We start from the raw sequence: 57,671 nt of genomic DNA on the forward strand, positions 1-57,671 counted from the left end.
GTAGACGTACGTCACCGTCTCCACCTCGCCGGGCGGGATCCCATGCTTTCCCCCGCCGGTCACATACTGCGGAAGCGAGGCTGCGTCAAGGGGGGCGGCATTACGCAGTGTGACCGTGAGGGCCGCCTCGTCGGAGGCGCACCAGGCCGCGTCCGCGGCGAGCTCCATGTAGTAGTCCATCTTCGAACTCGTGCCGTCGTTCACGAAGACGCCGAAGTCGGTGACCGAGGGGTCGGCGGAGCCGAGGACGCCCTGCAGCGTCGTGCCGTCGAGGATCGCCTGCTCCTCGGGCACGGCGTTCCACAGCAGGAGGCGGTTCTCCGTGCCGGCACGGCTCAGTGCCTCGACGAGGGCGGCCGGGTCGGCGTCGCCGGACGACAGCGCGGTGAAGACCGTCGCGGCCGCGGCCGCGAAGAACGCATCCTGGTCCGCCGGCCTCTCATAGCGCAGATACACCTCGTTGAGCAGCAGCGGCACCGCGTTCTCGGCGGTCAGCTCATCTCCGGTGGGGAGAGTCAGCGGCCCTGTCGTCTCGAGCAGATATGAGAGCGCGACGGGGTCGAGGGCGATGACGCCGTCGATGACGGTGCCCGTCTCGCGCTCCCACATCTGCTGGATGATCGGCGCGTCGCGGGTGAAGTCGGGGATCTGCGTCACGTTCTGCACGAAGGTCGCCGGCTGCGTGCCGAAGAGTCGGATCTCGTCGTCTGTGAGCGGGACAACCGGCGCGTCGTAGTGCGGGAAATCGGAGGAGGAGGCCTGGGTCGACAGGGTGATCCGCCCGCCATCGGTGTGCAGCAGCACCATGGCGCCGACGATGCCGCCCAGCGAACGCCACTCGGCGTTGTTCTGGAAGACGATGAGATAGTCGCGGGGACCGTCCGAGCCGAGCATGGCGGGCAGGAGAGCAGTCGTGCGGCGGAGGGCATCGGCGGCTGCGAAGGTCTCGTCGAGGAGTGCGGCGACCTCGTCGACGGCATCCCGCACCGGTCCGAGAAGCGGGGCGGTGTCGATGCGCGAGATGGCCGCGTCGACGGCGCCGAGTCCGGCGGCTCCCGCGTCGGCGGCCTCGCGCAGGCCGGCGAACGGGGCCAGGTCGATAGTGCCGTCCTGGGGGCGGATGCTGTCGATCGAGAAGGACGCGGCGACGGACGCCAGAGGGGTGAGCGCCGTCGACGCGACGTCGTCGAGCGATGCCGCGACGGTCGACACGGCGGAGAGCTGCGGCCCGATCCACGGCAGGCCCTCTGCGAGCTTCCACACGACATCGCTGGTGAGGTCGTGCGCCGCGGAGGTGTCGGCGGCGATGTCGTCGATGAGCGACGCGGCGGATGCCGGATCGGAGAGGGTCTCGGCGGCGTTCGCGGCACTCGCTCTGGCGCTGTCGAGGTGCTGGTAGGCGAGGAATCCGCGGACGCCGATCCACACCGCACCCAGCACGGCGAGCAGAAGGATCCCGCCCAGGATCCATGCGGCCACTTTTCCTGAGCGGCGTCGTCGGGCGCTGGAGGTCACGGTGGTCACCCTGCAACGATAGCCGGGGTCGCGGACGCGTCCGTTTCGAAGAAGGACCTTCGCGATCCGAGGATCAGGGACGGCCCATGCCGAAGTAGGTCCAGCCGGCTGCACGCCAGGCGGCGGCGTCCAGGCAGTTGCGGCCGTCGACGACGATCCGGCCCGCGACGAGCTCGCCCGCGTGCTCAGGGGTGAGGTTGCGGCGGTATTCGTCCCATTCGGTGACGACGACGACGGCATCGGCTCCGTGAAGGGCCTCATCGCGGTCTTCGACGTAGGTCAGCTGAGGATGCTGCCGGCGGGCGTTCTCGATCGCCTCGGGGTCGGTGACGACGACCTCCGCGCCCAGCCCGCGAAGATGAACGGCGACGTCGAGCGCCGGAGAGTCCCGGATGTCGTCGCTGTGAGGCTTGAAGGCGGCGCCCAGCACGGTGACGTGCTTGCCGACGACGGAGCCTCCGAGGGCGTCGGCGACGAGGGCGACGGCTCGTTCGCGACGCCGCAGATTGATGGCGTCGACCTCGCGGAGGAAGCCGACCGACTCGCCGCGTCCGAGCTCTTCGGCGCGGGCGGCGAAGGCCCGGATGTCCTTGGGCAGGCATCCTCCGCCGAAGCCGATGCCGGCGCCGAGGAACTTCCTCCCGATGCGGGCGTCGTGACCGATGGCGTCGGCGAGCTGGGTGACGTCGGCGCCGGTGACCTCGGCGATCTCGGCCATCGCGTTGATGAAGGAGATCTTGGTCGCGAGGAACGCGTTGGCCGCCACTTTGACGAGCTCGGCGGTCGCGAGGTCGGTGACGATGAACGGCGTCCCCTTCGCGATGGCGGGGTGGTACACCTCGCGCAGAACCTCGACGGCGTGCTCGTCCGCCGAGAGGCCGGCGTCCCCTCCGTTCGTTGCGCGAGCGGAGTCCCCCTCGTTCGTTGAGAGACCGGCACCCCCCTCGTTCGTTGAGCGAGCGGAGCGAGTCGAAACGCCCCCACCAGGCACACCGACGACCAACCGATCGGGATCGATGGTGTCCTGCACCGCCCATCCCTCACGCAAGAACTCCGGGTTCCACACGAGGGTGGCGCCGGTGGGTGCGATGCGCTCAGCCAGCGCGGCGGCCGTGCCGACCGGCACCGTCGACTTGCCGGCGACGATGTCGCCAGGGCTCAGGTGGGGGAGCAGTGCATCGATCGCTGCGTTCACATAGGTCAGATCAGCCGCGTAGCCGTCCTTCTGCTGCGGTGTTCCCACCCCGATGAAGTGAACCTTCGCTCCCTTCGCCTCGGACACGTCGGTGGTGAAGCGCAGGTTGCCCGCTTCGACGCCCTGGGTCAGGATCTCCGGCAGTCCGGGTTCGAAGAACGGCGCCTGCCCGGTGGAGAGGGAGGCGATCTTGCGCTCGTCGACATCGATGCCGACGACCTCGTGGCCGATGGAGGCCATAGCTGCTGCGTGGACGGCACCGAGGTATCCGCAACCGATGACGGAGAGTTTCATGGGGCTCCTTCTGGGGATGCTTCATGCATAGCAGAAGCCGATGAATGGCATCTCTCGCGGTGCTTCGGTCGCTTCGGTCGCAGAGCTGTTCTCGGAGACTGTCGGACGCCCGCTATCGGATAGATGCGCTCGTCGCGTCGATGCATGCCGCCTCGAACACCGGCGTGACAGCCTCGACGGAGAAGTGACCCAGCGCTCGTGTTCGAGCCGCGGCCCCCTTCGGCGCGCGTGCTTGAGGAGCCGCCAGCGCCCGGATCGCGGAGGCGAACGCCGAGGGGGTGTACTCATCTGCGACGATTCCGGTACCGTCGAGTGCCCATACGAGGGGAGCCAGGTCCGACACCACGACCGCTCGACCAGCGAGCATCGCGTCAATGATCTTGGCAGGAAGTTGAGCATCCGCGAATGCGCGGCCCGGAATGCTCGGCAACGCGACGATGTCCCCGTTACGCACCAGCTCGAAGCCTGCCTCGAGGGACGTTCTGCCGACCCAGCGTTCCCAAGGACGAGCATCGGCGGGAGGAGTGTCGGTGACAATCAAGCGGACGCCAAGGTCCTGGCACATCGAAACGGCTTCCCGCAGCGTCGATATGCCCTTGTGCACGTGATTGGTTCCTACGAAGACCACTTCCGGGTTGCTCCGGGCATGCGCGACTCCTGCGCCGCTGTCCTCGCGTGCATGCGGAACGATGTCCCCGCCCCATCGCTGTTGAAGTACCGGGTTGCTGACGATCTTGTGTTGTTCATGCTTCGCAGCTCTGTACAGACGGGCAACCGGCCAGAAACTCTTGGGGCGTAGGATCGCCAGTCCGAGGAGCCGGAGTGGATCGCGCAATGGAACGCGGGCTTCGATCGATGGATCATCGATGTCGAGGAGCAGCGGGGTGCCGGTCGCTCTCTGCAACCGCAGAGCCCGATCGTATGCACCGGGCAATGGCTTCACAGCGACGATCAGATCCGCGCCGCCAGCCAGTGAAAGCAGTTCCCCAGCGTCATTCTCCGAGTCCGTCAGAACCCTGCACACGCTCGCGAACTCCGAGTCGGCAACCGGACCCCAGACAGTTTCGCCGCTGGGTGCGACGACATCGGTCGTCCACCCGAGCTTCCTGGCCAGCAGCCATAAAACGTACGTCCTCCCGGTCGCGTTACTCGCCAGGTCAATAGTGAGGAAGAGAATGCGCACGCTGTCCTATCGACCGGAATCGTTGGGGTGGCTTGTGATTCACAGTGTCACACGCGCTGGCCGCCCTGGACAAGTCGACGCCGGTCTTCTGCGTTGGCAGCATCTGCCGCAACGTCTGAGACGATTGTCGAGTGACCTCTTCAGAACCGACCGGCGCGCCGTCCCTGCGGATTCGTGCGGCGCGTGGAGGAGCCGTCACTCTGGTGGCGCAGATCGCCCGCACCGCGATCCTGCTTCTCTCCACTTTTCTCCTGGCACGGTTGATCTCGCCGACGGACTTCGGTCTGTTCGCGATGGTGGTGGCTCTCACGGGTATCGCTGAGATCTTTCGAGATTTCGGACTCTCGATGGCCGCGTTGCAGGCGCGCACGCTCTCGCAGGGGCAGAAGAGCAACCTCTTCTGGATAAACGGCTCCGTGGGTTTCGTGCTGGCCGCGGTCGTGTTCGGGTGTTCATGGTGGATAGCAGGGTTCTACGGCCGTCCGGAGCTCGTTCCCGTGGTCCAGGCGATAGCGCCCGTCTACGTACTGAACGGACTGTCCACACAGTTCCGTGTTGCCATCAACAGAGCGATGCGATTCACCGCGCTCGCTCTGTGCGATGTGGTGCCCGTTTTCATGGGTTTCCTGCTTGCCACGGTATTGGCGTTTCTCGGCGGGGGTGTCGGCGCGCTTGTTGCGCAGCAGGTGCTCACCGCACTCCTAACGCTGCTGATGAGCGTCATGCTCGCTCGTTGGTGGCCGAGCCTGCCCAAGCAGCGAACAGGGATGCGACCGCTATTGTCGTTCGGATTCAGCTTCTTCGTGACCCAGCTTCTCACTTACGCGACTCGAAACGTCGATTCCGTCGCCATCGGCCGGGTGTGGGGTGCTGCGCCACTGGGGCTTTATGATCGCGCCTTCCAGCTTGCGGTGGCGCCTCTCAACCAGATCAATGCGCCGATGTCGAAGGTCGCTCTTCCGGCGCTCGTCAAGGTCGTCGATGATCGTAAGAGGTTCGCAACGGCAATCCGCGAAGCTCAACTCGTCGCGTGTTACGTCACGGCGAGCGCGTTACTCTTGATCGCAGGTGCGAGTGTGCCTCTCGTCGACCTGCTGCTGGGTCATCAGTGGGTCGCGGCCGGACCGATACTCGCGTTCCTCGCCATCGGCAGCATCTTCCGCGCGGCCCAGCAGGTCTCCTACTGGATGTTTATCTCGCATGGCATGGCAGGCTCCCATCTGCGGATGCACCTTGTCGCACAGCCGACGATTATCGCCTGTACGCTCGGCGGACTCCCCTGGGGGGCGGTGGGCGTCGCTATCGGGAACGCTGTGGGATGCGTGCTCTTCTGGATGCTCTCACTCCTTTGGGCGGGGCGGGTAACGAAGAACGATGTCCGTGTCCTGATTGTCGACGCGGCCCGTGCGATCGGCTTGTTCGGAGCACCGGCCGGTGTCATCGCTCTTGCCTGCTCGCTTTTCCTGTCTCTGGACTCGGGTTGGAAGCTACTCATCGCAGTCGGGCTTGCGCTGGGATGGTATTTCTTGGCGATCGTCATGTTTCGGACTGTGCGAAACGACATGCGATCACTGCTTAGATTTGGCAAGCTGGCGTTCGCCCGGTAGGCGAGAGCGCGTCGTTTCGATGTCCCGACTCCGAGGCTTGAGTCGCTTCGGATCGGCAGGGAGGACGGGTCATCGTGCAGAATCGGATAAGAGAAGGGGACAGAGTCCTGCTACTCTCAAAACGCGAACGAGCCGGCCTAGTCTTTCGACACAAAGCGTGAGCAGAGAACTGATGAGATCGGTGCTACCTCTAGTGGATCTGACCGGAGCCCTTCATGACGGATGAAGCCGCTGTATCGCCTCGACCGCGGTGGTCGCTCATCACCGTTGCGTATAACAGTGCTCGGATTCTCGCGAAACACTGGACCACGGATCTTCCCGAGTATGTCGAATGGATCGTCGTTGACAACGCTTCGACGGACGGCTCGTCTGACACGGCCTCAGATCTGGGAGCCACTCAAGTGATCTCGTTGACTCAGAATCTCGGGTTCGGTGCGGCAAACAATATCGGATTCGCGTCCGCGAGGGGGGAATTCGTCGCTTTCGTAAATCCCGATGTGGTCGTCGACTTTGAATCGTTGAGCGCGATCGAGGCTGCCCTTCTCCGAGAGGATGGAATCGTTGCTCCTCAGCTCGTCTATCCGACGGGCGAACATCAACCATCGGGGCGAGGGATGCCGAGCCTGAGCAATAAGATCCTGGCTCGACTAGGGGTTAGGCGAGTTCGGGATCAGTACTACATTTTCGTCGAGCCGGGTCGGGAGACGCTCGTTCCGTGGGTCATCGGCGCAGCGGTTGCGGCTCGACGTGAAATCTTCGCACGGATTAGGTCGGAGGGGCCTTGGGATCCCGCGTTCTTCGTGTACTACGAAGATTCGGATCTGGGGCTTCGCGCATGGCTCAATGGCTATACGACCCGTGTGCTGGGTGATGTCCGTTGGGTTCACAGTTGGGCTCGGGATACAGCACGTTTCCGACTCAAGCCGTGGATACTCGAGATCCGGTCCGCACGGACCTTCTACTTACGGTACCCTCAGTTGATTTTCACGTCGAGCGGCGGTGCGCGATTCAAGGGCATCCGAGAGCAGTTTGGTTGGGACGGAGCTGGAGCGGCATCGGGGGAGATTCTCTTCGTTAAAGAGGGTGAAAAGGGGGAGGAGCGACGATGAAGGCGCTCACATTCCCCGCGCCGACGAGCCGCGTTCGTCGGGCGCGCCCGGTAATTAGGAAAAACCCATTTCCGAGCGTGCTTTTCATTCTGATGCTGGTTTCGATAACCAGCAGGGGTCTGTATCAGTTATTCGTCGGGAAGACGGTGGCGTACGGTATACAGGTAGCAGCGGTAGGTATTTTCGTTATCGTATTAACGATTCGCAACTTTCCGAAGCCAGGAAGGCATCTCGGGGTGCTACTCGCTCTCGGTTGGTTGTTGTTCGTTGTCGCGTTGATTTCTCTTTTTCTGTCGAGCGAGATCTCCGGAGTGGATTACGCTCTCAGCTATGCGGCGGTCATGCTTTTCTTTGCTGGCTTGCTTGTCTTCTTCGCCGGTTATGATTTCAGTTTTTCACGGTCCGGGGCGATCGGGCCTAGTTTTGTCGCGATCGCGTTTGTGATGATGGCTGTTGCTCTCCTTCAACAGTTCGTGGGACTTTCGGTGTTTTCTGGAACGGATCTGGGTACATTCCGAACCGAAGTCCGTCCATCAGCGATGACTGGAAGCTTCCTGCATTATCCAATCGCATTGGCGATCGTCTCTTTTGTTGTCCTCGGCATCTATGAAGCAAAGCGGCACTGGATCTATCTGACCACGGGAATCGCGGGTATGGCTTGTGTAGTGGTGAGCTATTCGCGATCGGGAATGGTTATAGTCATTGCCGGGCTGGCATTCGCTCTCGTTCTGTCTAGAAATCTGCGTTTCTGGGTTAGAGCGATTGTGCTGCTGCCGATCTTAGGCGTCATCCTGCTCCTTATCTTCCCCCTCGGCTCTTACATTGAACGGTTCTTTACCATCTTCCGAGCTGATGGAGCAGGAAACGCTGGTCGGCTTGAAGCGTGGGGGACGATATTGCGGATTTGGGCGGAGTCGCCATTGTGGGTGGGCAGTCATGCCGGTCAGTTCACTAATATTACGTCTAATTTGAGTGAAACTGCAGCGATAGCTTCCCCCGAATCGGGAATACTTCAATTGCTCGTGAGCTTCGGAGTCCTTGGTGTCATTTCGTACTACGGGATAATGCTGACCACCGTGCTGGCAACCCCGAAGACCTCTCCCTGGTTTCGAGCTGGACTTCTCGCGTGCATCGTTCAGAGCTTCGTCTATCAGTCAGTGGAGGTTCTTCCATTTATGGTCCTTTTTGCACTCGTGCCGTTAGTAGCCAAAGCGGTTCCCGTACCGGTCGGCCAACATAAAGATGGTCCGAAGAGGAGGGGGCGTCAGCTAGTGAGGCATCAAATATGACGCGGCCTAGGGGCAGCAGTTCACCGGAAGGCTCGCGGCTCATCTATTCCTACTTGACGGGGCAGTACGACAACCTTGGTGACGCTCTTCTCCGTCGAGCGATGTTTTCCGCTGTGGGCAGACTCGGAATGTGGCATATTTACATTGGTAAGGCACCGCGTGACTATGTCGATATGCTCGAGCTTCCTGAAGATGTGGTTCTTTATCGCTCTCCTTCTAGATGGTTCTTCCGAGCGTTTTCTGGTCTATCTCGCAATGACGGCGGTGCCTTCGTCTCGAACCCTGGCGAGATCTCTTCGACGAGAACCGAATTTATTCTGGGTGCGATGAGCGCAGTGCTCTTGGGAGTCGGGAGGCTCTTCGGCAATCCAGGTTTTCGAGTCGGCATAGGTGCGCGGGATCGTAAGCGTCCGTGGAGCCTTGGTCACGAGATCGCAACGAGACTCGCGGCGCTGAATGTGTGGCGTGATGCTGCCTCTCAAAGAGCCTATGGTCGGGGCGCTTTAGCACCTGATTGGGCCTTCTTTTTGGATCAGTTCACCAACCGAGAGAACCGGGATGCGGTCGCTCTTAGTTATCGCAGCGATAAGGCATTGCCGACTGATAATGACTTGAATATCTTGGTCGAATGGTGCAATGCGCGTGAGCTTGAGCTGATCGTCGTTACACAGGTCTCACGCGATTTTTCTTCTAACGCGAAAATGGCGCGCCGCCTCGGTGTGAGACACATTGCCGTGCCAGACGGATCTTTGGCGGAGGTCGAGGCGTCGGTTCGCGCCGTCTATGCCCGTTCGGTGTTAGTTCTTAGCAATCGGATACATGTGCTGATAATTGCAGCGATCGATGGCGCGTGTCCTGGTGCGATATTGGGCCACGATGATGTCAAGATCGAGAGAACGTTGGCAGCAGGTCACCTTTCGGAACGTGTGCTCGGCCCAGGGAGTACGCCGCTGCAGATGCGGAGATTTCTGGATCGTCTTGCTGGTTCGGCGCAGGAGGTCGCCTTTGCTGTTGAGCAAGCGAGGGCCGACTTGAGAGAAGTCGCTCAGGACGTTCTCGGACGAGCACAGAGGAGACGTGGATAGTGACAGAAATGCCCGTGCCGACGATCTCGATAGTTGTCCCGGTCTTCAACGCTCGGGACTACGTGGAGTTCGCACTGCGGCGGTTGCTTTCACAGGGCGCTGCCCCTTTGGAGGTAATCGTTGTTGATGACTGTTCATCGGACGGTACTGCCGAGAGCGTGCGGAGGGTGGCTGCGTCGGACAATCGTGTCAGGGTGATCGAACTAGCCGAGAACGGCGGAGTTGCTCACGCTCGAAACACTGCTCTTTCCTTTGCCCGCGGAAAATTCGTCTGGTTCGTCGACATTGACGATGAGTGGTCAGATCTCTTCTTGACTGTGATGCTGGAAGCGATCCTCGTTGCTGATGCAGATCTTGCCGTCTGCAGCGCTGTGCATCGATATGGACCCCTGCTCAAAGAAGAGGAATTTGTGATCCGATACAGGCGCAACGAGACGCTTGTGGGAAATGACGCCTTGAAGTGCATACTGTTGGGAACAGGCGCACTCTGGAATAAACTGTTTCGTCGTGAGTGCCTAGGAGAAAGTCCATTTCCCACTCTCCGTTCGAAATCTGACCACGGCGGACTGTTGAGGATCATGCTGTCGCTGAAGCGAGTCGCAACGGTGCCGGACTCGCTTTACACTTATGTACAGCGCGACGGTTCGATAAGCAACGGAGGCGTCCCGCAGCCGCAGAACTTCCTCGCGCTCCTGAGCATCGCGGACGAGAGTCTGTCAGGTAGGGACGGTATTGCTTCGCTTGTTTCGCGATTCCGCTGCATGATAGTCGCTCGGGCTCTGCGAGAGTGCTGGCGGTTCGCGGGGGAGGCGAATGAGCTCATCCTCAAGTTGCGTGGAATGGTCGGTTGGCGCGACATTATCCATGCGGCGGCTGACGGAAGAAGCTTCATTACTTGCGCTGCTGCGAAGATCTCCCCCACGCTCGCGCGCACAGCCTTTCGTCGGTTGGGGCGCGGCCGATGGACTGCTCACGGCGGTGCGCAGATGAGCAGGTTGTAGCTTGATATGCGATCATCTGCGGACCAGCAGGCTGAGTGTTCACTTGGGCGCGCCGATGAAGCGAACTCTCCGTCACCCTACCCGTCTTAAGGACTTTGGATCACGCTCTCAATACGCACTGCTGCCCGGAGCGATGACCGCTTTGAAAGTCTTGAACAGGATCGCTAGATCACCGAGAAGGGACCAGTTCTCGACATAGTAGAGATCCAAGCGAACAGCCTGCTCCCAGTCGATCTCGCTCCGGCCGCTTACTTGCCAGAGCCCCGTGATTCCCGGTCGGGCAAGCAGTCTCCGTCGCGCGACGTCTGAATACAACGCTACTTCCGCCGCTATCTGCGGCCTTGGGCCGACCAGGCTCATCGAGCCACCAAGCACGTTGAAGAACTGCGGCAGCTCGTCGAGCGAATACTTCCGGATGAATCTGCCGACGGGCGTGATCCTCGGGTCATCTTTCACCTTGAACAGCGGTTTCTCACTCGTTCCCTGAGCCTGAAGAAGTGCCTGAAGCTCCTTGTCCGCACCGACGCGCATCGAACGGAACTTGAGCATATGGAACGGCTGTCCGTTCAGCCCGATTCGTTCTTGCCGGTAGAGGAGCGGACCAGAGCTTGTAGCCTTCACAGCGGTCGCCACGATTGCAAGGACGGGGGACGACAGGATGATCAACACGAAGGAGCCGATGATGTCCGTCAGTCGCTTCGTGAAGCGCTGACCCGAGCTGAACCGCGGCGTCTCGACGTGAATAAGGGGAAGACCGGAGACGGGACGCGTGTGGATCCGAGGCCCTGCGATGTCCGTGATGTTCGGCGCGAGCACGAGATGCTGCCGACCGGCTTCCAGCGACCAGGAGAGCTCCTTGACCCCGCCGGGCGGCAGATCGCCGCTGCTCGTGACGACAACGGTGTCCGCGCCGGTAGCGTCGAGGGCATCGTGGATTGCCCTCACGGAGCCTACGACCGGAATGTCTGTCCCAGGGATCGTGCCAGTGCTCGGTCCTGTGGCGGTGCACGCCCCGACGACTCTGTAACCGGCATCCGTGGAGCGCCGGAGTTCGCCGGCGATGTTGGCGATCGACTTCTCGGAGCCGATCAGGAGCACGCGCGCCGAATAGGCGCCCGTTCGACGGTTCGACACCAACCACTGGCGCCACAGCCACCGAACGAAGACCAGCATGACCACTCCGACGGGAAGGCTGATCAGCAGGTAGCCGCGTGCCACTTCGACCTTCGTCAGGAAGGCGACGATCGCGATGGCTCCGAACACGGAGAAGCTGGCCCGGGTCACGCGGACGTACTCGGATGTCCCGGTTCCGATCACGCGATGGCTTCGTGAATCGACGAGCCCCAGAGCCCACATCCACACGAGGATGAGCACTGTGGAGAATGTCCAGTAGGAGACGGCAGGCAGACCCTCGATCGAACCTGTGGCCAGGCGGATCCCGCGAAAGCCGAGCCAGGCGATCTGCGTGCCGTAGACGACCCAGATGAGCACGAGCAGATCGGTCAGCAGGAGGTTGCGCGCATAGCGCCGACGCCAGTCGAACGTCGGCGCGCCGGATGGATTGCTCGATGCATGCCGCGGTTCGGGCACGCCGACCGTCTCCCGTCCTTCTCGCGTCTCCGTCGTCGCGTCGATATGAGTGCTCGACGTCACGTGTTCATCCTTCAAAGATCTGACGATCTCCCCTTGCGCGTACGCTATCAGAATCGGGGGTCACCGATATTCCGGTTGACGCTCTGTGACCGCTGGGGTAAGGGCCGTCGCTGTCAGCCATCGATGCGCGTCCAGCTCTCGTCCGACCACACCAGTACGTCCTCGCCCTCGGCGGCGATCGCGGTCGGGGCGGAGACATCCGCCTCGGCGACGCATCCGGCGTCCTGCGCCGTCGAGGCATCCGCGCCGATGTAACGCGTCAGCGCGATCCCGGCGCACGCCTCGTCGACATGCGCTGCGATTACATCGACGTCATCCACGGCGAGAGCCACGACTCCCGATGCGGGAAGAGCCTGCCAGGAGGCATCCGCGTCGAGCAGGTACGCCGTCCCATCGCAGACGACGGTCACCAGATCTCCTGAGGAACGCAGGTTCCTGGCCTCGGCGCAGGGCGCCGCGATCTCGCCGACGGCGAGCACCACTCTCCCGGCATTCGTCGGATCGAGGTATTCCGAGCTCGTCAGCACCTCGGGATAAGACTCCCAGAACTGCCCCTGCGTGAACGTCCGCAGCGACTGCACCTCGCAGCCGTCGCCCATCGACGCCACGATCTGCGCCTGGTCGCCCGCGAACGCATCCACACGCGAGAGCTGGCCGATCTCGAGATAGTCAGGGGTGACGTCGTCCCACGTCTCGCCGCCGTCGGTCGAACGCTCCAGCAGAGGCGCGACGGTGCCGCAGGCTCCCGCCGTGCCCCGCCAGAGCGCTCCCGAGCCCACAGCGATGAAGCGCTCCTGCGGGCGCTCGATGGGAGCGACGGATACCGCGGTCTCGGATGGCGCTGGCGAGGGGCTCTGCGGCGTGGATTGCGCGAACGTGGGCACCGGGGCGACGTCGCCATCCTCCGGCGGAGTGTTCACGCGATCCAGGGCGAGCAGCGCCAGCACTATGGCGACGATCGCGAGGACGACGACAGCGCCGCCGAGAAGCCATTTCCCGGCAGCGGGACCGACCGAGGTTCTGCGCGCCACGGCTCAGCGGGGCTTGAGCAGATCGTCGAAGGTGGCGTCGCCCTGATTCTTCGTGCGACGGAGCCCGGCCTCAGGGCCGTCGCCCGCTTCGTCCGACCCGCGCCGGGAGGACTTCGGGGGCTTCGCGGCCTTTGTCACCTGATATGCGCCATAGCCGCCGTAGCCATACCCATAGCCGTAGGCATATGCGTCCGCGCCCTTGGTCGGCACCATCGTGAGCACGACGCCGGCGACCTTCGCCCCGACGGTCTCCAGCGCCTCCAGCGCCCCGTCCAGCTGATGCGTGGTGGTGCGGCCGACGGCGACGACCATGATCGCCCCCGATGTCGCGCGGGAGAGGATCGCGGCATCCGTGACGGGCAGCAGCGGAGGTGCGTCGCACAGGACGACATCGAACTCCTTGGCCAGCGCGTCCAGGAGCTTCTGCATCCGCTCCGATCCCAGGAGCTCGCTCGGGTTCGGCGGGATCTTCCCGGCCGGCAGCACGAACAGCGAGCGGCCTCCCCAGGGCAGCAGGACATCGGCGACGCGTGCACGGCCGATCAGGACGTCCGTAAGGCCCGCGCCGCCCTCGACGCCGAGGTACTCGGCGACCTTGGGCTTGCGCAGATCGGCATCGAGCAGGGCGACGCGCTTGCCGCTGTCGGCGAGGGCGATGGCGAGGTTGATCGTCGTCGTCGACTTGCCCTCGGTCGGGATGCTGGAGGTGATGACGAACGTGTGCCCGCCGTCCATCTCGAGGAACTGCAGGTTGGTGCGCAGCGCCCGGAACGCCTCGGAACGCGGGTTCAGCGGGTCTTCCTGCAGGATGAGAGGCCGTTCCTTCGCCTTCGGGTCGTGCGGGATCGCCCCGATCAGCGGACGGTCCGTGAGCGCATCGACATCGCGCGGCGATCGGACCTTGTTGTCGAGCACGGCACGGAGCACCGCGATGCCGATGCCGAGAGCGAGACCGACGAGCACGCCCAGAGCGAGGTTCAGCGGCACATTCGGGCTCACCGGCGAGTAGCTCGCCAGGGCGTCGCGCACCCTGGTCAGCTTGATCGGGCTGGCATCCTGTCCCTCCGGTGTGTCGATGCGCTCGACGGCGGCGGCGAGGCTCGCTCCCAGCGCGTTCGCGATATCGGCTGCCGCGACCGGATCCGCGTCCTGCACCGTGATCTGGATGAGGGTGCTGTTGAGCGGGCTCGACGACGTCACCTTCGCGGCCAGTTCATCTGCGGACAGATCGAGGCCGAGCTCGGTGATGACCGGGTTCATCACGACGGGCTCGCGGACGAGACTGACGTACGTGGTGATCCGCGACTGCGCGAAGGTGGATCCCTGCTGGAGCTCCGCGACCGTGCCCCCTGCCTGCGACTGCACGAACACGACGGCCTGGGCCTCGTACATCGGCGTGCGCGTCAGCGAGTATCCCGCTGCGACGGCGAGACCGATCAGCGTCGTCGCAACGATCACCAGCCAGTTCTTGCGAAGGATGCGGATGTAGTCGCTGAGCTCCATGGCGCCTCTCGTCGGTTCGCGGTACGCGGGTTCATTGTCGCACAGCCGTAGGCTCGGGCCCGGCCGGCCGGTAGCCTTGTCGACGATGCCTGCCGACACCCGAACCCGCGAGCGCTCCCGTTCACGGTCGCACCGACGCCGTCCCTGGTGGCGCGGCGGCTCCTCCGTGCGCCGGTGGAACAGCGAGGTGCTCGGCTGGGCGGCGCTCGGCCTCGGCGCGGGGGTGCTGCTCGGCGCCTGGCTGGGCGGACTCCCGGGCACTGCGCTCCTCTGGGCGGGGATGCTGGTCCCTGTGATCCTCGCCTTCCGCCGAGGCATCCCCCGGGGACTGCTGCATTTCCGCGGTGTCGACCTCCTCTACGCGATCGTGCTCGGCGGCATCCTGCGCCTTGCCCAGGGATGGCTGGAGCTCGCCTTCGGGGGATCAGGGGCGCTGCCGTCGTATGCGACGCTCGGCGGCGCGCTGCCTTCGCTGTGGTGGGCGGAGGATCTGCTCGGAGGAGTGTTCGTCGCACCGGTGGTGGAGGAGCTCTTCTTCCGCGGACTGCTGCTCGTCGGGATCTTCACCGTCGTGCGCCGTTTCGCCGGGCGCGACGGCTCAGGCATCGGCATCGCGGGGTTCGTCGCCGTCGTCGCGTCGACGGGACTGTTCGTCCTCACGCATCTGCTCGTCTCGTCCGTGACGTCCGCCGACCTGGTGAGCCTGGTGCTGGTCGGACTCGCCTGCGGGATGCTCGTCGTCTTCACGGGGCGGATCTGGCCCGCCGTCCTTGTACATCTCGTGTACAACGGCACCGGGGTGCTCCTCACCGTCGCGGGCACACTGCTCGGCTAGCTGTGATGTCCAGGGAGGTTGTTGAGTCTGCTGATGGGTGGGGCTCCGATTGCGGAGTGGTGCCTGTGGTGATTGTAGAAGTGTAGCCAGTGGGGTAGTGCGGCTCGGCGTTCGGATTCAGTTTCGTAGAAGCGGGCGTAGGCCCAGCCGTCGGCGAGGGTGCGGTGGAAACGCTCGATCTTGCCATTGGTCTGTGGCCGATAGGGGCGGGTTCGTTTGTGCCGGATTCCGAGTGTCGCGCAGGTATCGCGCCAGGCGTGCGAGCGGTAGGCGGAGCCGTTGTCTGAAAGGACGCGCTCAACGCTGACGCCATGCTCTGCGAACCAGGCGATCGCGCGTTCGAGCACTCCGATCGCGGTGGCGGCCTTCTCGTCGGTGCAGATCTCGATATAGGCAACGCGGGAGTGGTCGTCGATGACGGTGTGGAGGAAGGCTGTGCCCAGCAGCGGGCCGCGCCATTTCGAGCGGGGTGCGCCAGTGCGCTCCACTGTCGCGGACCGGTTCCTGTCGCCCTGCTGCTTGCCCACGTAGCGCCACCCGCCGCCGTCGGGGACGTTGCCGAACTTGGTGACGTCGACGTGGATCAGCGAGCCGGGATGGTCGTGCTCGTAGCGGCGGATGGGCTCGCCGGTGACCCGGTCGATATGGCTGAGCCTGTTGATCCGAGCGCGAACCAACACGGCGTGCACGGTCGAAGCAGGGATACCGAGTTCACCGCCGATCTGCACCGGCCCGAGCCGTCTGCGCCACCGCGCCTTCACGATCTGTTTCACGACCGTGAGCGGCGTTTTGGTCGGCGTGGAGCGTGGCCGGCTGGACCGGTCGGCCATGCCCGCGGGCCCTTCAGACCGGAACCGGTCTGCCCATTTACGGGCAGTGGGCGGTGAGGTCATGAACATCTTCGCCGCGACAGCGACCGGCCAGTTCTCCTCGACGATGAGCTTGGCCAGCCGCAATCGAGCGCGTGGGGTGAGAGCAGCGCTAGCGTGGGACACGAAGGCCTCCTGTGATGCGTGAGCGGTTCCTAGACAGCTCCACTCTCGCAACGGGAGGCCTTCACCCGTCAGCAGATCACGCGCGATTCACGCAACAACGTCCCTGGACATCACAGCTAGCCCAACGCCGTCCGGCGACACCATCGACGGACAACGCCCGGCTCAGCGCATCAGCGCCGCACGCAGAACCCTGCTGAACTCGCCGACAGCGGGTACCAGCTGCGCGGCGGAAGCCTCATAGACGGAAGAATCTCGGCGGTAGGGGTCGAGCACATCCTCCTCCTGCGGTGGCACTGGGGCGACGCGTCCGCGCTGCAGGGTCACCAGCGCCAGCACGGCCGACAGACGTGCGCGCGGATCGGTCCCGGCAGCTTCCGCTGCGGTGCGCACGTCCTCGTCGGTCAACGAAGCGGACAGGCGGGCGAACTCGCGTGCAGTGAAAGTACGGCGCAGCAGCTGGGGCGCCCGCTCGACTGCAGCAGTGCGATGCTCTCTGCTCATCGCGAGGATCAGATCGGCGTCCGCTGCCACGGACTCGGTCAGCAGGCGTGCGCGATGCGCTGCGGCATCCTCAGCGGAGGCGCCGTGCGCGATCGCGAGCCGCTGAGCCGGCTCGGGCATCTCGCGACCAACGAGTGCGCGCGATCCTGCGCTGTGCACGTCGACGCCGAGGCCTTCGAGACGTGCGCGCAGTAGTACCTCGGCCATAGGGGAGCGGCAGACATTGCCGGTGCAGATCGTGAGGATTCGCAGCGGTGCACCCCCGGGTTCCGCCGCGTCATCTCCGCCGGCGTTCTCCTCGCGCAGGCGCCGCCATTCCCTGCGGCTCATGGCGGCCGGGGGAGGCTCGAAGCGCATCATGGCTTCACCCTACGGCCTGGCGCGGTCGCCTCTCCGTTTCGCGCGGGCTATCGCCCGGTCTCGTCCCGTTGGGAGGTGCCCCGTGTGGTCGGGTGGTTGGGAGAGAGGTGTCTCGTGTGGTCGCGTTCTGGGGTGGGAGGCGGCCATTCGGGGCACCGCTTCAGGTCAAACGGCGTGGAGCCCGAAAGGTGAAACGTGGGTCCGCCGCGCGGACCGCCCCAGCTCAGCGACTCGATATACCGCAGCAGCACGCCCTCGCGCAGCGCCCAGGGCGACACCTCGAGCTCGGCGATGTCCAGCATCCGCATGGCCGAGTGCAGCGACACCGCTGCGGCGACGATCTGGAACGTGCGGTCGGGCGTGATACCGGGCAGCTCCTGACGCGCGGATGCCGGCAGGCGCGCAAGCCGAGGGATCCAGGAGCCGAGCGCTTCGCGGGGCAGCACCATGCGGTCGATCCCCGACCAGCCCGGCACCGGATAGCCGACGAGGCGCGCGAGGGAGCGGATCGCCTTCGAGGAGCCGACCACATGATCGGGCCGGGGGAGCGCGGTGAACTTCGGCGTCACGTGCGAGAGGACCCGGGTGGCGTGCGCCCTGAGCCTTTCGACGGGAAGCTCGCCCGGCGGATCGTCCGGGAGGAACTCCACGGTCATCCGTCCCGCCCCGAGAGGAACCGACGCCGCAGCGTCAGGGATCTCGTCGCCGCCGGCGGCGATCTCGAGCGACCCGCCGCCGATGTCGAGCAGCAGCAGCTGTCCGGCGGACCAGCCGAACCAGCGCCGCACGGCCAGGAACGTCAGCTCCGCCTCGGTCTCGCCGTCGAGCACCTGCAGGCTCTGACCGAGGGCGGCCTCGATGCGCGCGATGACCTCCGGTCCGTTGCGGGCCTCGCGCACCGCGCTGGTGGCGGTCGCCAGCAGCGCATCCACGTTCTCGGTCTCTGCGACCGTGCGAGCCCTCGTGACGGCGGATTCGAGGGCGCGCACGCCTTCCTCGGCGATGGATCCGTCCTCGGCGAGGTAGCGCATCAGCCGGAGCACGGTGCGATCGCTCGTCGCCGCCTGTGGGCGACCGCCGGGGCGCACGTCCGCGGCCAGCAGGTGGACGGTGTTCGAACCGATGTCGATGACTCCCAGGCGCACGGGAAGAGACTACTCCGCCCATGTGCGGTGCTCGGACGTCATCCACGACAGGGGTCACAGGGTGAATGCCGGGGTGAAATCGATCGGATCCGCCGAGCGCGCCGTCCTGAGGCCGCCAGGATTGCGAGGACCCCTGACATCCTCGCGCCCGATTCCCGACGGCGCGATGGTCGTGCAGCCGTGCCACGCGGCCTGGGGCCCTCGCGTGCGCGAACGCCACGCGGAAACAGCCTGGGGAGGCAGCCTTGAGATTCCGTGTTGCGCGCGTGCACCGCCTGACATCCGAGCATCCACGATCGCCCGGCCGCGATCGCTGGCGCCGCGGCCTGAAACGGCTCGCCGGCGGATCCGCGAGCATCGCCGTCGTCGCGTCCTCACTCGTCGTCGCAGGCCTCGTCACCGCCGCGCCGGCATCGGCGGCCGATCCGTTCCTGTGCACGCCGGGCGCCGTCTACGTGCAGAGCACATCGCAGGTCCGCGAGTTCGCCGTCAACGTGCAGGGCGGCCCTGCGGGCGACGGCGGCACCCTGGTGACCGAAAGCCTCGGCGCGAACCACTCGGACAACGGGCTCGGGATGTCGGCGGGCGGGCGCTATGCCTACACCGTGACGAACGGAGGCTCCAGCAAGACCCTCGCGAAGCACGATCGCGTCACGAACGAGACGACGCGCACGGCGTTCACGCTCAACGCCTCGATCCTGCGCGGCGCGGTGCACCCCTCCACCGGCGTGTACTACTTCGCGAGCAGCACGACGAACAACGCGATCAGCCTCTACGCGTGGAACGAGAGCGCCACCCCGCAGACCTACGTGCAGGTGGGCACCCTCCGGCCCACGGCGGGAAGCGACGGCTTCGGAGCGAACGGCGACATGGCGTTCAGCGCCTCGGGCCAGCTGGTCCTCGTCGCGGACCGTTACATCTACGCGGCAGACATCCCCACGACGCTCACCTCGAGCACCGCCACGATCGACGCCAAGCAGGTGCACGACATGGGCGCCGGCGTCGAGGGCAACGGCATCGCCTTCGGGAACCGGGGGCACATCTTCGTCTCCGTCGCGAACGGCGGCAGCCGCATCATCGAGGTGGACCTCGCGCGCGGCGAGACGATCAACACGACCCCGCTCAGCGGGTTCTCGCCCACGGACATGGCCAGCTGCACGTTCCCGAACACCCTCACCGTGAAGAAGGACCTGCCGAACGGCCGTCAGGCCGCGACCGATCAGTTCGGCCTCCGCATCGATTCGCCCGCGGACTACCAGGTCCCGCAGACGACGGCCGTGACCACCGGCGACGCCACCGGGGTGCAGCCCGACTACGCGGGTCCCGTCTTCACCAACCAGGGCGATGTCTTCGACCTCTCCGAGATCGCCCAGGGAACGACGGATCTCGATCGGTACGACGCCTCGCTGAGCTGCGAGCAGCAGAACCCGGACGGCACGACCACGCCCGTCCCCGTGAACGCCGCCGATCAGGTGACCCAGCCCGCCGGCGATCTCGGCACCGAGGTGGTCTGCACCTTCGTCAACACGCGTCTGATCCCCGGGCTGGAGCTGCGCAAGACGTCCGACCCCGCGGACGGCGCCGCCGTCGTCGCGGGGCAGACCATCGCCTACACGGTCGAGGCGGAGAACACGGGCAACACGACGCTCGACCCCGTCGACATCGCCGACGACCTCTCGGGCGTCCTCGACCACGCCGAGTATCAGGACGACGTCGCGACGGCGATCGACGGCATTCCGGTCGCCTCCGGCCCCGCTACGATCACCGGCGACGACCTCGTCTGGACGGGTGTCCTCGAGCCGGGGGAGACCGTCACGATCACCTACTCGGTGGTCGTCGACGAGGACGTCGAGGGTGAGAGCATCGTCAACCGGGTGACCGCGTCCGGCACGCCGCCGGGACCGTTCGACCCGCTCGTCCCGCCCGCGGTCACCACCGAGCATCCGATCGCCGGCTTCGAGATCGCCAAGAGCGCCGACCCGGCATCGGGATCCGTCGTGGAGCCCGGCCAGACGATCTCCTACACCGTCACGGGGACCAACACCGGCGCCACCGTGCTCAACCCGGCGTCCATCGCCGACGATCTCTCCGCCGTCCTCGCCGCCGCTGAATACAACGACGACATCGTCACCGCGATCGACGGCACCCCCGTGACCGCCGGGGCGGCCGCCATCACCGGCGACGACCTCGCCTGGAGCGGCACGCTGCAGCCGGGCCAGACGGTGACCATCACCTATTCGGCGACCGTCGCCGAGGACGCGTCGGGCGAGATCCTCCGCAACACGGTCTCGGGCACGGCGACGCCGACCACCCCGGATCCCGCGGACCCGGACGGTCCGCAGATCCCCGGCGAGCCGATCGATCCGCCGGACGTCACGACGCAGCATCCGGTGATCGGCTCCGGCTTCACGATCGGCAAGTCGGCCGATCCCGCCTCGGGAACCGCCGTGCGCGCCGGAGACACGATCGAGTACACGATCGTCGGGACGAACACCGGCGACACCGCGCTCGATCCGGCCGAGATCATCGACGACCTCTCCGGAGTCCTGGCGAACGCCGGCTACAACGGCGACGTCGCGGCCACCCGCGGCACGGCCCAGGTCGCCGGCGAGACCCTCGCCTGGACGGGGGCCATCCCGCAGGGGCAGTCCGTCACGATCACCTACTCGGTGACGGTGGACGAGGGCGTCGAGAGCGCGCTCCTGCGCAACACCGCAACCGGCGAGGCGACGCCGCAGATCCCCGAGGATCCCTCCGACCCTGACAGCCCGACGGTCCCGGGCACGCCGATCGTCCCGCCGCCCGCGGAGACGACGCATCCCGTCGTGGACCCCGGCTTCGAGGTCGCCAAGACGGCGGATCCGGCATCGGGCACCGCCGTGCGGGCGGGCGACACGATCGAGTACACCGTCACGGGCACGAACACGGGCAACACGGTCCTCGACCCCGCCTCGATCGCCGACGACCTGTCTGCGGTGCTCTCGCACGCGGGGTACAACGGCGATGTCGCAGCGACGACGGGCTCGGCGACGGTGACGGGCACGGACCTGAGCTGGACCGGGACGCTCGCGCCGGGCGACGAGGTCGTCATCACGTACTCGGTGACGGTGGACGAGGACGCCACCGGCGTCCTGCTGCGCAACACCGCCGAGGGGGAGGCCACGCCGCTGATCCCCGAGGACCCCACGGATCCCGAGAGCCCGACGGCGCCGGGAGAGCCCGTCACGCCGCCCCCGGCCACGACGGAGCACCCGGTCGCCAACCCCGCCTTCGAGGTGACCAAGACGGCGGATCCGGCCACCGGCACGCGCGTGGATCCGGGCAGCGTGATCGAGTACACCGTCACCGGCACGAACTCCGGCGACACCGTGCTCGATCCGGCCGAGATCGTCGACGACCTCTCCGGGGCGCTCTCCCACGCCGAGTACAACGGCGATGTCTCCGCCTCGCGCGGGACGGCGACGGTGACGGGGGACACCCTCGCCTGGGAAGGCGCTCTGGCCCCGGGGCAGGACATCGTCATCACCTACTCGGTGACCGTCGCCGCGGACGCCGGCGGGGAGATCATCCGCAACTCCGTCACGGGCGAGGCGACCCCGCTCCTGCCGGAGGACCCGAGCGACCCCGACAGCCCGACGACGCCCGGCACGCCGCTGGTGCCGCCGCCCGTCACCACCGAGCACCCGGTCAACGAGCCCGGCTTCACCTTCTCGAAGTCCGTGGACCCGGCATCCGGCACCGCCGTCGATCCCGGACAGGTGCTCACCTACACGCTGATCGGGACCAACACCGGTGAGACGGTGCTGGATCCGGTGACGATCGCGGACGACCTCTCGGGTGTGCTCGCGCATGCGGTCTACAACGGCGACGCCGTCGCGACGATCGACGGGGAGGCGGCCGCCGTTCCGTCGATCGTGGACGACGCGTTGAGCTGGGAGGGGCCGCTCGCGGTCGGCGAGGCCGTCACGATCACCTACTCGGTCACCGTCGGCCCGGACGCCGTGGGCGAGGTTCTGGCGAACTCGGCGACGGGCACCGCCACGCCTCCGGGCGGGGAGGAGCTCACGCCTCCGCCCGGGACCACGGAGAACCCCGTCAACGTGCCCGGCTTCTCGGTGTCCAAGTCCGCGGACCCCGCCTCGGGCTCCAGTGTCGATCCCGGCAGCGTCATCACCTACACGGTGACGGGCGTCAACACCGGTGAGACGGTGCTGGATCCGGTGACGATCGCGGACGACCTCTCGGGTGTGCTCGCGCACGCGGCCTACAATGGCGACGCCGTCGCGACGATCGACGGTGACGCGGTCGAGGCCCCGTCGATCGCCGGCGACGTGCTGTCGTGGAGCGGTTCGCTCGCGATCGGCGAGACCGTCACGATCGTCTACTCGGTGACCGTGGACGGCGACGCCGGAGGCGAGACCATCGCGAACTCCGTCGAGGGGGCGGCGACGCCTCCGGGCGGCGTCCCCCCGATCGAGACCCCGCCGGCCACGGTCGAGCATCCGGTCAACGAGCCCGGCTTCTCGGTCCTGAAGACCGCGGATCCCGCCTCGGGCTCCCGTGTCGATCCCGGCAGCGTCATCACCTACACGGTGACCGGTGTCAACACGGGGGAGACGGCGCTGGATCCGGTCACGATCGCGGACGACCTGTCGGGCGTGCTCGCGCATGCCGCATACAACGACGACGCCGTCGCCGTCGTCGAGGGCGCGGATGCCGCGGCGCCGGAGATCGTCGGTGACGAGCTCTCCTGGAAGGGAGCGCTCGCGGTAGGCGAGCGCGTCACGATCACCTACTCGGTGACCGTGGACGGCGACGCCGGCGGAGAGAGCATCCTGAACACCGTCGCCGGGACCGCGGTGCCCCCGGGCGGCGCCGAGCTCACGCCGCCGCCCTCGACGACCGAGCACCCTGTGGGCGCACCGGGCTACACGTTCCAGAAGAGCGCCGATCCGGCATCCGGCACCTCCGTCACCGCGGGCAGCGTCGTGACGTACACGCTCACCGGCGTCAACACCGGCGAGACGGCGCTGAACGAGGTCACCATCACCGATGACCTCAGCGACGTGCTGCGCCACGCGACCTACAACGACGACGTCGTGGCACAGGTCGGGGACCGTTCCGCGGCCGCTCCGGCGCTGGACGGCACGGAGCTGCGGTGGGCCGGCAGCCTCGCCGAGGGCGAGACCGTCACGATCACCTATTCGGTGACCGTGGACGAGGATGCTGCGGGGCAGACGCTGAGGAACGTGGCCGTGTCCTCCGCGACGCCGCCGGGCGGGACGACCCTCACGCCGCCGCCGAGCGGGACCGAGCACCCCGTGCTCACGCCCCTGGCGGTCACCGGCGGACAGCTCGCGCTGGGGATCCTCGGGCTCAGTCTGCTGCTCGTGCTCGTCGGTGCGGCCCTGGTGCTGCGCCGCCGCGCCGAGGGCGCCTGACCCGCGGAGGGTCGGGACGGCCTCGGCCGCCCCGACCCTCCGCGTGCAATCGATAGGATCACCAGCAGGAGGTTTGATCATCAGCGCCACTGGGGAAGTAGCTGAGCGAGCCACGGTCAACATCGCAGCGACGCTGCGCGATCTCAGGGACGTCGGTCCTCGGGAACGGATTCCCGAGCTGTTCGAAGCGCACTACGTCCGCGCATGGTTCGGGCTCGGGCAGAGCGAGCTGCGGTCGGTCCTCGAGGCCGCGCCGGAGCCGTCCATCCGGAGCAGGCCGCTGGCCCGCTACACCCTGGCGCTGCTCCGCGGCGAGCAGATGCCGCCGCTCGAGGACATGACGCAGGCCGGTCGGAAGACGATGGATCCGGCCAGTCGCGGCATGGCGGCGGCCATGGGTGTCCTCGAGGCGCGCCTGCGGGGCGAGCTCAGCACGGCGATCTCCCTGATCGAACGCGTCAGGGCGGAGCCTCCTGTGCGCAACGCGCTCGTGGACGGGTCTCAGGGCGGCAGCTCCTTCATCGCCGTGCAGGTCGGGATCACGTGCATGCTGGCCGGAGACTTCCGAGGCGCGCTCGCCGAGTTCGAGCGCGTCAAATGGACGGATCCCCCCGCAGATCTCGCCTTCCTCCTACGGGATGCTCACGCCAAGACGGCGCTCATCCACGCGCTCGTCGGCGATCCCGACCTCGCGCGTCGCGAGATAGACGACGCGTCCCGGATCCCGCGCACGGCGAGCTGGGCCGATCCTCTCGTCGAGATGAGTCTCCGGCTCGCCGAGGCTCTCATCGAAGAGCCGGACACCTCGGACGCCCTCCAGCGCCTCCTTCCCGTGAACCGCCGCGAACTCGGCGAGATCTGGCCGTACTACGTCCTCGCCCTCGGCCCCGCCGCCCTCGCGGGAGTCAAGGAGGTCGAGAATCTGCTCACGGTCCTCGAGGACGCCCGTCTTCCGGGAAGCGACAGCGGCCAGGGGCTGCCGGGCAGTGCGATCCCGCTCACCCGTGCGGCGATGGCCGTGAGCGCTCGTCGATGGGCGCTCGCGCGCACGGGCCTGGCGGCCTCGGATGCGGGGATGTCTCTCACCGCGCTCCTCTCGGCCGGAGTCGCGCTGGAGGCGGGCAACCCGATGCAGGCGCTCGCGACGGTCAGCGGCGTCGCCTCGCAGACCTCCGGACTGCGTCAGCTGGAGATCTGGCGGCTGAGCCTCGTGTCCCTCGCCCACCATGCGTTGAACGAGACGGCTGCCGCCGAGGCGGCGCGCGGCCAGATCGAGCAGCTCGCCGAAGGCCTGTCCCGCTTCAATCTCGCCGTCGGCGGACGCGTGGGGGAGTACGTCCGATCCGTCCTCCGCGGTGAATCCCCGGAATGGGGACCGAAGGGACCGCTGCTGACGCCCCGTGAGGTCGAGGTTCTGGCGTGCCTCGGCGAGGGGCTGAGCCGTCGGGAGATCGCCGAGCGCCTCTTCGTCTCGATGAACACGATCAAGACGCAGGTCGCCGGTCTCTACCGCAAGTTCGGCGTCTCCAGTCGCGATGCCCTCCTCGGCGAGGCGTACGGGCGAGGTCTGCTCTGACAGACGGCGTGCCCCGGAGGCGTCGTCCCCGTCCGTGGAGCGCACCCGTGACGGGCGGGACCGCCGGCGCCGATACGATGTTGTGCGTGACCACCGATCCGCTGCTGCCGCTGTCCCCGTATCGGGAGATCGATCGCGGCGAGTGGGCGCGGCTGGCCCTGGGTTTGGATCAGCCCCTCACCGAGACCGAGGTCGTCGCCCTGCGCGGACTCGGCGACCGGCTCGAGCTCGACGAGGTCCGCGAGGTCTACCTTCCGCTGAGCCGGCTCCTCAGCCTCTACGCCAGCGCCACCAGGCAGCTCGGGGCGGCGACGAGCGCCTTCCTGCAGGAGGACGACACCACGACGCCGTTCGTGGTCGGGGTCGCCGGATCCGTCGCGGTCGGCAAGTCCACCATCGCGCGCCTGCTGCGCGAGCTCATGAGCCGCTGGCCCGGCACTCCGCGCGTCGAGCTCGTGACGACGGACGGCTTCCTCTATCCGAACGCCGAGCTGGAGCGTCGAGGACTCATGGATCGCAAGGGCTTCCCCGAGTCCTACGACCGCCGGGCGCTGATCTCGTTCCTCACCGAGGTGAAATCCGGCGCGGACGAGGTGCGGGCGCCGTTCTACTCCCACATGCGCTACGACATCGTCCCCGATGCGCATGTGGTCGTGCGCCGTCCGGACGTGGTGATCGTGGAGGGGTTGAACGTGCTGCAGCCGCCGCCGGCTCCCAACGACGTCGCGGTGAGCGACCTCTTCGACTTCTCGATCTTCGTCGACGCCGACACCGCGCACATCGAGCGGTGGTACGTCGATCGCTTCCTCGCGCTGCGCCAGGGCGCCTTCAGCAATCCCTCCTCGTACTTCAACGTGTTCGCGCACCTCACGGACGAGGAGGCGGTGCAGACCGCGCTCGGCTACTGGAACGACATCAACATGCCGAACCTCGTCGAGAATGTCATGCCCACCAGGCACCGGGCGACGCTCGTGCTGAACAAGGGCGCCGACCACGCCGTGGAGAGCGTGCTGCTGCGCAAGGTGTGACGGGCTGCGCGGTTTCGAGGCGTGCTGTCGTTTCCGGGGCGTGCTGTCGTTTCCCGAGGTGCGCTGTCGTTTCCCGACTCGTGCTGCTGTTTCCCGACTCGTGCTGTCGTTTCCCGAGTCGCGCTGCTGTTCTCGGCGGGCGCTACAGGGATTCTCGCAGCGCGGGTGGAGAAGAGCCGCGCATTTCAGGAATGAGCAGCGCGGGTGGAGAAGAGCCGCGCTCTAGGAATGAGCAGCGTGACCTCGGCGGCTCGCGTACGACCTCAAGGTCCCGTGTGGCGGGCCCTTCGTCGGCGAGGTCGCTCGTGTTGCGGCCTCGTCGCCGGGGAGGCGGCAACACGGAGCGCTTGACGCGCCGACGGGCTCTCTGATTGTTCGGGACCCTCCCAAAAGTCGCGACTTACCCTGAGAGCATGTGCGGAATCGTCGGATACGTGGGTCCTCGCTCCAGCCAGGACGTCCTGCTCGCCGGGCTCGCCCGCCTCGAGTATCGCGGCTACGACTCCGCCGGAGTCGCGGTCATCGCCGAGGACGGCACGCTGGGCATGCGCAAGAAGGCTGGAAAGCTGAGCATCCTGCGCGACTCGCTCGCGGAGAACCCCCTCGCGGACGGCTCGACCGGCATCGGGCACACCCGCTGGGCGACGCACGGCGGCCCGACCGATCTCAACGCGCATCCGCACCTTGCCGACGACGACAGGCTCGCCGTCATCCACAACGGCATCATCGAGAACTTCGCCGCGCTCCGCGATGAGCTGGCAGCCTCGGGCGTCGTCTTCCGCAGCGAGACCGACACCGAGGTCGCCGCCGCCCTGCTGGGGCGCGAGTACGCCGCGAACGGGGGCGATCTGGCGCTCGCCTTCCGCAGCGTCGTGAACCGCCTCGAGGGCGCGTTCACCCTCCTCGCCATGCATCAGGACCACCCCGGACTCGTCGTCGGCGCCCGCCGCAACTCCCCGCTGGTGATCGGCCTGGGCGAGGGGGAGAACTTCCTCGGCTCCGACGTCGCCGCGTTCGTCGAGCACACCCGCAATGCGCTCGCGATCGGCCAGGACCAGATCGTCTCCATCACGCCGTCGGAGGTCACCGTCACGGACTTCGCCGGCACCCCGGTCGCGGCCGAGCCCTTCGAGGTGTCCTGGGATGCCGCGGCCGCCGAGAAGGGCGGCTGGTCCAGCTTCATGGCCAAGGAGGTCGCCGAGCAGCCGGAGGCCGTCGCGAACACCATCCGAGGACGCCTTCGCGACGGCGAGGTCGTCATCCCGGAGCTCGAAGGACTCGACGAGCTCTTCACCGGCATCAACCGGATCATCATCACGGCGTGCGGCACGGCGTCCTACGCGGCCTTGGTCGGCAAGTACGCGATCGAGCAGTGGGCCCGCGTGCCCGTCGACGTCGAGCTCGCGCACGAGTTCCGCTACCGTGATCCGGTGATCGGCCAGGACACGCTCGTCGTCTCGATCAGCCAGTCCGGCGAGACCATGGACACGCTCATGGCTGTCAAGTACGCCCGTGAGCGCGGAGCGCGGACGCTGTCGATCTGCAACACCCAGGGCGCGACCATCCCCCGCGAATCGGATGCCGTCGTCTACACCCACGCCGGCCCGGAGGTCGCCGTCGCGTCGACCAAGGCCTTCTCCGCGCAGATCACCGCGCTGCTGCTGCTCGGCCTGCACATGGGACGCGTCAGGGGCACGGTCGCGGACGCCTCTGCGGACGTCGCCGAGCTCCAGGCGCTCCCGGACAAGATCGCGAAAGTGCTCGCCGGCGAGCACGATCACGTCTCGCAGCTCGCGAGCTGGATGGCGGACACCCGCTCCGTGCTGTTCCTCGGCCGCCACGCCGGCTATCCGATCGCCCTCGAGGGCGCGCTGAAGCTCAAGGAGATCTCCTACATCCACGCCGAGGGCTTCGCCGCCGGCGAGCTCAAGCACGGTCCGATCGCGCTCATCGAGCCCGGTCAGCCGGTGTTCGTGCTCGTCCCCTCGCCTCGGCACTCCGCGCTCGTGCACTCCAAGGTCGTCTCGAACATCCAGGAGATCCGGGCGCGTGGCGCACGTGTGATCGTCGTCGCCGAGGAGGGGGACGCCGCGGTGCTCCCGTTCGCGGACGAGGTCATCCGCATCCCGCTCGCCGGTGCGCTGTTCGAGCCGCTTCTCGCCGTCGTCCCGCTGCAGATCTTCGCCATGGCGCTCGCCACGGCGAAGGGACTGGACGTCGACCAGCCCCGCAACCTGGCGAAGTCCGTCACCGTCGAGTAGCCGGGAGCTCGGGGCCGGATGGCGGGAGTCTTCTCGGATGGAGGGCGATCCGGGCGGGATCCGGCCTGCAGACGGGGGAGCTTCATGCATCCGTCCTCGGCGTCTCAGGTCGAGGATGCTGCGAGGTCATGCGCGAGCACGGGCCAAGGCGGCGAGGATCGCCGCGATGACGGTGCCCCAGTCATGGATGATGAGCGCGTAGTCGAAACGCAGGGTCTCGTACCCCAGACGTGAAGAGATCGCGTCCCGTCGAAGATCACGGTGCCGCTGGGACGGCGCTCCGTGGTTCTGAGCGCCGTCGGCTTCGAGGATGATCCTCTCCTCGATGACGAAGTCGACTCGTCCGACGCCGTCGATCACGACCTGCGTGCGTACGCGTATGCCGAGCAGGTGCAGTCTCAGTCGTACGAGAGACTCGAGCCCGCTCTCCGCGTCGTCGCGGGCGAAGTCCACGAGCCAGCGGGCGGAGGCGGGAAGCTGTGCGCGGATGCGCATCCGTGCGAGCCGTCCGATCAGGCGCTGGTGCCACGCGGACTCGAAGGCGGCGAAGAAGAACTCGTCTCCGTGGCAGTGATAGGCGTGGATCAGCGCGTGCTCGACATCCGCGATGCCGAGACGCATGGGGCCGGGGCGGTAGTGGCTCTCGCACGTGCACCCCTCATGCGGATGCCGACGTCCGCCTGGCCCGAGCCAGACATGGGGATTCTCATCGTCCGTGAGCACCCACACCCCGTGGAGTCGGAGCGCACGCGCGCAGGTGAGCGCGCCGCCGTGGGCGGCCGCCGTGACGGCATCCCCGTGCGCGGACGTCGTCGCGAACACGCCGGGACGGATGCGGGAGATCTCGCCATTCCGCACTGCCGCGGACAGGTGCTTGCGCGTGCATCCGAACGCGTTCAGCTGCGAACCGCGTGCGATCCCGCCGCAGGCGTCGATGAGGGTCTTCGGGGTCATCGTCCGATTCTGCGGGATGCCGCATCGCCGTGATCCCGGGATCCCCATGTCTGGTGGACAACCCGTTTCTTCCTCTGCTGTGCAGGAGAAGTGCCGAGGAACGGATGGTTGGCGGGATCCCGGGCGGCGGGAGTCTCCGGCGGGTCCGGCCCTGCAACCGGGGGATTTCCCTGCATCCGTGCCGGCCGACGGATCACCCCCCGGGGGACGGGGAGGGGCGGCGAGTAGGCTGGACGGGTGATCATCGGGACCGGCATCGACATCGTCGACATCCCGCGGTTCGAGCGCACCATGTCCCGGACGCCGCGGCTGATGGAGCGTCTGTTCGCCCCGGCGGAGCGCACGCTCCGGCTCGCATCCCTCGCCGCCCGCTACGCCGCGAAGGAGGCGCTCATCAAGGCGCTGGGCGGATCGGACGGCGTGCACTGGACGGAGATCGAGGTCGCCTCGGAGGCCTCGGGACGTCCACGTTTCCAGCTGTCCGGATCCACGGCGGAGACCGTCGCCGATCGCGGCATCCTCACGCTGCACCTGTCGATGAGCCACGACGCCGGCCTCGCCACCGCGTTCGTCGTGGCGGAGGGGGTTCCGCTGTGAACGCCCCCTTCCGAGAGGCGAGGATCGACATCGACGCGATCGCCGACAACACCCGGCATCTGCGCGCTCTCACCGGCGCCGAGGTCATCGCCGTCGTCAAGGCGGACGCCTACGGGCACGGCGCGGCGACCTCCGCCGTCGCCGCGCTCGCCGGGGGAGCGACGCGCCTCGGCGTCGCGGAGATCGCCGAGGCGCTGGACCTGCGGCGCCAGGGCATCCATGCTCCGATCCTCGCCTGGCTGCACCGCCCGGGCGAGCGCTTCGAACAGGCGGCGGCAGCGGACGTCGAGGTCGGGATCTCCTCGTTCGACCAGCTCGAGGCGGCCGCCGCAGCGGCATCCGTCGACCGCCCCGTCGGGGTCCATCTGAAGCTGGAGACCGGCCTCAGCCGCAACGGGATCGCGCCGGGCGACTGGCGGCGCGTGTTCGCGGAGGCCGCGCGTCTCGAGCGCATCGGGCGCCTGCGCATCGTCGGGCTCTTCAGCCATCTCTCCAACACCTCCGTCGCCGACGACCGGTTCGCGCTCGCCCGCTTCGAGGAGGGCGTGGCGCAGGCGGCCGCATCCGGCATCCGCCCCGAGATCCGCCACATCGCCGCGACGGCCGCTGCCATCGACCTGCCGGAGGCCCGCCTGGACGCCGTGCGGATCGGCCTCGGGCTCTACGGCCTCTCCCCGTTCGACGACCGCTCGTCGGCGCAGCTCGGACTGCGTCCGGCGATGACGCTGCGCGGAGCGGTCTCCGCCGTGCGGCGCGTGCCCGCCGGCACCGGCGTCTCCTACGGATACGCGCACCGCACGGAGCACGAGACGACCCTCGCGCTCGTGCCGCTGGGCTACGCGGACGGCGTGCCGCGGCAGGCATCCGGTCGCGGGCCGGTGTCGATCGCGGGTCGCCGCTTCACCGTCGCGGGCCGCATCGCCATGGACCAGTTCGTCGTGGACGTCGGGGACGCGCCCGTCGCGGTCGGCGACGAGGTCGTGCTGTTCGGGGACCCGACCCTCGGAGTCCCCTCGGCCACCGAGTGGGCGAACGCCGCGAGCACCATCAACTACGAGATCGTGACCCGCATCGGGGCACGCGTGCCCAGGACGGGCGCATGAGCGTCGACGCGACCCTGCTCGGGCGCCATGAGATCGCGACGGCCGAGGAGATGGAGCGGCTCGGACACCGCATCGGCACCCGACTGGAGGCGGGCGACCTCGTCGTCCTCACCGGCCCGCTCGGCGCGGGCAAGACCACCTTCACCCGGGGGCTCGCCGAAGGACTGGGCGTGCGCGGTCCCGTGCAGAGCCCCACCTTCGTCATCGCCCGCACGCATCCCTCGCTCGTCGGCCGCGCGCCTCTCGTGCACGTCGACGCCTACCGACTCGGATCCGCTGCGGAGCTGGACGACCTCGACATCGACTTCGCACGCTCCGTGGTCGTCATCGAGTGGGGGAGGGGGATGGCGGATGCGGTCGCGGACGCCTGGTGGGACATCGAGCTGGAGCGTCCCACCGGTGCGGGCGCGGATCTCCCGGACGAGGATCTCGACGCCGATGCCCCCCGGATCCTGACCCTCTCGCGCGTGGAGCGCTGAGGAGGGGACGCTATACTGCCCAGGACTGGGGAGTACGCACGGCCCCGATGCGCGTCGCCTTCGGCGATACGAGCCTGAGGGGGCACACATGAGCGTCAGTTCTGCGCGGCCGATGACCGCCGTCGTCATCGAGGACGACCCCGATGTGCAGACCCTCCTCGACGAGGTCTTCCGCTCCGCCGGGTTCGAGACCGTGCTCGTCCGCTCCGGCCTGGAGGGCGTGGCCGCCGTCAAGGAGCACCAGCCGGTGGTGACCACCCTCGACATCAACCTTCCCGGCATCGACGGCTTCGAGGTCGCGCGTCGCATCCGCAAGGACAGCTCGACCTTCATCGTCATGCTCTCCGCGCTCGCGGAGGAGTCCGACATCGTCCTGGGGCTCAGCTCCGGGGCGGACGAGTACATCGTCAAGCCGTTCCGTCCGCGTGAGCTGAGAGCGCGGATCGAGGCGCTGCTGCGCCGTCCGCGCGTCACCCCCGTCGAGGCGCCGCTGTCGACCCCGGCCGTGCCTGCGCGCAATCCCGCGGTGACGCGTTCCATCCCCGTCGTCGGCGCGAACGACGACTGGCAGTCCCATCGCGACCTGAGCCTGGACCTGGCGACCCACACCGTCCTCGTGGGGCAGAAGGAGGTCGAGCTGACGCCGACGGAGTTCGACCTGCTCGCGACGCTCCTGGAGTCCAAGCGGCGGGTGCGCAGCAAGTCCGACCTCGCCCTGGTGCTGCACGGCGACGCCTTCGGGGCGACGTTCTACGTCGGCGAGCCCGACAAGCGGGCCATCGAGGCGCATATGGCCAACCTGCGGCGCAAGATCGGCGACAGCCCGGCCGAGCCGCGCTACATCGAGACCGTCCGCGGCGTCGGCTATCGGCTCACCCCGCAGCTCGACGGCCAGGGCGCTCCTGTCTGAGCGGACCGCTCAGCCCTCCGCATCCTCGACGACGCTCCAGGGCGAGCGGTCGTGGTCGGTGATGCCCGCCGCCGGGTCGTCGCCCTGCGTCCACCATTTCGCCTCATAGGGCACCCCGTCGACGACGACGCGATCCCCCTTCCGATAGACCTCGTCGGCGACCCACTCCGGGTAGGCGCCCGCCGGCGCCGTCGGCAGCGCGTACGGCTCGTCGTCCGGCACGACGGCGCCGACGAGCACCCAGGAGGTCTGATCGGCGGTCTGGGTGGGGTCGTCGGGCTCGGGAGCGCCGGTGACCCACCACTTCGCGACGTAGACGTATCCGTGCCAGACCACGCGGACCCCGGCCGAGTAGGCGGCGTCCGCCGACCAGATCGGGTAGGGGCTGGTCTCGGGATCGTCGGGGACGGGGGTCGTCTGCGGGGCGGGGGACGCCGTGTCCGCCGGCGCCTCGTCGAAACCGGCCGACAGCACCTCGGCGAACGTCCTCCCGCCCTGGTCCACGCCGCTGCAGGCATCCGAGACCACGGTGACGTCGGGATAGTTGGGTCCGCAGGTCCGGTCGCGGTTGACCGACCACATCGAGATCCGGGCGAGCTCGCGCTCCGCGGCGAAGTCGTTGAGGAGGCGCGCGTCGGCGAGCGTGAAGACCTCGTCCGCGACGTCGTTCTGCCCGATCATCGGCGTCGCTCCCATGATCCTCCAGGCGCTTCCGGACGGCAGCGCGATCCGCATCCCCGAGTACAGCGAGGTCAGCTGCTCGTTCACGGCCTCGAGGGCGCCGATGGAGACGTCCGCCATGCTCCGCCCGCCGAGATCCGCGCCGTAGTCCATGGTCATCGCGTTCACCCCGGCCAGATCGACGCCCGTCTCCAGCAGCTGACGGACGGCGGCAAGGCCTTCCTCGGTGAGCCCCGTGGCCGCCGTGGGCAGGGTGAGCCACACGTCCAGCTCGCCCCCGGCGTCCTCGGTCTTCCGCTGGAGCCGTGCGATCGCCTCGGCACGTCGCTGTCCTGCCGCCGTGTCGGAGAGGTTCGGTCCCTCCAGGTCCAGGTCGATCGTGGAGACCTCGTAGCGGTCGACGACGCTCCGGTAGGCGTTCTCGAGGTCGTCCGCAGTAGCGCAGGCGGCAGCCAGCTCGGTGTTCAGCGCTCCGCCGAAAGAGACCGCCACGTGCGCTCCGTCGCGTCGCATGCTGTCGACGCGACGATCGAGATCCAGCTCGCTGCCGGCCTCCGTGAGGGTGTACGACGCTCCCCAGCTCGGCTCGCACGACGTCGAGGAGGCCGCGACGACGAAGGCGAGGACGACGGTGTCGTCCGAGCCATCGCCGGCGGTCGCGGTGGTCGACACGGATGCCGCGGTGACGTCGAAGTATCCCCCGAACCACCGCGGGCCAGCGGTGTTCGTGGAAAGCGGCGCACGTTCGCCGAGGTACCAGGGCACGACGATGACGCCGGCCACGACGGCGACCGCGATGAGAGCCCCCGCGAGGACGCGCCACGGGGAGAGCCGTCGCCCTGCGTGCCTGCCGGAGACCGGCGGAGTCGTCGTCATGCTGCGGTCTCCATCTGCGCTCGTCTGCTCCGTCGGGTCCGCGTCTCGTCGGGCCGCCCGAGAGGATGCCCCGCCTCGGGGGAGTCCGCGGATCCGGACGGCTCAGGAGCCGGGATCCTCTCATCCGCGGCGGGATCCGCGGGCGGGGCGATGGCCGGCACGCTCCTGAGCGCTGTCGGCCGCGGGTCCCCGGGGGCGGAGCCGCCCTCGAACAGCATCGTCCGCCAGTCCAGCTCCGGGGCATCGTGATCCTCGGCGCGGTCCTCGGCCCTGTCGACCTCCACCCACATCCAGTCGGTCAGGCCGATCCAGGTGTCGACGATCGCCCCGCGCACGCCGATGTAGGCCAGGAAGGCCCATGCCGCGCAGACCGCGTTGAACGCGGAGAAGGCCAGCGTCCACCAGGATCCGTCGTGCGCGCTGCGCCACGCGACCAGCACGGAGAAGGCGATGATCGCCAAGGGCGAGACGATGTACAGCAGCGGCGAGCCGGTGCGGTCCTTGATCTTCGGCGTGCGGGCGAAGGGGATCTTGCGGCCGGTGAGCCCCTGCTGCAGCGACTTCAGGACGCCGGCGAGGTTCACCGGCAGCAGGATGAGGTTGAAGCCGTAGATGCGGAAGATGTCGGTGCGCTTGTATCCGCTGTACTTCAGGTCGCTCGCCATAGCCAGGAAATAGGGCAGTGCGCCGATGAGGATGAAGGGGCTCACCAGCCTGCTGTCATAGGGATAGGCGAGCAGGAAGATCAGGCCGAAGCTCGCCCAGGCGATCGAGGCCATGTAGTTCATCCGCAACGAGACCTGCGCCGTCGACAGGGGCCTGTGCGCCCGTCGCGCCTCGCGCATCTGCCGCCACAGCTTCGGCAGGATCAGGAGCCCGCCGTTCGCCCAGCGGCGGCGCTGCACGATGAGCGAGCCCCAGTCGGGCGGAGTGGCGCTGTAGCTGAGGCGCTCGGGGTAGTTCACGAGCCTCCAGCCGTGCACGGTCAGGTCGACGCTGGACTCGGTGTCCTCGATCACGGTGCGATCCTGGACGTAGCGGCGCACCTCGAAGCCGTCGACGTTCTCCACTTCGAGGATGTCGTCGAGCGCCTCCATGCGGATGACGGCGTTCGCCCCCACCCAGAAGGTGGCGTCGTATGCGGTCATCCCCTGGTGGAGGATGTGCTGCACATCGGTGGTCGCTCCGGCGAGACGCTCGATCCGGGTCGGAGCGCCGCGGAAGGACGAGTACGGCGTCTGCGTGACGGCGACGTCGGCGTTCTCCGGCTGCTCGAGGAAGTGCACCAGGCGCAGACAGTAGTCCCGCAGCAGCAGGGAATCCGCATCCAGGGTCAGCACGAAGTCGGAGTAGGCGATCTCGAGGTCGGCGGGGACGCCGCCGGGCGCGGGCAGGAGCAGGACGCCCTCCGGGGTCCGGCGCTCGATGAACCTGCCCCCGAGCAGCCCGATGTAGGAGTTCAGGTTCATCGCCTTGTTCGCCTCGTGCGAGAGCGACGCGTAGCGCTTGCGCTCGAAGAACGTCAGCTCCGCCGAGAAGATCCACACGAGGCGACGGAGCATCTCCCGCATGCGCTCGACGGGGATCTTCGCTCCCTCGGCCTCGGCGGCTTCCAGCGCCCCGGCCTTCGACGACAGATCCTCGGCGAGGCCGATCAGCACCTCGTCGACGAAGAAGTCGTCCACATGGTCTTCGCGGGGCTCGGCGGCGGCGGCGCTCTCCAGGAGGGCGGCGGCCCAGCGGTACTCCTCGACGAGATCGGTCAGCGCGGCGGCGGCGGGATCGGCGTCGAAGGCGCGCAGGGCGGCGGCGAAGCGCTCCCGGGGTCGACGCAGCGCCTCGGCGATCTCCCCGGGGATGGCCCGTGTCGCATCCAGGCGTGCGAGGTTCTCGGGGGCCGCGGGGTGCGGGTCGTCATCGATCAGCAGGACCACGCGCAGCTCCGGGTACTCCTGCAGCGCCGCGGACCACAGGGTCTTGCGGATCACGGCCGGCTCCTCGGCGTAGCTCGGCACGAGCACGGTGAGCGGGCGGTTCGTGTGGCTGAAGTGCCGGTCGAGCTCCGCTCTCGGCGTTCGCCGGTGAGCACGGAATCTGCGGAAGGCGCCGGAGCGCGCCAGCAGGTACATCAGCGCCGAGAAGGTGAGGAAGGACACCACGACGATGTACGAGACGCCCTCGATGATGCGCCAGGTGGTGTCGAAGGCTCCGGAGAGGAACAGCGTCACGGTGACGCTGAGCACGTACAGCGCCCACATCGCGACCGTCACCCAGATCGCCACCCTGCCCGCGATGAGCTTGCGCGTGGACGGTCGCGCGTGCACCGCCGTCAGCGGAGGGCGCGGCCTCTCGGTGCCCCATTCGCGCCGACGGCGTCTCGCGGGCGCCGTCGCGTTCCGCTGCACGTCATCCGGCTGCAGGTCGTCCTGCTGCACGACGCCACCCTCCGGCGCCTTCATCATCCGGCCCATGGACGATCCTCTCCCCACCGCATCCGCGGTCCCCAGCGCCGCGGACGCGGCCCCCACTCGCGATGCTAGGAGACGCCATCACCGCGACTGAGCGTCTGGGGCGGATCTTTGAGTAGTCTTGCGGCAGGGTTGAGGAATCGGCGAGAAACGGGACGAGTGCATGGTCGGCAGGTCCTCGGTCTGGCGCTGGCAGCTGATCTTCGCAGGCACCGTCGTCACGATCGCCGTCGTGATCGCGGCTCTGAGCCCGCACATCTACGCATCGCCGTTGTTCGTGGCAGGACTCGTGCTGATCGTCACGACGACGATCGCCGTGCTCGCGCTGCCGTGGCACCGGATCCCGTCGCGCGCGGTCGTGGCCGTGCCGCTGCTGGACGCCGTGGGCATCGGCCTGACGCTGAACGCCCCGGATGTGCGCCTCGGCTTCCTCTTCGTGCTGCCCGTGACATGGATCGCCACCTACTATTCGATGACCTACGTGTTCACGGCGATCGGCCTCATCGCCTGCTGCGTCGTCGTCTTCGGCCAGAGCAGCGGCGTTCCCAGCGACATCCTGCTGCGCGTGATCGTGCTCGTCCTCACGCTGAGCTTCCTCGGGGCGACCGTCCGGATCGGGACGCAGCGCTCGCGCGCGGCCCGGCGGCTGCTGCGCCGGCAATCGGAGCAGGTCAACAGGGCGGCGGCGAGGGCGGAGACCCACCAGCGGCGGGTGACGCAGATCATCGACGCGCTGGACATGGCCCTCGTCGCGGTCGCCGAGGATGGGACGATCCTGAACATGAACGACGCCTATCGTCGGATCTACGGCCGGGACAGGTTCGGTGCGCGGCTGCCCTCGCCCGCCGTCGAGTACGACGATCGCCAGGGCGAGCCGCTGCCGCCGGAGCGGACCGCCCTGGCCAGGGCCGCGAGCGGCGAGCGTCTCGAGGCGGAGCGGATCTGGCTGTTCGACACGGAAGGACGCTGGCGTGCGCTGGAGGCCACGACGGAGCGGATCGCGAGCGTCGCGGATGCGAAGTGCACGACCCTCCTGATCATCGACGACGTCACCGCTCGGCTGGAGGCGGCGCAGGAGCGGCGGACGATGACGGCCGTCGTCTCGCATGAGCTGCGCAACCCGCTCACGGCGATCCTCGGCCATGTCGATCTCCTGCTCGAGCGCGACGATCTGCCCGCGCATGTCGTCCAGCAGCTCAGGATCGTCGAGAGCGCAGGCGAGCGGATGCAGCGGCTGGTGGCGTCCGTCCTCGACGAGGGCCAGCCGCAGGGCGACCCGCTCTCCGAGCCGGTCGATCTGCGCCAGCTCGTCGACGCGTCGGTGGCCTCCTTCCTGCCCACGGCCGAGTCGGGGGATCTGGCCGTCCGGGCAGAGGGCGCCGACACTCTCCTCATCTACGGGGACGCCTTCCGGCTGCGGCAGGCGATCGACAACCTCCTCGGCAACGCCGTGAAGTACACGCCGCCGGATGGGACCATCTCCGTCACGCTCGGCGGGGCCGCCGGGGGGCTGGCCGAGCTGGTCATCTCCGACACGGGCACCGGGATGAGCGCCGCGGATGTCGAGCGGGTGTTCCAGCCGTATTTCCGAGCTGACGACGCCGTGCTCAGCGGCATTCCGGGGACGGGGCTGGGCATGGGCATCGTCCGAGACATCGTCGAGGCGCATCGGGGGACGATCGAGGTGGTCAGCGCGGTCGGCGTCGGCACCCGCGTCACGCTCCGGTTCCCCCGGCGCCCGATCAGGAAGGAGGCGGCATGATCCCCTTCGCGGTCACCGCCGACATCACCGTGGACGTCTCCGCGAGCCTCGTGGCGATCGTCACGCTCACCACGGTGCTCGTCATCGGGCTCGCGACGCTGCCGCGCCCCAGCGCCGCCACGATCACGTGGGGCGCGGCCTTCAGCCTCGGGATGCTGGGAACCTATCTCTGGGTCGCTGCCCAGCAGGTCGGCGCGCCGGTCCTGCAGGCGGTGTCCTCCGCATTCATGGTCTGCTTCGAGGCGCTCCTCTGGCTCGGGCTGCGCTTCCACGCCGGGCGCAGGACGATCTGGTGGCCGGTGGCGGCGTTCCTCGTGCTCGCGCCCGTCTCGCTCGGCATCGGGGCGACGACCGCCTACTTCGCGGAGATCTTCCGCGTGGTCTTCCTCGCCGGAGGCGCGTTCGCGGGGCTGGTGGCCTTCGAGCTGTTCCGGATGCGCCGGTCGTCGCGCGACGTGATCCTCCCTCTCGCCCTGGCCTCGTGCGCTTTCGTCGCGGTGTCGGCCGTGGGGTTCATCGCGGGCTTCCTGGGAACCAGGACCCTCAGCAGTGCGGAGCAGCTCGTCGTGCTGCGCGACATCAATGGCGTCGGCACGCTGGTCACCTGCGTCTGCGCGGCGATCACCCTCGTGCTGCTCGTCCGCGCCGACATCGTCCCTGAGCACGACGGCGAGGGGGCGGCAGAGCGTGCGCGCCGCCGGCTGCTGAAGGCGAAGGCGCAGCGCGACCCCGCGTGGTCGGTGCTCGACATCCGCCTGGACGATCCCTCGGACCTTCGCGAGGCCTGGACGGCGGCGACGTTCGCGCGGATCGCGGACGGCTTCCACGATCGGATCGTCGACGCGCTGCCCGCGTCGGCCGATGCCGAGCGCGTCGCGGCCGGGCACACGGTCGTGGTGATCCACGGCAGCGACGAGGCGGTCCAGCATCATCTGAGGACCGTGCTCTCGCGGGTGTCGGCCATCGACGAGGACGGCCCGCTCGCGAGCATGCGGGTGTCCGCCAGCGTCGGCTGGGCGAGCGCTGCGGCGGGCGGGTACGACTACGACGTCCTCGCGAAGATGGCGGCGGAGGGCGCCGTCATCGCCCGCGCCGACGGCGGCGACCGATGGCAGCGGGTCCGCAGGGGATCCCTGAGCGAGGCGCCTCCTCCGACTACCCTGGAGGGGTGATCCTCGCTGTCGACACCTCCCTGGGCACCGCCGTCGCCGTCGTGGACGACGAGGGGGCTCCGCTCGCCGACGCCTCCCGTCCCGATCCGCTGGGCCACGCCGAGGTGATCGGCGACCTGCTCGTGCAGGCTCTCGCCGAAGCGGGAGACGGCGCGGTCGACCACGTCGTCGCGGGCATGGGCCCGGGTCCCTTCACCGGTCTGCGGATCGGGATCGCCGCGGCGCGAGCCTTCGCCCTCGGCCGCGGCGCCGACGTGATCGCCGTGCCCAGCCACTTCGCCGCCGCCCTCGTCGAACTCGAGAGCGGCGGCTCCGTCCCCTTCGCGATCGTCACGGACGCCCGTCGCCGCGAGGTCGCGATCACGGTCTTCGACGGGACGGATGCCGACGGCATCCCGCGCGTCGCGGACGAGACCGTCCTCGTTCCCCGCGTCGATGCCGGGAGTCATCTCTCCGGCGTCCGCTCGATCGAGGCGGATGCGATCGACGCTGCCGCGCTCGCACGGGTGGGGATCAGGGCGGCGCGCGCCGGCCGCGTGCTCACCGGCGCAGAGCCGCTGTACCTCCGCCAGCCGGACGTCACGCTGCCCGGGGCGCCGAAGCGGGTGGGGTCATGACGATCCGCGTCGCGACGTCCGCCGATCTCGGCGCCATCATGGCGATCGAGCGGGATTCCTTCCCCACCGACGCCTGGAGCGCCGAGACCATGGCGGCCGAGCTGGCGGGGGAGCACAGCCACTACCTCGTCGACATCGGCGGGCAGGACGAGGTGATCGGCTATGCGGGGCTGCGCGCGGTGCGCGGAGCGACGGATGCCGACGTGCAGTCGATCGCGCTGCGGGAGGGGCATCGCGGTGCGGGCCGGGGGAGGGCGCTGCTGCGGGCGCTGCTCGCCGAGGCCTCCGCACGCGGAGCACGGGAGGTGTTCCTCGAGGTCCGCGCGGACAACCCCGGCGCCGAGGGACTGTACCGGTCGGAGGGATTCGCCGAGCTGGGGCGCAGGCCCCGCTACTATCAGCCGGACGATGTGGATGCGATCGTGATGCGGCTCGACCTCCGGGCGTGGATAGCCGCGTGCGATCGGGAGGAGAACACGCGAAGCGGAGGAGCCGTGGAGGGGATCGATCCTCCGGATCGCGCGATCTCCTCCGGATCGGTCGTAGACGGGGGAACGGCATGACAGGACCGCTGGTGCTCGGCATCGAGACGAGCTGCGACGAGACCGGGATCGGCATCGTGCGCGGCCGTACGCTGCTGTCGAACACGATCGCCTCCAGCATGGACGAGCACGCCCGCTACGGCGGCGTCGTCCCCGAGGTCGCCGCCCGAGCGCACCTGGAGGCGCTGCAGCCCTCGATCGAGAGGGCGCTCGCCGAGGCGCAGGTGGAGCTGTCGGACCTGGACGCCGTCGCCGTGACGAGCGGCCCCGGGCTCGCCGGCGCGCTCATGGTGGGCGTCGGGGCGGCGAAGGGGCTCGCCGTCTCGCTCGGCAAGCCGCTGTACGCCGTGAACCATCTCGTCGGGCACATCGCGGCGGACATCCTCACGGCGGACTCCGCGCCGCTGGAGTACCCGACGATCGCGCTGCTCGTCTCGGGAGGGCACACCTCCCTGCTGCACGTGCGCGACCTCACCACGGACGTCGAGCTGCTCGGCGAGACCGTCGACGATGCGGCGGGCGAGGCTTTCGACAAGGTCGCCCGCCTGCTGTCGCTGCCGTACCCCGGCGGCCCGGAGATCGACAGGGCGGCGCTCGACGGCGATCCGGATGCGATCCGCTTCCCGCGCGGGCTGTCCAGAGCATCCGACAGGGCGAAGCACCGCTACGACTTCTCCTTCTCCGGCCTGAAGACGGCCGTCGCCCGCTGGGTCGAGCGCTGTGAGGCCGAGGGCAGACCCGTGCCGGTCGGCGACGTGGCCGCGAGCTTCCGCGAGGCCGTCGTCGATGTGCTCGTCACCAAGGCGCTGGACGCCTGCCGGGAGCGCGGCGTGCCGCGCCTCCTCCTCGGCGGGGGAGTCATCGCCAACCGTCGTCTGCGCGAGGTGACGATGGAGCGCGCCGGGGCCGCTGGGGTCACCGTGCGCATCCCCGAGCTGAGCCTGTGCACCGACAACGGCGCGATGATCGCGGCGCTCGCCGCGGAGCTGATCGCCTCCGGGCGCCGGCCGTCGACCCTCGCCTTCGGGGCGGACTCCACGCTCCCCGTGACCGAGATCCAGGTCGCCGAACGCAGCGAGGTCGCGGCATGAGCGACGATGCGCGCCCTCCCCGGCTGGACGAGCCGAGCCCCGAGGTCGAACGCCCGGCAGGCGCCGCCAGACTCCCGGGCGCGCGGCGTGACGGCTACACGAGGATGCCCACCGGCCCGGTCGGCATCGAGCCGGTGGTGACGAGCGGCCCTGACGCCGATGCCGTCGGCGGATGGGCGCCCGATCCGGGAGAGCTCCCCGAGGAGGATCCGACCAGGCTCGCCCCATGGGCGCTGCTGGCCGCCGTGGTCGCGCTGGTCGCCTCGTTCTTCGTCGGCTGGGGGATCCCGGTGGCCGTCGTCGCCGTCATCGCGGCGATCATGTCGTTGCGCAGGCCGCTGGAGAGCAGGGCGGTCGCGGTCTGGGCGCTCGTGCTGGGAGTCATCGCGACCCTCTACAGCGCGGGGTGGCTGCTGTGGGCTGCGATCCAGCTCGAGGTCATCGGGTAGACGATGCTGACACCGGAGGAGTCGGCCGAGCTTCGGTCGCTGCAGACCAGGGCGTATGCGCCCGGCGGGGGGCTCTCGGATGAGGATGCTGCGCGCCTCGGCGAGCTGGAGCGCCGGCGCGTCGCGAAGAGCGGCCCGGCCGGTGCGCCCGCTTCCTCGCCCGGACTCCGTCAGCGCGCGCGGCTCGATCGCAGTGCGTCCCGCGAGGGAGGGCGTCCCGTCGACGCGGACGGCGCCGACGATCTCGCCGAGCTGTTCGGACTCGTCGAGCCCGTCGCGTCGTCGGAGCCTTCCGCCGCCGGGCACGGGTCAGCTCAGTCGTCCGTCGGGCCAGCTCCGGATGACGGTTCCTCCCCTTCGTCCGTCGGGTCTGCCTTGCGTGATGGTTCCTCCTCTTCGTTCGTCGGGTCTGCCTTGCGTGATGGTTCCTCCTCTTCGTTCGTCGGGTCTGCCTTGCGCGACGGTTCCTCCTCCTCGTTCGTTGAGCGAGCCCCGCGCGATGGTTCCTTCTCTTCGTTCGTTGAGCGAGCCCCGCGCGATGGTTCCTCCTCCTCGTTCGTTGAGCGAGCCCCGCGCAGCGGAGCGAGTCGAAACGCACCGGCGTCCGAGGCCGTCGAGGACCAGGACACGGCACCCGCAGATCGCCCGCCTCGCGGCATCCGCGCCCTTCTTCGCCGTCGCTGGGTGCCGTATGCGGCATCCGCTCTCGCCCTCCTGCTCGGCTTCGGCGTCGGCTGGCTCGTCTTCGCGCGTGGCGTCGAGCAGATCGCCTTCACGGCGGCCAACGCGGCGAAGCAGGCGGAGCTGAACGCCGACGGGCAGTTCGATCCGGGGTCGGTCGTCCCCGTCGGCGAGAAGTACGGCGTCACGGTGTGGCGCGCGACGAGCGGCGAGGGGGAGTCCGAATGCCTCATCCTCACCCACGGCGATCTGGACGGCAGAGCATGCGTGCCCCGAGAGGATTTCGAGCTGAACGGCGTGTACGCCTACATCGACGTGCCGCGAGAGGACGAGGAGACCACGGACCAGATCTCCGCCGGCGTCGTCCACGGGCTCGACGACCAGCCGGTCATCGTCGTGCAGTCCTGGATGTCGTACGCGACGAACGACTGGCGCTCGCAGTACACCGAGGACGAGCTCGTCGTCGCCGACCGCCTGGTGGCGGGGGGCTATCAGGGGGAGTCGCTGCAGATCCTCGGCTACGACGGAGAGACCCCGGTATGGATGGACTGGTCGGGGGCGGAGCTGTGCGTGATCGTCGCGCTGCCCGACCGGATCCAGGATGCCTGCGGCGACCTCGATGCCGATGCGGTCGCGCTGCCGGTCGACGCGGGCGACGGAACCGTCACCACCTATCTCGTCACCCAGAGCGAGACGCGCGGACCGATGCTGACGATCGAGCGGGACCGCACGGCCTCGCTCGACGACAAGACGGGCAGGCCGGAGGGGGACTGAACGGATGCAGGACGAGCGGGAGCTGCGCGAACTCCGCGCGAAGGCCTACGGACCGGACGGGACGCTGACGGATGCCGAGGCGGCGCGCCTGCGCGAGCTGCAGTCGCGTGCCGTCGGCGGGTCCGCGCACGTCCCGCGGGTCGAGGGCGATCGGCTCGGGGCCGCGCCTCCTGTCGGGGAAGAAGCCCCGAACAGTGCGGACCCGGCACCGGGGCCCGCCCGGCTGGGCGGTGCGAGAAGGGCACTCCGTCACTGGCGGCTCCCCGTGATCGTGGGCGCGATCGCTGTCGCGATCGGCGGAGGCGCCGGATGGGGGATCGCCCAGGCGGTCTCGAGCGGACCCTCGATCGAGCTGAGCGCGCAGCAGCGGGCATGGGAGGAGTCGATCGCCGCGGCGGGCGACTACGACCCCGGCTCGCTGCGGGTGGCGGGTCTCCAGGACACCATCCCCGTCGACGGGCTCGATCCGGAGGGCTTCGTGGCCTGGACGGCGACCGAGGACGGCGGAGAGCAGACCTGCCTGATCATCGCCGGACCGAGCGGGTCCGCGGAGACCTGCGACGAGACCTATGTCGCCCAGACGCGCTCGTTGACGGTCTCTCAGCGCGAGGATTGGGGCGCAGGGCGCGCGTGGGTCACCGCCGCGACCGGCTTCCTCACCGCGGACGGCGATCTCGCTGCGCGGTTCTACAACTATCAGCTGTCGGCCCCTTCCTCGGCCAGTGCCGACGCCGAGGCCGAGACGATGGCGGCGGAGGCGATCGCCGCCGAGCTCTTCCCCGAGGAGCTCGACCTCGTGGGCTATGACGAGGACCACTCGATCTGGCTTGCGACGACCCGCGCGGGGGAGACCTGTCTGGTCGTTGTCGGGATGCCGGACTGCATGTCGACCGAGGACGCGGAGCGGGACGGCTTGAGCGTCGGATCGGTGACGTCCGCCGCACCCGACGCGGAAGAGATGCAGATCACCTACAGGGTGACGTTCCTGCCGGACGGCTCCCCGTTCCTCACGATCATCAGGGAGCCCTTCGTCTCGGACACGGTCGAGGTCGGCGACCCGGGCGACGAATGAGCGACCCCCGACGGATTCTGAGCCCGGTCCGCGCTCAGACCCGGTCCGTGAGAAGCGCGAGCCGCCGCTCGCCGATCCGGGTGAGGATCAGCGTCGCCGTCTCGCTGCCCGCGAGCTTCAGCTTCCTGCGGAACGCGGCGGGGTCGATGTCGACGCCGCGCTTCTTGATCTCGACCGCGCCGATCCCGTTCGCGCGCAACGCGGCGCTGATCGCCTTCGGGTTCAGCGGAAGGGTCTCGCGTACGCGGAACGACTGCACGAAGGGACTCGTCACGGCCTCATCGCCGCTGAGATAGGCGATGTGCTCGTCCAGCATCCCGGCGTCCAGGCTCCTGGCGACGTCCCCGATCAGCCGGGCGCGGATCACCGCCCCGTCCGGCTCGTGCACGAAGGCGCCGAGCGGGCGCACGCCGGCGTCCGGAGCATCCGCTCCCGCCGTCAGCTCGTGCGGGCGCTCGCCGCGGATCACCAGCGCGGCCCGGCGCACCCCTTCGCGGGCCAGCGCCCCCGACCACAGCACGAGCTCGACGACGCTCCCGTCGACGCTCACCCACTGCGCCTCCGCATCGGCGGGGAGCGCATCGCGGTCGTGCCCCGGCCCCAGCTTGATCCCGGTCGGCATACGGCTCGCGAGATCGAACGCCCAGTCCAGGGAGGGGGAGTAGTCGGATGCCGTCACACGCCGGGTCTCGCCGTGACCCGCGGTGCGGCGGGCCGGATCGAGCCAGACCGCCGTGTCGCTTTGTCGGAGATGTGCGGCATCTTCGGATGCTTCCGCAGATTCCCTCCGAGCCTGATGCACATCTCCGGGGGGTGCGTCGGCGGGGGCTGCGCCGGCGAGGGATGCCGGGGTCGGCCCTGCGGCATCGAGGATCGTGTCCGCGGCATCCTCGGCCGTGCGGTGCAGCACCGTCGCGTCCGCGCCGAAGGGAGCCAGGTTGTAGGCCGCGATCGCGGCGGTGACCTCGTCCGCATCCACGGCGGTGACGCGAAGCCCGGCCCCGGCGAAGGCGAGCGCGTCGCCGCCGATACCGCAGCCGAGATCCGCGACGTGGGCGATGCCTGCCGCCCGCATCCGCCCGGCGTGACGAGCCGCCACGCCGAGCCTGGTCGCCTGTTCGAGTCCGGCCTGCGTGAACAGCATCCGCTCGGCGAACCCGCCGAACTTCGCCGCCGCCCTCGTGCGCAGGCGCGCCTGGCCGACGACGGCCGAGACGAGTTCAGGGGAATGCCCAGCCGCGCGCAACCGGGACACGGCGCGTGCGACATCCGCGGTGGAGTCGATGCGCCCCGTCTCGTCGAGGAGGCGCAGCCCCTCGGGGGTGAGCAGTTCGGCGAGCTCGGTCATCTGCACCGTTTCAGCCTAGGGAGTGTTTCCGCCGAGCGCTTACGACTGGCACTCGCATTGCGTGAGTGCCAGCGGTGCGCCTACACTGGGATTAGCACTCTCGGGTTGAGAGTGCGAACGAGTCTTTCGTGTCAGCGTCAAGAAAGAAGAGGTAGACCGTGTCGGTTTCCATCAAGCCGCTCGAGGACCGCATCGTCATCAAGCAGGTCGAGGCCGAGCAGACCACCGCGAGTGGCCTGGTCATCCCTGACACCGCCAAGGAGAAGCCCCAGGAGGGCGAGGTCGTGGCCGTCGGCCCCGGCCGCATCGATGACAACGGCAACCGCGTCCCGCTCGACGTCGCCGTCGGCGACCGCGTCCTGTACAGCAAGTACGGCGGCACCGAGGTGAAGTTCGGCGCCGATGAGTTCCTCGTGCTCTCGGCGCGCGACGTCCTCGCGGTCGTCGTCCGCTGAGTCCAGCGCCACGGCAGGGCCCGGATGCTTCGGCATCCGGGCCCTCGTGCATTCCGGCGGACCCCGCTCTCCGCGGAATCCGCTGACACTCGTCGGTCGAGAGCACGGATGTCGGCCGGGAACGGCCGGATCGACCGACATCCGTACTCTCGACCGACATCCGTCGCCCCGGCCGACGGGTGCCTCCGACGGCACGGACCGACGCTCGGCAGAGCGGGGTGCGGAACCGGGAATAGAGTTGTCCGGTGAGCCCCGATCCGAGACAGCGCGACGAGAGGAGCGCCGGTCTCCTCTACGCCGTCGGCGCCTATCTGATCTGGGGTGTCCTCCCGCTCTACTTCCTGCTGCTCGCCCCCACCGGCGCCTGGGAGGTCGTGGCGTGGCGGGTGCTGTTCTCCCTCGCGTTCTGCGTGATCCTGCTCGCCGTCGTCCGCGGATGGCGCGCGCTCTGGGCGATCGCGCGACAGCCGCGACTGCTCGGCCTCACCGCGCTCGCCGGGCTCCTCATCTACGTGAACTGGCAGGCGTTCCTCATCGGCACGCTCGGGGACCGCGTCGTCGAGACCTCGCTCGGATACTTCATCAACCCCATCATGACGGTGCTGCTCGGCGTCTTCGTCCTCCACGAGCGCATCAGGACGCTGCAGTGGGCGGCGATCGGCATCGCGGCGATCGCCGTCGTCGTGATCATCGCCGTATACGGCGAGTTCCCCTGGATCGCGCTCACCCTCGCGCTCTCCTTCGGCTTCTACGGGCTCATCAAGAAGCAGATCGGCCCCGCGGTGGACGCCGTCAGCGGGCTCGCGCTGGAGTCGCTCTGGCTCGTCCCCATCGCGGTGGTGCAGCTCATCGTCGTCGGCACGAGCACCGGCATCACGTTCGCAGCCGAGGGGACGTGGCACGCTGTGCTCCTGTGCTTCGTCGGGATCGCCACCGCAGTGCCGCTGCTGCTGTTCGCCGCGGGAACGCGCCGGATCAACCTCACCGTCATCGGGATGATCCAGTTCGTCACCCCGATCATGCAGTTCCTCACCGGCGTGCTCGTGCTGCACGAGCCGATGCCGGCCGAGCGCTGGATCGGGTTCATCCTGGTCTGGATCGCGGTGTCCGTGTTCGTCGCAGACCTGCTCCTGGCCGCGAGGCGCCGCCGCAGGACGAACGTCGCGGAGCCGGTGCGAGCGGCGTCATCGGCGTGAAACAAGATCGTTAGCGCACCGATACCCGCGGCTGCGCGGCCCGCCCATAGGGTTAGAACACCCGGACGCGGTGTCCCCACGTCCGCTGTTTCAAAGGAGCAATATGAACGTTCTGCAGGGTTCGCGCCCCAAGCTGCTGGCAGGAATCGCGCTGCTGGGAGCCACGGCGCTCGTCATCGCTGGGTGCAGCACCACCTCCGCACCGGAGTCGTCGGAGGAGCCGTCGAACGACCGTCCCGCCGACGTCGACCTGACGCTCCAGCTCGGCTCGCTCCTGCCCTCGACCGGATCGCTGGCGTTCCTCGGCGCTCCCATGGAGGCCGGCGTGCAGCTCGCCGTCGCGCAGATCAATGAGGCGGATGCCGGCATCACCGTCGAGCTCACCAGCGAGGACGAGGGCGACCTGGACAACAAGGCCTACGAGACCTCGATCACCAACCTCCAGAACGCGGGCATCACCGCGATGGTGGGCGCGGCATCCTCCAGCGTCACGAAGCTGATCCTCGACGGCAACGCCGGTGCGGGCATCCTCACCGTGTCGCCGTCGAACACCTCCGCAGAGTTCACGGGCATCAACGACCTGTACTTCCGGACGGCTCCGAGCGACAACCTCCAGGGCGAGGTCCTCGGAAACCAGATCGCCGAGGACGGCCACAAGACGCTCGGCATCATCTACCAGAACGACCCCTACGGCACGGGACTGTTCGAGGCGATCAAGTCGACCTTCGAAGGCACCGGCGGCGAGGTCGTCGCCGACGCTTCGTTCAACCAGGGCGACGGGCAGTTCAACGCGCAGGTGGAGACGATCGCGGCGGAGAACCCGGATGCGGTCGCCGTCGTCTCGTACGACCAGTTCGCGACCATCGCCCCGCTGCTGGGCAACGCGGGCATCGACACGGGCGCGCTGTACCTCGTCGACGGAAACCTGAAGGACTGGCCGGACCTCCCCGTCAGCCTCGAGGGCTCCAAGGGAACCCGCGCCGGTGCCGAGCTGCCCGATGACTTCATCGACCAGCTGAACGAGGTCTGGACGGCCGAGGGCAACGACCCGATCGACGCTCTGACCTACTCGGCAGAGGCCTATGACGCGGCCACGCTCATCGCGCTGGCGGCGCTGAAGGCCGTCTCCGTCGAGGGCGCGGACATCGCGGCGGCCATGCAGGAGGTCTCCGGCGGCAGCGGCGACGGCGAGAAGTGCACGAGCTTCGCCGAGTGCGCGGAGATCATCAACTCCGGCGGCACGGCCGACTACGACGGCTACTCCGGCGAGGTCACGTTCGACGACGGCAACGACCCGGCCGGCGCCGCGATCGGCGTCTACGAGTTCGACGCGGACAACGTGCAGACCCGCATCAAGTAACCATATGAGGAAGGCCCCGGATGCTCGGCATCCGGGGCCTTCCTCGCGCCCGGGCCCTTCCTCGCCTCTGGGGGTCCCGTGCGGTTGCCTCTCCCGCCCGGGAGGCGTCTCGTGTGATCGGTTCCCGCCCGGGAGGTGTCCCGCACGGCCGCTTCCTCGCCTCGGAGGCGGCCGCACGGGGCACCTGCCTGGCGCAGGGGATAGGGCGCAGGAGCTCGGGCGAGGGGTCAGGCCGCGTCGGCGCCGAGCGTGCCGAGGTACAGCCCGATGACCTTCGGGTCGTTCAGCAGCTCCCTGCCGCTTCCCTCGTAGGCGTCCCGGCCCTGGTCGAGGACGTAGCCTCGATCGCAGATCTGCAGGCAGCGCCGAGCGTTCTGCTCGACCATGATCGTGGTGACGCCGGCCTTGTTGATGTCCGAGACCCGGATGAACGCGTCATCCTGGCGGACGGGCGAGAGACCGGCGGACGGCTCGTCCAGCAGCAGGACGGACGGGTCCATCATGAGTGCGCGCGACATCGCCACCATCTGGCGCTCCCCGCCGGAGAGGGAGCCGGCGCGCTGCTTCAGACGCTTGCCGATCTCAGCGAAGATCCCGGAGACGAACTCCAGCCGCTCCGCGAAGATCTTCGGGTTCTGATACAGGCCCATCTGCAGGTTCTCCTCGATCGTCAGCGAGGGGAACACGTTGTTGGTCTGCGGCACGAAGGCCACGCCGCGCGCGACGAGCTTGTCGGCCTTCAGGCCGACGATGCTCTCGTCGTTCACGGTGATGTCGCCCTGGCGGACGTTCACCATCCCGAAGATCGACTTCAGCAGCGTCGACTTGCCTGCGCCGTTCGGACCGATGATCCCGATCAGCTCGCCCTTGCGCGCGATCAGGTTCGCTCCGTTGAGGATGTTCACCCCCGGCAGATACCCGGCGTGGACGTCCGTCAGCTCGACGACGACGTCATCCGAGGCTGACGCTCTCTGCTCTGTCACGACTTCTGCTCCTCTTCGGAGATCTCGGCTTCGATCTCGGCCTCCGCCTCGCTCTCGATCTGCTCGCGGAGGCGGGTCGCCGCGGCATCCGAGGCGACGGGGATGCGGCCGGTGACCGCTCCGAGATCGACATCCTGGTGGGCGCCCAGGTAGGCGTCGACCACGGCTGGATCCTCCATCACCGTCTCCGGCGGGCCTTCGGCGACGACCCGGCCCTCGGCCATCACCACCACCCAGTCGGCGATGTGACGCACCATGTGCATGTCGTGCTCGACGAACAGGACGGTCATCCCGAGGTCTTTGAGACCGAGGATGTGGTCGAGCAGGGACTGGGTGAGCGCGGGGTTCACCCCCGCCATCGGCTCGTCCAGCATGACCAGGGAAGGATCGCTCATGAGCGCGCGGGCCATCTCGAGGAGCTTGCGCTGCCCGCCGGAGAGCGAGGCGGCGAAGTCCTTCTCCTTGGCGTCCAGCTTGAAGCGCCGCAGGAGCTCGCGGGCGCGCTCCTCGATCTCGGCGTCCTGCGCGCGCCACAGGACGGGGAACAGGCCGGCCCAGAAGCCCTCGCCGCGCTGGTTCGGCGCGCCGAGCTTCATGTTCTCGAGCACGGTGAGCAGCGAGAGGGACTTGGTCAGCTGGAATGTGCGCACCTGGCCCATCCGCGCGACCTTGAAGGAGGGGACGCCGGAGAGCGCCTTGCCGTCGAACGACCAGGAGCCGGTGTTGGGTCTGTCGAAGCCGCAGAGGAGGTTGAAGAGGGTGGTCTTCCCCGCGCCGTTGGGGCCGATCAGCGCTGTGATCGCGCCGCGCGGGATCTCCAGGTGGTCGACGTCGACGGCGGCGACACCGCCGAACCGGCGCTGCACGCGGTCCGCGATCAGGATCGGATCGACCTTCGCCACGCCTGGCGCCGCCGGCCCCTTGGCGAGGCCGGTGCTCTTCTGCCGCGGCATCGCCGGTGCGATCCGGGTCTCGTCGTCACTGGACAAAGGTCATCTCCCTCTTGTTGCCGAGGATGCCCTGCGGACGGAACACGACGATCAGCATCAGCACGAGGCCGATCACGATGTAGCGGACGACGTCCGCCTGCGCCGCGGAGATCGGAAGGACGCCCGCGTTCGCCATCTCGGGCAGGAGCGAGCCGAGGAAGGCGAACACGACCCAGAAGAGCACGGCGCCCAGCGTCGGGCCGAGCACCGTCGCCGCTCCGCCGAGAAGGAGGATCGTCCAGAGGAAGAAGGTGAGCGAGGTCGAGTAGCTGCCGGGGATCACCGCGGAGGGGAGCACGAACACGATCCCGCCCAGGGCGCCGATCATGCCGCCGACGACGAGCGCCTGCATCTTGTACGCGAAGACGTTCTTGCCGAGCGAGCGGACGGCGTCCTCGTCCTCGCGGATGCCTTTCAGCACGCGGCCCCACGGGCTGCGCATGAGCGCCCACACCAGCAGGACGGCGAGGATCAGGCAGACCAGGCCGAACACGCGCACCCAGAGCTGGGTCTCGCTGTACACCCATGGGCCGAAGCCGTAGCTTCCGGGCGGGAACGGGTTCATCGCCTGGAAGCTCTCGTGATATCCGGACAGGCCGCCCGCGGAGTTGGTCCAGTCCTTGAAGAGCTCGGTCACGAACAGCAGGCGGACGACCTCCGCTGCCGCGATCGTCGCGATGGCGAGGTAGTCGGCCCGCAGGCGGAGGGTCGGGATGCCGAGGACGAGGGCGAACGCCGCCCCGCCCAGGAGACCTGTGAGCATCCCCGCCCACCACGGGAAGCCGAAGGTGAGGATGGAGATGGCGTAGCCGTAGCCGCCGATCGCCATGAACGCCGCCATGCCGAAGTTGAGCAGGCCGGTGTAGCCGAAGTGCACTGCGAGCCCGGTGGCCGCGAGCGCGTAGGCGAGGGTCGTCGGGCTGAACAGATAGGCGGCCGTGTTGCCGAAGATGCTTCCGAAGTCCATGCGTCAGCCCAGCCTTTCCCTGCGACCGAGGATGCCCTGCGGCCGGACGAGCAGGATCACGATGAGCGCGACCAGGGCGCTCGCGTACTTGAGGTCGGATGGGACTCCGAGGAGCGTCGACACCTCGACGGCGAGTCCGACGATGATCGAGCCGATGAGGGCGCCGAGCGTGGAGCCGAGTCCGCCGAGGGTGATCGCGCAGAACATGAGCAGCAGCATCTGCATGCCCATGTCCCATTTGACGCCCGGCCGGAAGTAGGCCCACAGGATGCCGGAGACGGCGGCGAGCGTGCCGGCCAGGATCCACACCATGCGGACCACCCTGTCGACGTCGATCCCCGATGCGGCCGCCAGCTGCGGGTTGTCGGAGATCGCCCTGGTCGCCTTGCCGACGCGGGTCCTCGTGAGGAAGTACCCGACGGCGGCGATCACGACGATGCTGGTGCCCATGCCGATCATGTCGATGTACGACAGCGAGATCGGTCCGAGCTCGATGGGGGCGGGGCTCGCCCCGGGCAGCTGGTAGGTGCCGCCGCCGATGACGAACTGCAGCACGTACCGCAGCGCGAGCGAGAGTCCGATGCTGACGATCATCAGCTGGACCACGCCGAGCCCCTTGCGCCGGAGCGGGCGCCACAGTCCCGCGTCGAGCGCCCAGCCCAGCAGCGCCCCCGCGGCGACGGCCGCCAGGATGCCGAGCCAGATCGGCAGCTGCCAGAAGGAGGTGACGATGAGCGCGACCACCGCGCCCCAGCTCACCATCTCGCCGTGCGCGAAGTTCGACAGCCGGGTCGTGCCGTAGATGAGCGCGGCGCCCATCGAGGCGAGGCCCAGGAGCAGGCCGAAGTTCAGGCCGCCCACGACGCGGGACAGCAGCTGGTCGATGAAGGACGTCGTCTCCCGCACGCCCTCGCCGAGGAAGAGATTGACGATCTTGGTCCCGGTGAGCCCGAACTCGATCTCGAAGGAGGCCGTGGTCCCCGAGACGGGCTGCATGCCCTCCGGGAGCTGCGATGCATCGACGATGACGCCGTCGGGGAGGGTCTCCTCGTCGACGGTGAGCGTGTACGCCTCCTTCTCCGGGACGTACAGGCGCCACCGGCCGTCGGCATCCGTCTCCGTGTCCGCCTCGAAGCCGTTCCCCTCGACGCTCATGGTGACGCCGGGGACGGGCTCGTCGTCGAAGGTGATGACGCCGGCGAGGTAGAAGTCCGTGACCTCCTGGCCGTCGTCGCTCTCCTCGGCCGATGCGGGCGGCGATTGCAGGAACAGGAAGCCGAAGGCGAGGAGCGTGCCGAGAAGGGCGATGGCCCATCGGGATCCGCTCCGCCTGGCCGAGATCGTCGGACTCACAGAACCTCCTGTCCAGCACACAGGCCGAGACGGGGTGTCGATCGGCCTTGATGTACGACGGTACGAGCGTAGTGTGTCGCGGCTGTTTCGGCCAACGCACGGTTCGGTCACGGCGTGCGGACGGCGGGGAATTATCCGGCCGCCCGCGGCGCTTAGAATTGGTACACCGTCGCCACAGATCTCGCCTGCAGGAGGGCCATCCATGGACCAGCACGACCCCTTCGGATTCGTCGGACTCACCTACGACGACGTGCTGCTGCTGCCGGGTCACACCGATGTGATCCCGAGCGAGGCCGACACGTCCTCCCGGATCACGCGACGCATCTCGGTCGCGACGCCGTTGCTCTCCAGCGCGATGGACACCGTCACGGAGTCGCGCATGGCCATCGCGATGGCGCGCGAGGGAGGTCTCGGCATCCTGCACCGCAACCTCTCGATCGCCGACCAGGCCGCGCACGTCGACCGCGTCAAGCGCAGCGAGTCCGGCATGATCACGGACCCGATCACGACCACCCCCGAGGCGACGGTCGAGGAGGTCGACGCGCTGTGCGCGAAGTACCGCATCTCGGGGCTGCCGGTCGTGGACCCCGACGGCAAGCTCGTCGGCATCGTGACCAACCGCGACATGCGCTTCGTGTCCGGCTTCGAGCGTCAGACCACCTTCGTCAAGGACGTCATGACCAGCGAGGGCCTCGTGACCGCTCCGGTCGGCGTGGCCGCCGGAGAGGTCATCGCCCTGTTCGCCCGTCATCGCGTCGAGAAGCTGCCGCTCATCGATGAGAACGGCAATCTCGCGGGCCTCATCACCATCAAGGACTTCGACAAGAGCGAGAAGTACCCGCTGGCCACCAAGGACGAGCAGGGACGCCTCCGCGTCGGCGCGGCGATCGGCTTCTTCGGCGACGCCTGGGAGCGGGCCGAGGCGCTGCGCGACGCGGGCGTCGACGTGATCGTCGTCGACACCGCGAACGGCCAGTCCCAGGGCGTGATCGACATCGTGAGGCGCCTGAAGGCCGACGAGTCCTTCGCGCACATCGACGTCATCGGCGGCAACGTCGCGACCCGTGAGGGCGCGCAGGCGCTCATCGACGCGGGCGTGGACGCCGTGAAGGTCGGCGTGGGCCCAGGCTCGATCTGCACGACGCGCGTCGTCGCCGGCGTCGGCGTCCCGCAGGTGACCGCCGTGTACGAGGCGTCTCTCGCCGCCCGCCCCGCCGGCATCCCCGTGATCGCCGACGGCGGTCTGCAGTACTCCGGCGACATCGCCAAGGCGCTCGTCGCGGGAGCGGACGCCGTCATGCTCGGCTCGCTCCTGGCCGGCACCGACGAGTCGCCGGGCGAGATCGTCTTCCAGTCCGGGAAGCAGTTCAAGCAGTACCGAGGCATGGGCTCGCTCGGCGCGATGCAGACGCGGGGAAAGCAGACGTCCTACTCCAAGGATCGCTATTTCCAGGCCGACGTCCCCAGCGACGACAAGCTCATTCCCGAGGGCATCGAGGGTCAGGTGCCGTACCGCGGCCCGGTCTCGGCGGTGGCCTACCAGCTCGTCGGCGGTCTGCGTCAGTCGATGTTCTACGTCGGCGCGCGCACCATCGAGGAGCTGAAGACCCGCGGCAGGTTCGTCCGCATCACGGCTGCGGGGCTCAAGGAGTCCCACCCGCACGACGTGCAGATCGTCGTCGAGGCGCCCAACTACAAGAAGTGACGTTCACGACGAGGGGCGGATGCCGTGAGGCATCCGCCCCTCGTCGTCCCCGGCCCGCGCCGAGAGCGGACGGATGCCTGACCGGAAGACGGCCGTCGGTCAGGATCACCCATCGTGATCGACGACTGCGATCCCGACCGGCGACGGTCCCGACTGGCGACCGTCCCGGTCGGGCACTACGGGCTCAGCTGCAGGTGTACGTGACGCCGTTGACGTCCCAGACCCCAGGGCCGAGCTGGTCGCACATGGCGAAGAGCGACCCGAAGAGCGCGACCAGTCCGATGATGCCGACGATCCACAGCAGGGTGATGACCGCGCCGACGATGATGCCGGCGATCGCGAGCCCCTTGGGCGCGCCCGCCTTGCCGAGCTTCACCGCGGCCACGATGCTGATGATCAGGCCCACCGGCGCGACGAGGAAAGCGAGGACGAGTCCGGCGATGGCGAGGCCGCGCCCCGGCACGGGAGCAGGGGCGGACCCGCCCACCGGATACGGCTGGGGCGCCGCCGGGTAGCCGGGAGCGGCCGGCGGCGTCGGGTCGGCAGGGTACCCGGATGCCGGCGGCGCGGCCGGCGGCTGATACGGGGAGGGGTCCTGCGGGGCGTTCGACGGTTCGGGATACGGAGGATTCGTCATGGTTCTCTCTCCTGTCTCTGCGTGGCGGTCGTGCTCTTCTCGTAGCCAGAGCGTAGCGACCGTGCGCCGTACGGCACCATCCCCTCGCCCACAGTGAGGCGCTTCGACCAGCCGTCTCACGGGGCCGAGTCGAGGACGACAGCTGTGCTAGCCTGGTCGGCTCGGTGAACGGGCGGAAGGACGGCTCGCACCGTGGGCTACATAGACGTGTCGGCGATCTCACTGACCCTGCCGGACGGCAGGCCGCTGCTCGATGAGGTGACCTTCCGCGTCGGCGCCGGATCCACCAGCGCCCTGATCGGACCGAACGGTGCAGGCAAGACGACGCTCCTGCGCATCATCCGCGGGGAGCAGCGGGCGGATGCGGGAGCGGTGGCGATCGACGGCGGGCTCGGCGTCATGGACCAGTTCGTCGGCCACGGTGCGAAGGGCCAGACGGTGCATGACCTGCTGGTGAGCGTGGCGCCCCGACGCATCCGCGCCGCGGCCGAGGCGCTGGAGGCGTCCGAGAACGCCCTCATCGAACGCGACGAGAACGACACCCAGATGGCATACGCGTCGGCGATCGCCGAGTACGCGGACGCCGGCGGGTACGAGCACGAGACGATGTGGGATCGGTGCACGATCGCCGCGCTCGGCGTGCCCTACGAGCGCGCGAGGTTCCGGGAGCTGACCACGCTGTCCGGCGGAGAGCAGAAGCGCCTCGCCCTGGAGGCGCTGCTGCGCGGTCCCGATGGGGTGCTGCTGCTGGATGAGCCGGACAACTATCTGGACGTGCCGGCCAAGCGCTGGCTCGAGGAGCAGCTGCGGCAGACGCCGAAGATCGTGCTGCTCGTCTCGCACGATCGTGAGCTCCTCGCCCGCGCGGCCGATCGCATCATCACGCTGGAGCCCGGGGGCGCAGGGGCGGTCGCCTGGGTGCACGGCGGCGGCTTCGCCACTTATCACAGGGCGCGCGAGGATCGGATGGACCGGCTCGACGAACTGCGCCGGCGCTGGGACGAGCAGCACGAGAAGCTGCTGGCGCTCGTCGCGACGCTCAAGGCCAAGGCCGAGGCGAACGACGGCTTCGCCTCGCGATACCGCGCCGCTCAGACGCGGCTGCGGAGGTTCGAGGAGGCGGGCCCTCCCGAGGAGCGCCCGCCTGCGCAGGACTTCGACATGCGTCTGCGCGGTGCGCGCACGGGCAAGCGGTCGGTGGTCGCGGAGCGCCTCGAGCTGACCGGGCTCATGAGGCCCTTCGACGCGGAGATCTGGTTCGGCGACCGCATCGGAGTGCTCGGCTCCAACGGATCGGGGAAGTCGCACTTCCTCCGGCTGCTCGCCCGGGGCGGGAGCGATCCCGATCCGGCGCTCGGACATGCGACGTCGGCAGGGGAGCGGATCGCCCCGGTGCCGCACACCGGCAGAGTCGCACTGGGGGCCAGGGTCGTGCCCGGCCTGTTCGCGCAGACTCATGCGCATCCGGAGCTCCGCGGGCGCACGCTGCTGGAGATCCTGCACCGCGGCGACGAGCGGCGCGCGGGGATGCCGAGGGACGCCGCGAGCAGCGCCCTGGACCGCTATGGCCTCGTGCGGCAGGCGCAGCAGAGCTTCGACTCCCTCTCCGGCGGTCAGCAGGCGCGCTTCCAGGTGCTCCTGCTCGAGCTCGCGGGATCCACCCTGCTGCTGCTCGACGAGCCGACGGACAACCTCGACCTGGAGTCCGCCGAGGCGCTCGAGGACGCCTTGACGCGCTTCGACGGCACCGTGCTCGCGGTGACGCATGATCGGTGGTTCGCGCGATCGTTCGACCGGTACCTCGTCTTCGGGGCCGATGGCGAGGTGTACGCCTCCGACGAGC

Annotated in this window: 44 protein-coding genes and 1 pseudogene (2 of these 45 only partly in view); 27 read left to right on the forward strand and 18 right to left on the reverse strand. The window is 68.4% G+C overall.

What is annotated here, in order from left to right:
- From ACYVGQ_RS12710 to ACYVGQ_RS12720, 3 genes are all read right to left on the reverse strand, one after another.
- Positions 1-1,524, reverse strand: the 5' portion of a protein-coding gene (locus ACYVGQ_RS12710) for a DUF4012 domain-containing protein (RefSeq protein WP_460785009.1). 249 nt of this gene lie to the left of the window's left edge; 1,524 of the gene's 1,773 nt are visible here — the first part of the coding sequence; it begins with the start codon at positions 1,522-1,524; its stop codon lies beyond the left edge, outside the window.
- A gap of 64 nt (positions 1,525-1,588) precedes the next feature.
- Entirely contained in the window at positions 1,589-3,004 is a 1,416-nt protein-coding gene (locus ACYVGQ_RS12715) for a UDP-glucose dehydrogenase family protein (RefSeq protein WP_460785010.1), read from the reverse strand.
- Between the two features lie 112 nt (positions 3,005-3,116).
- Complete coding sequence (locus ACYVGQ_RS12720) at positions 3,117-4,187, reverse strand: glycosyltransferase (protein ID WP_460785011.1); 1,071 nt, start codon at positions 4,185-4,187, stop codon at positions 3,117-3,119.
- A gap of 131 nt (positions 4,188-4,318) precedes the next feature.
- On the opposite strand from ACYVGQ_RS12720, the gene ACYVGQ_RS12725 reads away from it, so the two are divergent.
- From ACYVGQ_RS12725 to ACYVGQ_RS12745, 5 genes are all read left to right on the forward strand, one after another.
- The gene (locus tag ACYVGQ_RS12725; RefSeq protein WP_460785012.1) at positions 4,319-5,794 is read left to right on the forward strand and encodes a lipopolysaccharide biosynthesis protein; all 1,476 of its coding nucleotides are present in this window, start codon (positions 4,319-4,321) and stop codon (positions 5,792-5,794) included.
- Between the two features lie 215 nt (positions 5,795-6,009).
- Positions 6,010-6,903 carry a glycosyltransferase gene (locus ACYVGQ_RS12730; RefSeq protein WP_460785013.1) on the forward strand — a complete coding sequence of 298 codons (894 nt, stop codon included), beginning with the start codon at positions 6,010-6,012 and terminating at the stop codon, positions 6,901-6,903.
- Positions 6,900-8,192 carry an O-antigen ligase family protein gene (locus ACYVGQ_RS12735; protein ID WP_460785014.1) on the forward strand — a complete coding sequence of 431 codons (1,293 nt, stop codon included), beginning with the start codon at positions 6,900-6,902 and terminating at the stop codon, positions 8,190-8,192. Before ACYVGQ_RS12730 ends, ACYVGQ_RS12735 begins: the two co-directional genes overlap by 4 nt.
- A gap of 128 nt (positions 8,193-8,320) precedes the next feature.
- Positions 8,321-9,277 (forward strand): hypothetical protein, encoded by a 957-nt coding sequence (locus ACYVGQ_RS12740; RefSeq protein WP_460785015.1) that lies wholly within the window; start codon positions 8,321-8,323, stop codon positions 9,275-9,277.
- A gap of 8 nt (positions 9,278-9,285) precedes the next feature.
- Entirely contained in the window at positions 9,286-10,278 is a 993-nt protein-coding gene (locus ACYVGQ_RS12745) for a glycosyltransferase family 2 protein (RefSeq protein ID WP_460785016.1), read from the forward strand.
- Between the two features lie 108 nt (positions 10,279-10,386).
- Here the strand turns inward: ACYVGQ_RS12745 and ACYVGQ_RS12750 are convergent, their stop codons facing one another.
- The 3 genes from ACYVGQ_RS12750 to ACYVGQ_RS12760 form a co-directional block, all read right to left on the reverse strand.
- Positions 10,387-11,931, reverse strand: a complete 1,545-nt coding sequence (locus tag ACYVGQ_RS12750; RefSeq protein ID WP_460785017.1) for a sugar transferase — start codon at positions 11,929-11,931, stop codon at positions 10,387-10,389.
- Positions 11,932-12,044: 113 nt separating this feature from the next.
- Positions 12,045-12,962: a hypothetical protein gene (locus ACYVGQ_RS12755; RefSeq protein ID WP_460785018.1), complete on the reverse strand. Its 918-nt coding sequence runs from the start codon at positions 12,960-12,962 to the stop codon at positions 12,045-12,047.
- Between the two features lie 3 nt (positions 12,963-12,965).
- Complete coding sequence (locus ACYVGQ_RS12760; protein WP_460785019.1) at positions 12,966-14,465, reverse strand: tyrosine-protein kinase domain-containing protein; 1,500 nt, start codon at positions 14,463-14,465, stop codon at positions 12,966-12,968.
- Between the two features lie 85 nt (positions 14,466-14,550).
- On the opposite strand from ACYVGQ_RS12760, the gene ACYVGQ_RS12765 reads away from it, so the two are divergent.
- Entirely contained in the window at positions 14,551-15,300 is a 750-nt protein-coding gene (locus tag ACYVGQ_RS12765; RefSeq protein WP_460785020.1) for a lysostaphin resistance A-like protein, read from the forward strand.
- On the opposite strand, the gene ACYVGQ_RS12770 is transcribed toward ACYVGQ_RS12765, so the two are convergent.
- The 3 genes and pseudogenes from ACYVGQ_RS12770 to ACYVGQ_RS12780 form a co-directional block, all read right to left on the reverse strand.
- Positions 15,297-16,295, reverse strand: coding sequence for an IS481 family transposase (locus ACYVGQ_RS12770; protein WP_460785021.1), 999 nt, complete (start codon positions 16,293-16,295; stop codon positions 15,297-15,299). The genes ACYVGQ_RS12765 and ACYVGQ_RS12770 overlap by 4 nt on opposite strands.
- Before the next feature lie 162 nt (positions 16,296-16,457).
- Positions 16,458-17,156 (reverse strand): arsenate reductase/protein-tyrosine-phosphatase family protein, encoded by a 699-nt coding sequence (locus ACYVGQ_RS12775; protein WP_460785022.1) that lies wholly within the window; start codon positions 17,154-17,156, stop codon positions 16,458-16,460.
- A gap of 209 nt (positions 17,157-17,365) precedes the next feature.
- Positions 17,366-18,301: pseudogene (locus ACYVGQ_RS12780) on the reverse strand (Ppx/GppA phosphatase family protein); the annotation flags it as partial.
- Between the two features lie 245 nt (positions 18,302-18,546).
- Here ACYVGQ_RS12780 and ACYVGQ_RS12785 point away from each other — a divergent pair.
- From ACYVGQ_RS12785 to glmS, 4 genes are all read left to right on the forward strand, one after another.
- Positions 18,547-23,742, forward strand: coding sequence for a DUF7927 domain-containing protein (locus ACYVGQ_RS12785; RefSeq protein WP_460785023.1), 5,196 nt, complete (start codon positions 18,547-18,549; stop codon positions 23,740-23,742).
- A 73-nt stretch (positions 23,743-23,815) separates the two neighbouring features.
- A complete protein-coding gene (locus ACYVGQ_RS12790) occupies positions 23,816-25,318 on the forward strand; it encodes a response regulator transcription factor (RefSeq protein ID WP_460785024.1) in 1,503 nt (500 codons plus the stop codon).
- Between the two features lie 77 nt (positions 25,319-25,395).
- The gene (gene coaA, locus ACYVGQ_RS12795; RefSeq protein WP_460785457.1) at positions 25,396-26,346 is read left to right on the forward strand and encodes a type I pantothenate kinase; all 951 of its coding nucleotides are present in this window, start codon (positions 25,396-25,398) and stop codon (positions 26,344-26,346) included.
- 413 nt (positions 26,347-26,759) lie between these two features.
- Positions 26,760-28,607 (forward strand): glutamine--fructose-6-phosphate transaminase (isomerizing), encoded by a 1,848-nt coding sequence (glmS, locus tag ACYVGQ_RS12800; RefSeq protein ID WP_460785025.1) that lies wholly within the window; start codon positions 26,760-26,762, stop codon positions 28,605-28,607.
- Positions 28,608-28,733: 126 nt separating this feature from the next.
- Here the strand turns inward: glmS and ACYVGQ_RS12805 are convergent, their stop codons facing one another.
- Entirely contained in the window at positions 28,734-29,561 is an 828-nt protein-coding gene (locus ACYVGQ_RS12805; RefSeq protein WP_460785026.1) for a DUF559 domain-containing protein, read from the reverse strand.
- Positions 29,562-29,798: 237 nt separating this feature from the next.
- Between ACYVGQ_RS12805 and ACYVGQ_RS12810 the strand changes: the two genes are divergently transcribed.
- From ACYVGQ_RS12810 to ACYVGQ_RS12825, 4 genes are all read left to right on the forward strand, one after another.
- Positions 29,799-30,158, forward strand: coding sequence for a holo-ACP synthase (locus ACYVGQ_RS12810; protein WP_460785027.1), 360 nt, complete (start codon positions 29,799-29,801; stop codon positions 30,156-30,158).
- Positions 30,155-31,261, forward strand: coding sequence for an alanine racemase (alr, locus tag ACYVGQ_RS12815; protein WP_460785028.1), 1,107 nt, complete (start codon positions 30,155-30,157; stop codon positions 31,259-31,261). Before ACYVGQ_RS12810 ends, alr begins: the two co-directional genes overlap by 4 nt.
- On the forward strand, positions 31,258-31,740 hold the full coding sequence (gene tsaE, locus ACYVGQ_RS12820) for a tRNA (adenosine(37)-N6)-threonylcarbamoyltransferase complex ATPase subunit type 1 TsaE (RefSeq protein ID WP_460785029.1): 483 nt from the start codon (positions 31,258-31,260) through the stop codon (positions 31,738-31,740). Before alr ends, tsaE begins: the two co-directional genes overlap by 4 nt.
- Positions 31,741-31,828: 88 nt before the next feature.
- Positions 31,829-32,650, forward strand: coding sequence for a response regulator transcription factor (locus ACYVGQ_RS12825; protein WP_460785030.1), 822 nt, complete (start codon positions 31,829-31,831; stop codon positions 32,648-32,650).
- A gap of 9 nt (positions 32,651-32,659) precedes the next feature.
- On the opposite strand, the gene ACYVGQ_RS12830 is transcribed toward ACYVGQ_RS12825, so the two are convergent.
- Both ACYVGQ_RS12830 and ACYVGQ_RS12835 read right to left on the reverse strand, forming a co-directional pair.
- On the reverse strand, positions 32,660-34,207 hold the full coding sequence (locus ACYVGQ_RS12830) for a chitinase (RefSeq protein ID WP_460785031.1): 1,548 nt from the start codon (positions 34,205-34,207) through the stop codon (positions 32,660-32,662).
- A complete protein-coding gene (locus ACYVGQ_RS12835; protein WP_460785032.1) occupies positions 34,204-36,678 on the reverse strand; it encodes a glycosyltransferase family 2 protein in 2,475 nt (824 codons plus the stop codon). The genes ACYVGQ_RS12830 and ACYVGQ_RS12835 overlap by 4 nt, the downstream gene beginning before the upstream one ends.
- A gap of 160 nt (positions 36,679-36,838) precedes the next feature.
- Between ACYVGQ_RS12835 and ACYVGQ_RS12840 the strand changes: the two genes are divergently transcribed.
- From ACYVGQ_RS12840 to ACYVGQ_RS12875, 8 genes are all read left to right on the forward strand, one after another.
- On the forward strand, positions 36,839-38,437 hold the full coding sequence (locus tag ACYVGQ_RS12840; protein ID WP_460785033.1) for a sensor histidine kinase: 1,599 nt from the start codon (positions 36,839-36,841) through the stop codon (positions 38,435-38,437).
- A complete protein-coding gene (locus ACYVGQ_RS12845; protein ID WP_460785034.1) occupies positions 38,434-39,609 on the forward strand; it encodes a hypothetical protein in 1,176 nt (391 codons plus the stop codon). The genes ACYVGQ_RS12840 and ACYVGQ_RS12845 overlap by 4 nt, the downstream gene beginning before the upstream one ends.
- A complete protein-coding gene (gene tsaB / locus ACYVGQ_RS12850; RefSeq protein WP_460785035.1) occupies positions 39,606-40,226 on the forward strand; it encodes a tRNA (adenosine(37)-N6)-threonylcarbamoyltransferase complex dimerization subunit type 1 TsaB in 621 nt (206 codons plus the stop codon). The genes ACYVGQ_RS12845 and tsaB overlap by 4 nt, the downstream gene beginning before the upstream one ends.
- Positions 40,223-40,789 carry a ribosomal protein S18-alanine N-acetyltransferase gene (gene rimI, locus ACYVGQ_RS12855; RefSeq protein ID WP_460785036.1) on the forward strand — a complete coding sequence of 189 codons (567 nt, stop codon included), beginning with the start codon at positions 40,223-40,225 and terminating at the stop codon, positions 40,787-40,789. The genes tsaB and rimI overlap by 4 nt, the downstream gene beginning before the upstream one ends.
- Positions 40,786-41,859 carry a tRNA (adenosine(37)-N6)-threonylcarbamoyltransferase complex transferase subunit TsaD gene (gene tsaD / locus ACYVGQ_RS12860; protein WP_460785037.1) on the forward strand — a complete coding sequence of 358 codons (1,074 nt, stop codon included), beginning with the start codon at positions 40,786-40,788 and terminating at the stop codon, positions 41,857-41,859. Before rimI ends, tsaD begins: the two co-directional genes overlap by 4 nt.
- Positions 41,856-42,308: a hypothetical protein gene (locus ACYVGQ_RS12865; protein WP_460785038.1), complete on the forward strand. Its 453-nt coding sequence runs from the start codon at positions 41,856-41,858 to the stop codon at positions 42,306-42,308. Before tsaD ends, ACYVGQ_RS12865 begins: the two co-directional genes overlap by 4 nt.
- Positions 42,309-42,992: 684 nt before the next feature.
- Positions 42,993-43,763: a hypothetical protein gene (locus ACYVGQ_RS12870; RefSeq protein ID WP_460785039.1), complete on the forward strand. Its 771-nt coding sequence runs from the start codon at positions 42,993-42,995 to the stop codon at positions 43,761-43,763.
- Between the two features lie 4 nt (positions 43,764-43,767).
- Positions 43,768-44,835 carry a hypothetical protein gene (locus tag ACYVGQ_RS12875; RefSeq protein WP_460785040.1) on the forward strand — a complete coding sequence of 356 codons (1,068 nt, stop codon included), beginning with the start codon at positions 43,768-43,770 and terminating at the stop codon, positions 44,833-44,835.
- 34 nt (positions 44,836-44,869) lie between these two features.
- Here ACYVGQ_RS12875 and ACYVGQ_RS12880 read toward each other — a convergent pair whose 3' ends face one another.
- The gene (locus ACYVGQ_RS12880) at positions 44,870-46,183 is read right to left on the reverse strand and encodes a class I SAM-dependent methyltransferase (RefSeq protein ID WP_460785458.1); all 1,314 of its coding nucleotides are present in this window, start codon (positions 46,181-46,183) and stop codon (positions 44,870-44,872) included.
- Positions 46,184-46,341: 158 nt separating this feature from the next.
- On the opposite strand from ACYVGQ_RS12880, the gene groES reads away from it, so the two are divergent.
- From groES to ACYVGQ_RS12895, 3 genes are all read left to right on the forward strand, one after another.
- Positions 46,342-46,638 carry a co-chaperone GroES gene (gene groES / locus ACYVGQ_RS12885; protein WP_017203655.1) on the forward strand — a complete coding sequence of 99 codons (297 nt, stop codon included), beginning with the start codon at positions 46,342-46,344 and terminating at the stop codon, positions 46,636-46,638.
- A 245-nt stretch (positions 46,639-46,883) separates the two neighbouring features.
- The gene (gene rarD / locus ACYVGQ_RS12890; RefSeq protein WP_460785041.1) at positions 46,884-47,834 is read left to right on the forward strand and encodes an EamA family transporter RarD; all 951 of its coding nucleotides are present in this window, start codon (positions 46,884-46,886) and stop codon (positions 47,832-47,834) included.
- Positions 47,835-47,937: 103 nt separating this feature from the next.
- Positions 47,938-49,194: an ABC transporter substrate-binding protein gene (locus tag ACYVGQ_RS12895; protein WP_460785042.1), complete on the forward strand. Its 1,257-nt coding sequence runs from the start codon at positions 47,938-47,940 to the stop codon at positions 49,192-49,194.
- 227 nt (positions 49,195-49,421) lie between these two features.
- On the opposite strand, the gene ACYVGQ_RS12900 is transcribed toward ACYVGQ_RS12895, so the two are convergent.
- The 4 genes from ACYVGQ_RS12900 to ACYVGQ_RS12915 are packed head-to-tail and all read right to left on the reverse strand — an operon-like array spanning position 49,422 to position 53,486.
- Positions 49,422-50,177 carry an ABC transporter ATP-binding protein gene (locus tag ACYVGQ_RS12900; protein ID WP_460785043.1) on the reverse strand — a complete coding sequence of 252 codons (756 nt, stop codon included), beginning with the start codon at positions 50,175-50,177 and terminating at the stop codon, positions 49,422-49,424.
- On the reverse strand, positions 50,174-51,130 hold the full coding sequence (locus ACYVGQ_RS12905) for an ABC transporter ATP-binding protein (RefSeq protein ID WP_460785459.1): 957 nt from the start codon (positions 51,128-51,130) through the stop codon (positions 50,174-50,176). Before ACYVGQ_RS12905 ends, ACYVGQ_RS12900 begins: the two co-directional genes overlap by 4 nt.
- Before the next feature lie 25 nt (positions 51,131-51,155).
- Positions 51,156-52,133: a branched-chain amino acid ABC transporter permease gene (locus tag ACYVGQ_RS12910; RefSeq protein WP_460785044.1), complete on the reverse strand. Its 978-nt coding sequence runs from the start codon at positions 52,131-52,133 to the stop codon at positions 51,156-51,158.
- 3 nt (positions 52,134-52,136) lie between these two features.
- The gene (locus tag ACYVGQ_RS12915) at positions 52,137-53,486 is read right to left on the reverse strand and encodes an ABC transporter permease subunit (RefSeq protein ID WP_460785045.1); all 1,350 of its coding nucleotides are present in this window, start codon (positions 53,484-53,486) and stop codon (positions 52,137-52,139) included.
- A gap of 202 nt (positions 53,487-53,688) precedes the next feature.
- Between ACYVGQ_RS12915 and guaB the strand changes: the two genes are divergently transcribed.
- Positions 53,689-55,191, forward strand: coding sequence for an IMP dehydrogenase (gene guaB, locus ACYVGQ_RS12920; protein ID WP_460785046.1), 1,503 nt, complete (start codon positions 53,689-53,691; stop codon positions 55,189-55,191).
- 184 nt (positions 55,192-55,375) lie between these two features.
- Here the strand turns inward: guaB and ACYVGQ_RS12925 are convergent, their stop codons facing one another.
- On the reverse strand, positions 55,376-55,828 hold the full coding sequence (locus tag ACYVGQ_RS12925) for a DUF4190 domain-containing protein (RefSeq protein WP_460785047.1): 453 nt from the start codon (positions 55,826-55,828) through the stop codon (positions 55,376-55,378).
- Between the two features lie 192 nt (positions 55,829-56,020).
- Here ACYVGQ_RS12925 and ACYVGQ_RS12930 point away from each other — a divergent pair, with 192 nt between their 5' ends.
- On the forward strand, positions 56,021-57,671 hold the 5' portion of the coding sequence (locus ACYVGQ_RS12930) for an ABC-F family ATP-binding cassette domain-containing protein (RefSeq protein ID WP_460785048.1). 38 nt of this gene lie beyond the right edge of the window; the window shows 1,651 of its 1,689 coding nt (coding positions 1-1,651); the start codon lies at positions 56,021-56,023; its stop codon lies off the right edge, out of view.

It is taken from the genome of Microbacterium tumbae, from assembly GCF_054780175.1.

Excerpts from the sequence above, each read along its gene's own strand:
- ACYVGQ_RS12760 (WP_460785019.1), bottom strand. The coding sequence starts at position 14,465 with ATGGAGCTCAGCGACTACATCCGCATCCTTCGCAAGAACTGGCTGGTG.
- ACYVGQ_RS12895 (WP_460785042.1), top strand. The coding sequence starts at position 47,938 with ATGAACGTTCTGCAGGGTTCGCGCCCCAAGCTGCTGGCAGGAATCGCG.
- rimI (WP_460785036.1), top strand. The coding sequence starts at position 40,223 with ATGACGATCCGCGTCGCGACGTCCGCCGATCTCGGCGCCATCATGGCG.
- ACYVGQ_RS12765 (WP_460785020.1), top strand. The coding sequence starts at position 14,551 with ATGCCTGCCGACACCCGAACCCGCGAGCGCTCCCGTTCACGGTCGCAC.
- ACYVGQ_RS12865 (WP_460785038.1), top strand. The coding sequence starts at position 41,856 with ATGAGCGACGATGCGCGCCCTCCCCGGCTGGACGAGCCGAGCCCCGAG.
- ACYVGQ_RS12875 (WP_460785040.1), top strand. The coding sequence starts at position 43,768 with ATGCAGGACGAGCGGGAGCTGCGCGAACTCCGCGCGAAGGCCTACGGA.
- ACYVGQ_RS12905 (WP_460785459.1), bottom strand. The coding sequence starts at position 51,130 with ATGCCGCGGCAGAAGAGCACCGGCCTCGCCAAGGGGCCGGCGGCGCCA.
- ACYVGQ_RS12835 (WP_460785032.1), bottom strand. The coding sequence starts at position 36,678 with ATGGGCCGGATGATGAAGGCGCCGGAGGGTGGCGTCGTGCAGCAGGAC.
- ACYVGQ_RS12840 (WP_460785033.1), top strand. The coding sequence starts at position 36,839 with ATGGTCGGCAGGTCCTCGGTCTGGCGCTGGCAGCTGATCTTCGCAGGC.
- ACYVGQ_RS12735 (WP_460785014.1), top strand. The coding sequence starts at position 6,900 with ATGAAGGCGCTCACATTCCCCGCGCCGACGAGCCGCGTTCGTCGGGCG.
- ACYVGQ_RS12925 (WP_460785047.1), bottom strand. The coding sequence starts at position 55,828 with ATGACGAATCCTCCGTATCCCGAACCGTCGAACGCCCCGCAGGACCCC.
- ACYVGQ_RS12740 (WP_460785015.1), top strand. The coding sequence starts at position 8,321 with ATGTGGCATATTTACATTGGTAAGGCACCGCGTGACTATGTCGATATG.
- ACYVGQ_RS12805 (WP_460785026.1), bottom strand. The coding sequence starts at position 29,561 with ATGACCCCGAAGACCCTCATCGACGCCTGCGGCGGGATCGCACGCGGT.
- guaB (WP_460785046.1), top strand. The coding sequence starts at position 53,689 with ATGGACCAGCACGACCCCTTCGGATTCGTCGGACTCACCTACGACGAC.
- ACYVGQ_RS12825 (WP_460785030.1), top strand. The coding sequence starts at position 31,829 with ATGAGCGTCAGTTCTGCGCGGCCGATGACCGCCGTCGTCATCGAGGAC.
- tsaD (WP_460785037.1), top strand. The coding sequence starts at position 40,786 with ATGACAGGACCGCTGGTGCTCGGCATCGAGACGAGCTGCGACGAGACC.
- ACYVGQ_RS12775 (WP_460785022.1), bottom strand. The coding sequence starts at position 17,156 with ATGATGCGCTTCGAGCCTCCCCCGGCCGCCATGAGCCGCAGGGAATGG.
- ACYVGQ_RS12845 (WP_460785034.1), top strand. The coding sequence starts at position 38,434 with ATGATCCCCTTCGCGGTCACCGCCGACATCACCGTGGACGTCTCCGCG.
- ACYVGQ_RS12745 (WP_460785016.1), top strand. The coding sequence starts at position 9,286 with ATGCCCGTGCCGACGATCTCGATAGTTGTCCCGGTCTTCAACGCTCGG.
- ACYVGQ_RS12730 (WP_460785013.1), top strand. The coding sequence starts at position 6,010 with ATGACGGATGAAGCCGCTGTATCGCCTCGACCGCGGTGGTCGCTCATC.
- ACYVGQ_RS12880 (WP_460785458.1), bottom strand. The coding sequence starts at position 46,183 with ATGACCGAGCTCGCCGAACTGCTCACCCCCGAGGGGCTGCGCCTCCTC.
- ACYVGQ_RS12910 (WP_460785044.1), bottom strand. The coding sequence starts at position 52,133 with ATGGACTTCGGAAGCATCTTCGGCAACACGGCCGCCTATCTGTTCAGC.
- glmS (WP_460785025.1), top strand. The coding sequence starts at position 26,760 with ATGTGCGGAATCGTCGGATACGTGGGTCCTCGCTCCAGCCAGGACGTC.
- ACYVGQ_RS12830 (WP_460785031.1), bottom strand. The coding sequence starts at position 34,207 with ATGACGACGACTCCGCCGGTCTCCGGCAGGCACGCAGGGCGACGGCTC.
- tsaE (WP_460785029.1), top strand. The coding sequence starts at position 31,258 with ATGAGCGTCGACGCGACCCTGCTCGGGCGCCATGAGATCGCGACGGCC.
- ACYVGQ_RS12715 (WP_460785010.1), bottom strand. The coding sequence starts at position 3,004 with ATGAAACTCTCCGTCATCGGTTGCGGATACCTCGGTGCCGTCCACGCA.
- coaA (WP_460785457.1), top strand. The coding sequence starts at position 25,396 with ATGTTGTGCGTGACCACCGATCCGCTGCTGCCGCTGTCCCCGTATCGG.